At 66.4% G+C, this 56900-nt stretch carries 50 protein-coding genes and 3 pseudogenes (1 of these 53 only partly in view); 35 read left to right on the top strand and 18 right to left on the bottom strand.

Annotated elements, in window-relative coordinates; all coding sequences use genetic code 11:
* Positions 1-27 precede the first annotated feature (27 nt).
* Positions 28-2433 (bottom strand): catalase, encoded by a 2406-nt coding sequence (locus tag M9799_RS18525; protein ID WP_231043765.1) that lies wholly within the window; start codon positions 2431-2433, stop codon positions 28-30.
* Between the two features lie 229 nt (positions 2434-2662).
* Here M9799_RS18525 and M9799_RS18520 point away from each other — a divergent pair, with 229 nt between their 5' ends.
* The 3 genes and pseudogenes from M9799_RS18520 to M9799_RS18510 all read left to right on the top strand — a co-directional run.
* A complete protein-coding gene (locus M9799_RS18520) occupies positions 2663-3547 on the top strand; it encodes an alpha/beta fold hydrolase (protein WP_231043766.1) in 885 nt (294 codons plus the stop codon).
* A gap of 149 nt (positions 3548-3696) precedes the next feature.
* Positions 3697-4887, top strand: a complete 1191-nt coding sequence (locus tag M9799_RS18515) for a GGDEF domain-containing protein (RefSeq protein ID WP_250621338.1) — start codon at positions 3697-3699, stop codon at positions 4885-4887.
* A 105-nt stretch (positions 4888-4992) separates the two neighbouring features.
* Positions 4993-5118 (top strand): annotated as a pseudogene (locus M9799_RS18510) (thioredoxin domain-containing protein); the annotation flags it as partial.
* A gap of 215 nt (positions 5119-5333) precedes the next feature.
* On the opposite strand, the gene M9799_RS18505 reads toward M9799_RS18510, so the two are convergent.
* A complete protein-coding gene (locus tag M9799_RS18505; protein ID WP_231043768.1) occupies positions 5334-5756 on the bottom strand; it encodes a rhodanese-like domain-containing protein in 423 nt (140 codons plus the stop codon).
* Between the two features lie 70 nt (positions 5757-5826).
* On the opposite strand from M9799_RS18505, the gene ftrA reads away from it, so the two are divergent.
* From ftrA to pdeM, 9 genes are all read left to right on the top strand, one after another.
* Positions 5827-6858: a transcriptional regulator FtrA gene (ftrA, locus tag M9799_RS18500; RefSeq protein ID WP_231043769.1), complete on the top strand. Its 1032-nt coding sequence runs from the start codon at positions 5827-5829 to the stop codon at positions 6856-6858.
* Positions 6859-7111: 253 nt separating this feature from the next.
* Positions 7112-9106: an OPT family oligopeptide transporter gene (locus M9799_RS18495; protein ID WP_231043770.1), complete on the top strand. Its 1995-nt coding sequence runs from the start codon at positions 7112-7114 to the stop codon at positions 9104-9106.
* A 127-nt stretch (positions 9107-9233) separates the two neighbouring features.
* Positions 9234-10301 carry an NAD(P)-dependent alcohol dehydrogenase gene (locus M9799_RS18490; RefSeq protein WP_231043771.1) on the top strand — a complete coding sequence of 356 codons (1068 nt, stop codon included), beginning with the start codon at positions 9234-9236 and terminating at the stop codon, positions 10299-10301.
* Positions 10302-10381: 80 nt separating this feature from the next.
* The gene (locus M9799_RS18485) at positions 10382-11494 is read left to right on the top strand and encodes a lactonase family protein (protein WP_231043772.1); all 1113 of its coding nucleotides are present in this window, start codon (positions 10382-10384) and stop codon (positions 11492-11494) included.
* 66 nt (positions 11495-11560) lie between these two features.
* Positions 11561-12904: a type II toxin-antitoxin system HipA family toxin YjjJ gene (yjjJ, locus tag M9799_RS18480; protein ID WP_231043773.1), complete on the top strand. Its 1344-nt coding sequence runs from the start codon at positions 11561-11563 to the stop codon at positions 12902-12904.
* A 91-nt stretch (positions 12905-12995) separates the two neighbouring features.
* A complete protein-coding gene (locus M9799_RS18475) occupies positions 12996-14051 on the top strand; it encodes a ligase-associated DNA damage response exonuclease (RefSeq protein ID WP_231043774.1) in 1056 nt (351 codons plus the stop codon).
* Positions 14048-15700 (top strand): ATP-dependent DNA ligase, encoded by a 1653-nt coding sequence (locus M9799_RS18470; protein ID WP_231043775.1) that lies wholly within the window; start codon positions 14048-14050, stop codon positions 15698-15700. Before M9799_RS18475 ends, M9799_RS18470 begins: the two co-directional genes overlap by 4 nt.
* Positions 15700-18342, top strand: a complete 2643-nt coding sequence (locus M9799_RS18465; RefSeq protein WP_231043776.1) for a ligase-associated DNA damage response DEXH box helicase — start codon at positions 15700-15702, stop codon at positions 18340-18342. The genes M9799_RS18470 and M9799_RS18465 overlap by 1 nt, the downstream gene beginning before the upstream one ends.
* The gene (gene pdeM / locus M9799_RS18460; RefSeq protein WP_231043777.1) at positions 18339-19031 is read left to right on the top strand and encodes a ligase-associated DNA damage response endonuclease PdeM; all 693 of its coding nucleotides are present in this window, start codon (positions 18339-18341) and stop codon (positions 19029-19031) included. Before M9799_RS18465 ends, pdeM begins: the two co-directional genes overlap by 4 nt.
* Before the next feature lie 6 nt (positions 19032-19037).
* Here pdeM and M9799_RS18455 read toward each other — a convergent pair whose 3' ends face one another.
* A complete protein-coding gene (locus M9799_RS18455) occupies positions 19038-19436 on the bottom strand; it encodes a BLUF domain-containing protein (protein ID WP_231043778.1) in 399 nt (132 codons plus the stop codon).
* Positions 19437-19833: 397 nt separating this feature from the next.
* Complete coding sequence (locus tag M9799_RS18450) at positions 19834-21783, bottom strand: S9 family peptidase (protein ID WP_231043779.1); 1950 nt, start codon at positions 21781-21783, stop codon at positions 19834-19836.
* A 289-nt stretch (positions 21784-22072) separates the two neighbouring features.
* Here M9799_RS18450 and M9799_RS18445 point away from each other — a divergent pair.
* Positions 22073-22268, top strand: a pseudogene (locus M9799_RS18445) (DMT family transporter); the annotation flags it as partial.
* A gap of 42 nt (positions 22269-22310) precedes the next feature.
* Here the strand turns inward: M9799_RS18445 and M9799_RS18440 are convergent.
* The gene (locus M9799_RS18440; RefSeq protein ID WP_231043780.1) at positions 22311-23423 is read right to left on the bottom strand and encodes an S-(hydroxymethyl)glutathione dehydrogenase/class III alcohol dehydrogenase; all 1113 of its coding nucleotides are present in this window, start codon (positions 23421-23423) and stop codon (positions 22311-22313) included.
* 135 nt (positions 23424-23558) lie between these two features.
* The gene (locus M9799_RS18435) at positions 23559-24293 is read right to left on the bottom strand and encodes a hypothetical protein (protein ID WP_231043781.1); all 735 of its coding nucleotides are present in this window, start codon (positions 24291-24293) and stop codon (positions 23559-23561) included.
* Positions 24294-24583: 290 nt separating this feature from the next.
* Here M9799_RS18435 and M9799_RS18430 point away from each other — a divergent pair, with 290 nt between their 5' ends.
* On the top strand, positions 24584-26890 hold the full coding sequence (locus tag M9799_RS18430) for an FdhF/YdeP family oxidoreductase (protein WP_231043782.1): 2307 nt from the start codon (positions 24584-24586) through the stop codon (positions 26888-26890).
* A 4-nt stretch (positions 26891-26894) separates the two neighbouring features.
* On the opposite strand, the gene M9799_RS18425 is transcribed toward M9799_RS18430, so the two are convergent.
* Positions 26895-27530, bottom strand: coding sequence for a cation efflux transmembrane domain-containing protein (locus M9799_RS18425; protein WP_231043783.1), 636 nt, complete (start codon positions 27528-27530; stop codon positions 26895-26897).
* 104 nt (positions 27531-27634) lie between these two features.
* Here M9799_RS18425 and M9799_RS18420 point away from each other — a divergent pair, with 104 nt between their 5' ends.
* Entirely contained in the window at positions 27635-28054 is a 420-nt protein-coding gene (locus tag M9799_RS18420) for a Cd(II)/Pb(II)-responsive transcriptional regulator (protein ID WP_231043784.1), read from the top strand.
* Here M9799_RS18420 and M9799_RS18415 read toward each other — a convergent pair.
* Positions 28048-28224: a hypothetical protein gene (locus M9799_RS18415; protein WP_231043785.1), complete on the bottom strand. Its 177-nt coding sequence runs from the start codon at positions 28222-28224 to the stop codon at positions 28048-28050. The two genes, M9799_RS18420 and M9799_RS18415, sit on opposite strands and share 7 nt — an antisense overlap.
* The gene (locus M9799_RS18410; protein ID WP_231043786.1) at positions 28218-28478 is read right to left on the bottom strand and encodes a hypothetical protein; all 261 of its coding nucleotides are present in this window, start codon (positions 28476-28478) and stop codon (positions 28218-28220) included. Before M9799_RS18410 ends, M9799_RS18415 begins: the two co-directional genes overlap by 7 nt.
* Between M9799_RS18410 and M9799_RS18405 the strand changes: the two genes are divergently transcribed.
* Complete coding sequence (locus M9799_RS18405) at positions 28477-28620, top strand: hypothetical protein (RefSeq protein ID WP_231043787.1); 144 nt, start codon at positions 28477-28479, stop codon at positions 28618-28620. The genes M9799_RS18410 and M9799_RS18405 overlap by 2 nt on opposite strands.
* Before the next feature lie 8 nt (positions 28621-28628).
* On the opposite strand, the gene M9799_RS18400 is transcribed toward M9799_RS18405, so the two are convergent.
* From M9799_RS18400 to M9799_RS18390, 3 genes are all read right to left on the bottom strand, one after another.
* A complete protein-coding gene (locus M9799_RS18400; protein WP_231043788.1) occupies positions 28629-29558 on the bottom strand; it encodes an arginase in 930 nt (309 codons plus the stop codon).
* Positions 29559-29569: 11 nt separating this feature from the next.
* A complete protein-coding gene (locus tag M9799_RS18395) occupies positions 29570-30652 on the bottom strand; it encodes an ornithine cyclodeaminase (RefSeq protein ID WP_231043789.1) in 1083 nt (360 codons plus the stop codon).
* A gap of 114 nt (positions 30653-30766) precedes the next feature.
* Positions 30767-31252 carry an Lrp/AsnC family transcriptional regulator gene (locus M9799_RS18390; RefSeq protein WP_231043790.1) on the bottom strand — a complete coding sequence of 162 codons (486 nt, stop codon included), beginning with the start codon at positions 31250-31252 and terminating at the stop codon, positions 30767-30769.
* 161 nt (positions 31253-31413) lie between these two features.
* On the opposite strand from M9799_RS18390, the gene M9799_RS18385 reads away from it, so the two are divergent.
* The 5 genes from M9799_RS18385 (at position 31414) to M9799_RS18365 (ending at position 35505) form a co-directional block, all read left to right on the top strand.
* The gene (locus M9799_RS18385; RefSeq protein ID WP_231043791.1) at positions 31414-33108 is read left to right on the top strand and encodes a ShlB/FhaC/HecB family hemolysin secretion/activation protein; all 1695 of its coding nucleotides are present in this window, start codon (positions 31414-31416) and stop codon (positions 33106-33108) included.
* Between the two features lie 9 nt (positions 33109-33117).
* Positions 33118-33696, top strand: coding sequence for a two-partner secretion domain-containing protein (locus tag M9799_RS18380; RefSeq protein WP_231043792.1), 579 nt, complete (start codon positions 33118-33120; stop codon positions 33694-33696).
* Positions 33697-33720: 24 nt separating this feature from the next.
* Positions 33721-34275, top strand: a complete 555-nt coding sequence (locus M9799_RS18375; protein WP_231043793.1) for a hypothetical protein — start codon at positions 33721-33723, stop codon at positions 34273-34275.
* A 3-nt stretch (positions 34276-34278) separates the two neighbouring features.
* On the top strand, positions 34279-34881 hold the full coding sequence (locus M9799_RS18370) for a hypothetical protein (RefSeq protein ID WP_231043794.1): 603 nt from the start codon (positions 34279-34281) through the stop codon (positions 34879-34881).
* A 237-nt stretch (positions 34882-35118) separates the two neighbouring features.
* On the top strand, positions 35119-35505 hold the full coding sequence (locus M9799_RS18365; RefSeq protein WP_231043795.1) for a hypothetical protein: 387 nt from the start codon (positions 35119-35121) through the stop codon (positions 35503-35505).
* A gap of 106 nt (positions 35506-35611) precedes the next feature.
* Here M9799_RS18365 and M9799_RS18360 read toward each other — a convergent pair whose 3' ends face one another.
* The 3 genes from M9799_RS18360 to M9799_RS18350 form a co-directional block, all read right to left on the bottom strand.
* On the bottom strand, positions 35612-36940 hold the full coding sequence (locus M9799_RS18360; protein ID WP_231043796.1) for an MFS transporter: 1329 nt from the start codon (positions 36938-36940) through the stop codon (positions 35612-35614).
* Between the two features lie 102 nt (positions 36941-37042).
* Positions 37043-37489 carry a conjugal transfer protein TraM gene (locus M9799_RS18355; RefSeq protein WP_231043797.1) on the bottom strand — a complete coding sequence of 149 codons (447 nt, stop codon included), beginning with the start codon at positions 37487-37489 and terminating at the stop codon, positions 37043-37045.
* On the bottom strand, positions 37489-38214 hold the full coding sequence (locus M9799_RS18350; RefSeq protein WP_231043798.1) for a nucleotide-binding protein: 726 nt from the start codon (positions 38212-38214) through the stop codon (positions 37489-37491). The genes M9799_RS18355 and M9799_RS18350 overlap by 1 nt, the downstream gene beginning before the upstream one ends.
* A gap of 289 nt (positions 38215-38503) precedes the next feature.
* Between M9799_RS18350 and M9799_RS18345 the strand changes: the two genes are divergently transcribed.
* From M9799_RS18345 to M9799_RS18315, 7 genes and pseudogenes are all read left to right on the top strand, one after another.
* Positions 38504-40474 carry a type IV secretory system conjugative DNA transfer family protein gene (locus tag M9799_RS18345; protein ID WP_231043936.1) on the top strand — a complete coding sequence of 657 codons (1971 nt, stop codon included), beginning with the start codon at positions 38504-38506 and terminating at the stop codon, positions 40472-40474.
* Entirely contained in the window at positions 40471-41031 is a 561-nt protein-coding gene (traF, locus tag M9799_RS18340; protein ID WP_231043799.1) for a conjugative transfer signal peptidase TraF, read from the top strand. Before M9799_RS18345 ends, traF begins: the two co-directional genes overlap by 4 nt.
* Positions 41032-41180: 149 nt before the next feature.
* Positions 41181-41384: pseudogene (locus M9799_RS18335) on the top strand (hypothetical protein); the annotation flags it as partial.
* A 121-nt stretch (positions 41385-41505) separates the two neighbouring features.
* Positions 41506-43926 (top strand): zincin-like metallopeptidase domain-containing protein, encoded by a 2421-nt coding sequence (locus M9799_RS18330; RefSeq protein WP_231043801.1) that lies wholly within the window; start codon positions 41506-41508, stop codon positions 43924-43926.
* A 248-nt stretch (positions 43927-44174) separates the two neighbouring features.
* Positions 44175-45407 (top strand): acyl-CoA dehydrogenase family protein, encoded by a 1233-nt coding sequence (locus tag M9799_RS18325; RefSeq protein WP_231043802.1) that lies wholly within the window; start codon positions 44175-44177, stop codon positions 45405-45407.
* Positions 45408-46030: 623 nt separating this feature from the next.
* Positions 46031-46711, top strand: a complete 681-nt coding sequence (locus tag M9799_RS18320) for a hypothetical protein (protein WP_231043803.1) — start codon at positions 46031-46033, stop codon at positions 46709-46711.
* Positions 46672-46959, top strand: coding sequence for a hypothetical protein (locus M9799_RS18315; protein WP_231043804.1), 288 nt, complete (start codon positions 46672-46674; stop codon positions 46957-46959). The genes M9799_RS18320 and M9799_RS18315 overlap by 40 nt, the downstream gene beginning before the upstream one ends.
* A gap of 135 nt (positions 46960-47094) precedes the next feature.
* On the opposite strand, the gene M9799_RS18310 is transcribed toward M9799_RS18315, so the two are convergent.
* Positions 47095-48144 (bottom strand): SDR family oxidoreductase, encoded by a 1050-nt coding sequence (locus M9799_RS18310; protein ID WP_231043805.1) that lies wholly within the window; start codon positions 48142-48144, stop codon positions 47095-47097.
* 237 nt (positions 48145-48381) lie between these two features.
* Here M9799_RS18310 and M9799_RS18305 point away from each other — a divergent pair, with 237 nt between their 5' ends.
* The 4 genes from M9799_RS18305 to M9799_RS18290 all read left to right on the top strand — a co-directional run bounded on the left by M9799_RS18305 (position 48382) and on the right by M9799_RS18290 (position 50911).
* Positions 48382-48807, top strand: a complete 426-nt coding sequence (locus M9799_RS18305; RefSeq protein ID WP_231043806.1) for a ribonuclease HI family protein — start codon at positions 48382-48384, stop codon at positions 48805-48807.
* 57 nt (positions 48808-48864) lie between these two features.
* On the top strand, positions 48865-49092 hold the full coding sequence (locus tag M9799_RS18300; protein ID WP_231043807.1) for a hypothetical protein: 228 nt from the start codon (positions 48865-48867) through the stop codon (positions 49090-49092).
* 196 nt (positions 49093-49288) lie between these two features.
* Positions 49289-49795: a sigma-70 family RNA polymerase sigma factor gene (locus tag M9799_RS18295; RefSeq protein ID WP_231043808.1), complete on the top strand. Its 507-nt coding sequence runs from the start codon at positions 49289-49291 to the stop codon at positions 49793-49795.
* Between the two features lie 81 nt (positions 49796-49876).
* Positions 49877-50911, top strand: a complete 1035-nt coding sequence (locus M9799_RS18290; RefSeq protein WP_231043809.1) for a FecR family protein — start codon at positions 49877-49879, stop codon at positions 50909-50911.
* A 19-nt stretch (positions 50912-50930) separates the two neighbouring features.
* On the opposite strand, the gene M9799_RS18285 is transcribed toward M9799_RS18290, so the two are convergent.
* Positions 50931-51557, bottom strand: coding sequence for a GNAT family N-acetyltransferase (locus M9799_RS18285; protein ID WP_231043810.1), 627 nt, complete (start codon positions 51555-51557; stop codon positions 50931-50933).
* 587 nt (positions 51558-52144) lie between these two features.
* Between M9799_RS18285 and M9799_RS18280 the strand changes: the two genes are divergently transcribed.
* From M9799_RS18280 to M9799_RS18270, 3 genes are all read left to right on the top strand, one after another.
* Positions 52145-54511 (top strand): MBL fold metallo-hydrolase, encoded by a 2367-nt coding sequence (locus M9799_RS18280; protein ID WP_231043811.1) that lies wholly within the window; start codon positions 52145-52147, stop codon positions 54509-54511.
* A 99-nt stretch (positions 54512-54610) separates the two neighbouring features.
* Complete coding sequence (locus M9799_RS18275) at positions 54611-55483, top strand: tetratricopeptide repeat protein (protein WP_231043812.1); 873 nt, start codon at positions 54611-54613, stop codon at positions 55481-55483.
* A 22-nt stretch (positions 55484-55505) separates the two neighbouring features.
* Complete coding sequence (locus tag M9799_RS18270) at positions 55506-56099, top strand: DUF3299 domain-containing protein (protein WP_231043813.1); 594 nt, start codon at positions 55506-55508, stop codon at positions 56097-56099.
* A gap of 391 nt (positions 56100-56490) precedes the next feature.
* Here M9799_RS18270 and M9799_RS18265 read toward each other — a convergent pair whose 3' ends face one another.
* Positions 56491-56900, bottom strand: the 3' portion of a protein-coding gene (locus tag M9799_RS18265; RefSeq protein WP_231043814.1) for an alanyl-tRNA editing protein. The gene runs 85 nt beyond the window's last position; the window shows 410 of its 495 coding nt (coding positions 86-495); its start codon lies beyond the right edge, outside the window — the gene reads right to left on this strand; its stop codon occupies positions 56491-56493.

Below are 56900 nucleotides of genomic sequence, written 5' to 3'. Positions count from 1 at the left end.
TCGGTTATTTCAGCCTACCTGAATGCATCAGACCATCGGCGGATCGGTCTCGCGCTCGGGGTGGCGGTGGCGCGCGATACCTTCGATGAAGGCCTCGAACTGCGCCGCGTCGGCGCCCACGAACAGGCCCGGATCCGGATCGCCCGAGGGCAGCTCGGCCGGGACCTGCGCCTTGCGCACCAGCTCCAGCGAGGCCGGCATCACCAGGATGGCCTTGCAATGGCGGTAGCAGTTGGTGATGAACTCCATGGTGTGGCCATCGGCCGCGAGCTTCTTCACGCCGGCTTCGCCATCGGGCAGCGCCAGCGCGTCGAACAGGAAGCCGGGCTCGTTTTCCAGCGAGGCATCGGCATCGATGGCCACGCCGTCGGCGGTCTTCACCGGGCCGATGCGCGGGGCGACGAAGCGCGGCACCGCGCCTTCTTCGGTGAGCGCCGCGTGCAGCGCCACGGCGCTCTGGCCTTCGATGCCGTCGGCCACCAGGATCGCGATCTTGCGGCCCATGATGGAGCCGTCACCAGGACGCGCGAACAGCGACAGCGCCGGCGACTGGGTCACCTCGGGCGTGGCTGGATTGGCCAATGCCTTCGGCAATGCCTCGGGCAACTCCATGCCCAAGTCATCCGCAAGCTTCTGCGCCAGCTCCTCGGAGGCATTGCGCAGCATGGCCACCGTGCGTTCGCGGATGGCCGGCACCGTCACCTTGCTCAGCTCGAAGCGGAAGGCGGCAGCGATATGCGCCTTCTCGACCGGAGTCTGGCTTTCATAGAACAGCGTAGCCTGGGTGTAGTGGTCGGCGAACTTCTCCGGCTTGGCGCGCACCTTGCCCTGGGCTTCCTTGGCCTCGATGCGCGCTGGCACGGAGACAAAGCCCTGGGCGCCCGCCTGGAAGGGGCAGCCCCCGGCCAGCGAATTGGGCTCGTAGCTCACCCGGCCGCGGTGGATGGCCTGGCGGTGGAAGCCGTCGCGCTGGTTGTTGTGCACCGGCGCCACCGGCGCATTGATCGGGATCTCGTGGAAGTTCGGCCCGCCCAGGCGCGTGATCTGCGTGTCCACATAGGAATGGATGCGTCCGGCCAGCAGCGGATCGTTGGAGAAATCGATGCCGGGCACCACATGGGCCGTGCAGAACGCGACCTGTTCGGTTTCGGCGAAGAAGTTGTCCGGGTTGCGGTTGAGCACCATGCGGCCGATGGGGCGCACGGGGATCAGCTCCTCGGGAATGATCTTCGTGGCGTCGAGGATGTCGAAGCTGAACTGCTCGGCCTGCTCCTCGGTGAACACCTGCACGCCCAGTTCGTACTCGGGATAGGCGCCGGCCTCGATGCGCTCCCACAGGTCGCGGCGGTGGTAGTCCGGGTCGGCGCCCGAGATCTTCACGGCCTCGTCCCAGACCAGCGAATGCGTGCCGGCCTTGGGCGACCAGTGGAACTTGACGAACACCGACTCGCCCGCGGCGTTGACGAAGCGGAAGCTGTGCACGCCAAAGCCCTGCATGGTGGCGTAGCTGCGCGGAATCGCGCGGTCCGACATCTGCCACATCAGCATGTGCGTGGACTCGGGCATCAGCGAGACGAAGTCCCAGAAGGTGTCGTGGGCGCTGGCGGCCTGCGGCATCTGGTGGTGCGGCTCGGGCTTGACGGCATGCACCAGGTCCGGGAACTTCATCGCGTCCTGGATGAAGAACACCGGGATGTTGTTGCCCACCAGGTCCCAGTTGCCCTCGTCGGTGTAGAACTTGACGGCGAAGCCGCGCACGTCGCGCGCCGTGTCCTTGGAGCCGCGCTCGCCTTGCACCGTGGAAAAGCGCACGAACACCGGCGTGATCTTGCCGGCTTCCTGGAACGGTGCAGCGCGCGTCAGGTCGCTGAGCGACTCATAGGCCTCGAAGAAGCCGTGGGCGGCGGAGCCGCGCGCGTGCACGATGCGCTCGGGAATGCGCTCGTGGTCGAAATGCGTGATCTTCTCGCGCAGGATGAAGTCTTCCAGCAGCGCCGGGCCGCGCACGCCGTACTTGAGCGAGTTCTGGTTGTCGGCGATCGGCACGCCCTGGTTGGTGGTCAGGATCTGGCCCGAGGAATCGACGCGCACGCGGTCCAGCGGCGCGATGGTGGCGTTCACACCCTCGGGCGCGACGGTGCCGACCTTCTCGTTCGAATTGCCTTCGGACAGCGTGCTGGCCGTGGGCAGGCGCGATGCGGGCTCGGCGGTGGCGCCCGGAGCCGGTGCCAGGCCATTGTTGAAGCCGTGCTCGCCGGCCTTGTTGGGGTTGTAGGGCCGGGCGGCCACCAGGTCGTTGGTCTCGACCGCCTGCACGGCCAGCGCGTCGCCGCCGCCTGGACCCATTGCCGAGGGGCCGCTGTCGGTGTTCCTCGCCGCCGCCTTGTCGGCACTTGCGCCCTGGGCGCCCGAACTTGTGCTTTCTTTCGTCATGGGATCTTTCGTGGAGGGTGGGGAATTCCTTAGACTAAATTCGTCCTGCGATTTCTCCGTAGGACGAGGTCGCGTTGAGCCCGCAGACTTGGGCGCCGCCGGCATGGGCGCCGCGTGCGAGTGAGCGCTGGCGCAGGCACAATGAAGCACCCTTCTGGATGGCCGCCCATCTCCATGCCGTGGCCATCCGGGTCCGGCATGCGCCGGCGTCCCGCATTGACCAGTACCCATGAACAACCGTCCCATTTCGCGCCGCGATGCCGTCCTCACCCTGCTGCTGGGGCCTTGCCTGGGCGCAGCGGCCTGTGCGGCCGCTGGCGAAAGCACGCTTTTCGGTGTGGAAATCCAGGGCAGCGGCCCCGACGTCCTGCTGCTTCCCGGCCTGGCTTCCAGCCCCGAAGTCTGGTCCTCGCTGGCGGCGCGGTTGACGGTGCGCCACCGCGTGCATCTGATCCACGTCGCGGGCTTTGCCGGCCGCGCGCGGGTGCCCGGCGCCGCGCCGCTGGCCGCCCATCTGGCCACCGCGCTGGCTGGCTACATCGCACGCAATGGACTGTCCTGCCCGGCGGTGGTGGGCCATTCCTTTGGCGGCGCGGTGGCCTTGATGCTGGGTGCGCGGCAGCCGCAAGCCGTCGGCCGGCTGGTGGTGGTCGATGCGCTGCCTTTCTACAGTCTGCTGTTCGACCCGGCGGCAACGGCCCAAAGCGCGGAGCCTGGTGCCCGCGCGGGGCGCGAGACGTTGCTGGCGGCCACCGATGCGCAGCGCGCGGCGATCCAGGAGTCGGGCGCCGCGCGCCTGTCCTTGGGCGCCGACAGCCGCGCGGCCATCAGCCGCTGGGGCCGCCAATCCGATGTCAGGACCGTGGCCGACGCCATGTATGAGCTGGCCACCACCGACCTGCGCCCCGAGCTGCCGCGCATTGGGGCACCGACCACCGTCATCTATGCCCACCACCCCTCCTATGGTCCGGCGGAGCAGGTCGATGCGGCATTTGCCGCGGCCTATGCGGGGCTGGCCCAGGTGCGCCTGGTGCGGATCGACGGAAGCCGGCATTTCGTGATGCTCGACCAACCAGAGGCATTCAACGAGAGGGTGCTCCGTGCGCTGCGTTGAACGCGGCGCCAACGCGCCAGCCAATTTGCTTAAACTTCGACGGTTCTCGCGCTAGCCCGCGATGGCACGGATTGCCGTGCATCCACCGCCTGGTCCTTGGATCGCAGGCCGTCCCCCGCCGCTGCGCAGACCTCTGTCATTGTTTCACCATGGTTGCATCCATTCTTGTTGGCATGCTGTGTGCCCATCTGCTGTTCTTCGCGGCGATGTTCCTGCTCATCAGCACCAGGCTGCACGGCAGGAAGCTGGGGATGGATTTCTTTGCCCTGGGCAACCTGCTGCTGGGCCTGGCCTATGTGCTGCAGCTCGCCGAAGGCGGCCCTGCCTGGAGCCTCATGAGCGTGGTCAATCACACGCTCACCATCGCCTCGCCCCTGGCCTATGCCTGCGGAGCCATGCGCTTCTTCGGGTATGGCGGAGCACTGGTACGCCCGCTGACGGCATTTGCCCTGGCCTATGCCGCCGCGCAGGTCCTGGTGCAGTGGAGCCTGGGGCCGGTGGCGCGCTATGCCATGCTGGCCGGCGTGTCGGCGCTGCTGTTCCTGGTCATGGGCATCGCGGTCGTCCGGGGCGCGCGCAGCTTTGCGCGGGACCTGCAGCGCGAGATGGTCTTCTTCGCGCTGCTGATCGGCGGCATCTGCGTGCTCAACGCGCTCAAGTTCCTGCGCATCGTCGATGGCGGGCTGGAAGCGCTGCACATGGACAGCCGCTTCCAGCTGGTGTTCTACGTCTACATGTGCTCCCTCACCACCGTGCTGCCGCCCTCGATCGTCTGGCTGGTGCTGCGCCGCCTGACGGACGAGCTGCGCCAGATGGCGGCCTGCGACCCCATGACGCAACTGCTCAACCGGCGCGGGCTGGCGCAGGCGCTCGAGTTGCATTTCAGCGCCCCCGGTGCGGCTCCCGTATGCCTGCTGCTGATCGATGTCGACCATTTCAAGCGCATCAACGACACCCATGGCCACCACGCCGGCGATGCCGTGCTGTGCCAGGTGGCGCAGGTGTTGCGCGGCGCGATGCGGCAGGGTGACTTGACGGGCCGCATCGGCGGAGAGGAGTTCGTCGCCATCTGCAGCGACACCGACGCCGCCGGCACGGCGCGGCTCGCGGAGCGTTTGCGTGCGGAGATCGAAAACCAGGCGATCGAAGTCGTCGGCTGCGCCGCCGTGCTGCGCGTCACCGCCACGATCGGGGTTTCGCAGCAGTTCGGCAGCGCCCAGGCCCTGGACGGCGCGCTGCAGGAAGCCGATGTGGCCCTCTACCGCGGCAAGGCCGGCGGGCGCAACCGCGTGGAGTGGTCGCACGCTCGAAGCCTGGAAATGCAGGGAGCTGCCGTCTGAGATTCCACGGGGCGCTCGGCATTCGACGCCGGATCGCCCTTTGGGCATCGCCGCTGCCTAAGCGGCGCAATCACCGTCCAGGCCATCAGGCAAAAGGAACGACACATGCTGCGAATCCTGGGAAAGACAAGCTCCATCGACGTACGCAAGGTGCCGTGGACCTGCGCCGAGCCGAACATTCCCTTCGCGCAGGAAGACGGGGGCGCGGGTTTCCAGTCCACCGCCGGCCCTGTATCCGCCCCACGCGCAGGCCCGCGCCCGCGTGGACCAGCGGATCGGCAGGGCGTGCTACGAGCGGCTGAGCGAGCGCGCGGGTTTTGTGCAGTTTGGGAGAACGGACGGCTTAGGGGGAGGGTGTTGCCGGGCTGTGCTCGGGTTCGGAGTGCTGGGAGGTATTGATGGCAAGAGATGACGGCAGGTCGCCGGTCGGCATTGGTCGGTGATCTTCAGACAGAAGGCACTTCAGCCATTGTTCTATCCAGTTCAAAACCCTCATCCAACCATCCGCTGACACCACCAGCCATCATCTTCACCGGCCGCCCCAGGCGCGCCAAACGCAAGGCTCCACGGGCTGCCCCGTTGCAATGAGGTCCAGCGCAGTAAGTGACAAAAAGCGTTTGCTTGGGCCAATCCATCAATTTGCTCTCGACGATCTTGCCGTGGGGCAGATTGATGGCTCCTGGAATATGTCCCATGGCGAATAGCGTCGGAGACCGGACGTCGAGCAGCACGAAATCGGGCCCCTTCCGCAGTCCGTCATGGACATCCCAGCAATCGGTTTCAAAACTGAATTCTGCGGCGAAATGGGCTTCTGCGACGGCAGGCGGCGCGGCAGGAATTGCGGTGACTTCAGTGGGTTTGGTCGACATGGCAGGGATGATGTGTTTGTGCAATGAAGCTGATCTTGCCTTGGCGGCAGGCAAGTCACAATTGGCGGATATGACAGCCATCGATGAAATCACGCCAACTGCGGTTTCCACCCATGGACCTCTGGTCGTGGCGCCGGTCTATGACGGCCTGTGTACTTTCGAGTTCTCCATCGTGGCCGAAATCTTCGGGTTGACACGTCCGGAGATGGGTCCTGGCTGGTATCGCTTTGCCAGTGCTGCCGTCGAGCCTGGCGTCTTGCGCGCGCACGGCGGCCTGCGCGTCATGGCCGACGGACAAGCCGATCTGTTGGAGCATGCGGACCTGATCGTCATGGCCGGGTGGAAGGGGCCGCAAGTTCCAGTACCCGAGGAGTTGGCGCAGCGCCTGCGCATGGCCTGGGAACGTGGCGCCCGTCTGGCGTCCATTTGCTCCGGCGCCTTCGTCCTTGCCGCCACCGGGCTGCTGGATGGCCGTCGGGCCGCCACGCACTGGCGCTATGCCGAGGCACTGCGCAGTCGGCATCCGGCCATCGAGGTCGATGCCGAAGTGCTCTATGCCGAGGAAGACCGCATTCTGACTTCGGCAGGAAGCGCTGCCGGCATGGATCTGATGCTGCACATCGTGCGCAGCGACTATGGCGTGGCAGCCGCCAACAGCGTGGCCCGGCGTCTGGTGATGCCACCTCACCGCAGCGGTGGTCAAGCACAGTTCATCGAACGCCCCGTGCAGCCGCATCGATGGAGCCGGCTCTCCGACTTGCTGGAGCAGATCCGGACGGATCTCCAAGCCCACTGGACAGTTGACCGCATGGCGGAAATCGTGCTCATGAGCCCAAGGACATTCCTTCGCCGCTTCATCGCAGCAACAGGTCTGCCTCCAGGGCAATGGCTCAACGCCGAACGCGTGGCGCAAGCACAGCGGCTCCTTGAAAGCAGTTCGATGCCGTTGGACGACATTGGCATGCAAGTGGGGTTCGGCAGTGCGCAGGCATTGAGGCATCACTTCAAATCCAGGCTGGGCCTTACGCCCAGGGCCTACCGTGGCATGTTCGGCGCTGCGCTGGCAAACACAGGAATGGCGTCGGTCCGCCGGGAGCGGTGACTGCAAAGGATCGAAGCCGTCGATTCGAAATTTCCAGCGGCAGACATTCAGCTGCCCAGTGACGGCTTGGGCTGCCGCCAGCGAGGCCGTGTCATGCGCCAGCGGGCAATGTGCATCGGCTCTGCGCTCGCGGCGCTTTTCGCAAGGGGCGCTCACTTGCGCTGCGGCGGCGCCGGGGCTCGCCGCACGCGTGCGCACGCGCCAATGGGCTTGATGGCAGTGGTGCCGGCTGCAGGTCTTAACATCTCAGCGCATGACAAACACCCAACCCCTGCGCGAGTTCACGCTGCGCGGTGTGGTGCTCGGGGCGCTGATCACCCTGGCCTTCACCGCTGCGAATGTCTACCTCGGCCTGAAGGTCGGGCTGACCTTCGCCTCGGCCATTCCGGCCGCCGTCATTTCCATGGCGCTGCTGTACCGCTTCAAGGACTCCAACATCCTGGAGAACAACATGGTGCAGACGCAGGCCTCGGCGGCCGGCACGCTGTCCTCGGTGATCTTCGTGCTGCCGGGCCTGCTGATGCTGGGGCTGTGGAGCGGGTTTCCGTTCTGGCAGACGGCGCTGCTCTGCGCGGCGGGCGGCACGCTGGGCGTGCTGTTCACCGTGCCGCTGCGCCGCGTGATGGTCGTGCAGTCGCCGCACCTGCCATACCCCGAGGGCCTGGCGGCCGCCGAGGTGCTGCGCGTGGGCGATGCGCAGCGCCACCAGGAGGAGGACGCGCCCAGCAGCAGCGGCCTGCGCGAATTGGCCTGGGGCACGGGGCTGGCGGCACTGTTCGGGCTGTTCGGCAGCGGTTTTCGTGTGCTGGGCGATGCGGTCAACGTATGGATACCCGCGGGCAGCGTGGCCTTTCGCTTTGCCGCGGGCTTCTCGCCGGCGCTGCTGGCTGCGGGCTATCTGATGGGCGCAGCGGCGGGCGCGGCGGTGCTGCTGGGCCTGGTGCTGTGCTGGGGCCTGGTGGTGCCATGGCTGACGGCGCAGGCCACGCCCGAGGCGGGCCAGGCGGTATCGGCCCTGGCCCTGCAGCTGTGGAGCGGCAAGGCACGCTTCCTGGGCGCGGGCGTCATTGGCGTTGCCGCGCTGTGGACCGTGGCCACGCTGGCCCGGCCGATCCTGCAGGCGATGCGCAACCAGCCGGCCCGGCGCGCCGACGCGCCGGCAGCCTCCGATGAAACCGACCGCGACATGCCGCGCCGCTGGATGCTGCTGATCGGCCTGGCGGCGCTGGGCGTGCTGTTTGCCGTGGTGGACTACTTCATCGCCCAGCACATGCCCGGGCTGTCGGCCGCGGCGCGCCATGGCCTGTCGGCGCTGTGCGTGGTGTTTGCTGCGGTGTTCGGCTTCCTGGTGGCCGCGGCCTGCGGCTACATGGCGGGGCTGGTGGGCTCCTCGGCCAGCCCGATCTCGGGCATCGGCATCATCGCCACCATCCTGATGGGCCTGTCGCTGTTGGCGCTGCATGCGCTGGCGCCGGCCTATGCGGACAGCGTTTCGGGCCAGCTGGGCGTGGCGCTGGTGCTGTTCATGGTGTCGTCGGTGCTGGCGATGGCGGCGATCTCCAACGACAACCTGCAGGACCTGAAGACCGGCTATCTCGTCGGCGCGACCCCCTGGCGGCAGCAGGCGGTGCTGATCATCGGCGTGCTGGTCGGGGCATTGGTCATCCCGCCGGTGCTCGATCTGCTCTACAACGCCTATGGCTTTGCCGGCGCCATGCCGCGCGAGGGCATGGATGCAGCACAGGCGCTGGCCGCGCTTCAGGCGACGCTGATGACGCAGATCGCCAACGGCATCTTCACCGGTGGCCTCGACTGGACCATGCTGGGGCTAGGCATGGCGCTCGGGGTGCTGGTCATCCTCGCCGACGTGGCGTTGCGCCGCGCGGGCAAGGGCGCGCTGCCGCCGCTGGCCGTGGGGCTGGGCATCTACCTGCCGCCGACCATCGGCATGACGCTGGCGCTGGGCGCGCTGCTGGGCTGGCTGGTGCAGCGTGCCATCCAGCGCCACGGTGCGCGCCACGGCAAGGCGTGGATCGACACGGCCAGCGAGCGCGGACTGCTGCTGGCTTCGGGGCTCATCGTGGGCGAGAGCCTGACCGGCCTGCTGATCGCCGCGCTGATCGGTTTCAGCGGCAGGGATGCGCCGCTGGCGCTGGTGGAGCAGGGCTTCACGCCCGCCATGTGGCTGGGGATGGGCTGCTTTGCGGCGCTGTTCGCATTCTTCTACCGGCGCGTGCTGCGCAAATGAAGCGCCAGGAGGGGGAGGCAACACGCAGTGACGGGTTTTAGCCGCTAAAAACCGCTGGCCCTTCACGCAATGCCGATATTCTTGAAGGCCTTGCGCCGGCTCCGGCGTTCAACCACGGAGAGCCTTCATGACCCTTGCCCACGCCTATGCCGCCCAGTCCGCCACCACGCCGCTGGCGCCCTTCACCTTCGAACGGCGCGCGCCGCAGCAGCGCGACGTGGCCATCGACATCCTGCACTGCGGCGTCTGCCACTCCGACCTGCACACGGCGCGCAGCGAATGGGGCCCGGCCAAGTACCCTTGCGTTCCCGGCCACGAGATCGTCGGCCGCGTGCGCGCCATCGGCAATGGCGTCTCCAAGTTCAAGGTGGGCGACATCGTCGGCGTGGGCTGCATGGTCGACAGCTGCCAGCGCTGCCAGCCCTGCGCCGACGGCCTGGAGCAGTACTGCGACAACGGCTTCACCGGCACCTACGACAGCCCGGAGCAGGTGTCGCGCGAGAACACGCTGGGCGGCTATTCCGACCACATCGTGGTGCACGAGAAGTTCGTGCTGCGGGTGTCGCATGCCGAAGCAGAGCTGGCGGCCGTGGCGCCGCTGCTGTGCGCGGGCATCACCACCTATTCGCCGCTGCGCCAGTGGAAGGTCGGCCCGGGCCAGAAGGTCGGCATCGTCGGCCTGGGCGGGCTGGGCCACATGGGCGTGAAGATCGCCGCCGCCATGGGCGCGCATGTGGTGCTGTTCACCACCTCGCCCGGCAAGACCGAGGACGCACTGCGCCTGGGCGCCAAGGAAGTGGTGGTGTCCAGGGACCCGGCGCAGATGGCGGCGCACGCCAACAGCTTCGATTTCATCCTGAACACCGTCGCGGCCTCGCATGACCTCGACCCATTCCTCGCGCTGCTCAAGCTCGACGGCACCATGACACTGGTCGGCGCACCCGCCACGCCGCATCCCATGCCCTCGGTCTTCAGCCTGATCATGAAGCGCCGCCGCCTGGCCGGCTCGCTGATCGGCGGCATTGCCGAGACGCAGGAGATGCTCGACTTCTGCGCGCGCCACGGCATCGTCTCGGACATCGAGGTGATTGCCATGTCGCAGATCAACGAAGCCTATGAGCGCATGCTCAGGAGCGATGTGAAGTACCGTTTCGTGGTGGATATGTCCACCCTCGCGCAGAGCGTGGCAGCCTGAACCCGCCGAGCCAATAACCGCAACACGCGCAAGCTCGCTGCAGGCCGGCAGCGAGCAGCCGACCTACACTGCTGCTCACTATGAAACACATTGCCTTGATAGTGGCAGCAGCGTGCAGCCTCGCGGCGCAGGCGGGAACCTTTGCCTATGTCTCCAATGCCGAGGACGGCACCATCTCCAGCTACCGCATCGACCGCGCCCAGGGCAGGCTGCAGCCCCTGGCGACGACCGAGGCTGGGCCGCTGGTGATGCCGCTGGCGCAAAGCCCCGATGGGCGCCATCTCTATGCCAGCCTCTACGCGCAGCCCCATGCGGTGGTCAGCTATCGCATCGACGGCACGAGCGGCGCGCTCGATCGTGTGGCGACCACCGGGCTGCCGCAGAACATGCCCCATATCGCCACCGACCGCAGCGGGCGCTACCTGCTGGCGGCCTCCTATGACGGCGACCAGATCAGCGTGAGCCCCATCGGCCCGGGTGGCGTGGTCCAGGGTGAGCCGCTGGAGCTGCACAAGACCGGCCGACACGCACATTCCATCGTCGTCGATCCCAGCAATCGCTTTGCCTACGTGGCCCTGTTGGGCGCGGACCGGGTGCTGCAACTGGCCTTCGATGAGCGCAACGGCGCGCTGACCCCCATTGGCACGGGCTTTGTCCAGGCAGAGCAGGGAACGGGTCCGCGGCATATCGCGCCGGCGCCCAACGGCCGTTTTCTCTATGTGCTCAATGAGCTGTCCGGCGGCGTGAGCACCTATGCCATCGACCGCGGCACCGGGGCGCTGCGCCTGCTGGGATCGGCAGCCAATGAGCCAGCGCTGCTCCAGCAGCTGCCAAAGGGCATGATCCGCGCGGGTGGGCCAGTCGATGACACACCGCGCATCTGGGCCGCGGATATCAAGGTCTCGCCCGATGGCCGCTTTGTCTATGCCACGGAGCGCACCACCAGCACCGTGAGTTGGTACCGCGCCAATCCCCTATCCGGCGAGCTCATTTACAGCGGGTATTTACAAGTGGAAAAGCAGCCGCGCGGCATTGCCATCGATCCGCGCGGGCGCTGGCTGGTCGTCACGGGCGAGAAAAGCCCTGAGGTCGGGCTCTATGCGATCGACTTCGAGACGGGTGCGCTGCGGCGCGCTGATTCGGCGCCTGCCGGAAAGGGCGCCAACTGGGTGGAAATCGTGGACACTGACTGAACATCGCTATTCATCGCTTATTCACATAGCTATTCAAGGCGATATTCATTCTGGCATCATGCGTGGGTGAACAACCTCCATGCCCAACGTATCGAACAGCTGCTGGCTTCCGGTCCTCGCACCAGCCAGGAGCTTTGCGTCGCTCTCGCCGTCAGCCAGCCCACGATGTCCCGTGTGCTCAAAAGCATCGCTACAGACGTCTTGAAAGTCGCTATTCAAGGTGCTATTCACTATGCCTTGCAGGACAAGGCGCGCGCGCATCTCGTTGCCCCGGTTTCCCGGGTGACGGCCGAAGGACAGCTGCAGCGCCTGGGCGTGCTTCGGCCGGTGCGCCCCGAGGGCTTCGTGCTGGTTGCCGAGGGCGGCAAGAGCGGCTATACCGACGGATTGCCCTGGTGGCTGTTCGATATGCGCCCGCAGGGTTATCTGGGCCGTGCGTATGCGCGCAGGAATGCCGCCGTCCTGCGTCTGCCCGAACGGCTGGGCGACTGGAGCGATGCGGATGTGATCCAGGCGCTGCAGCAGCATGGGCATGATCTTGCGGGCAATCTGCTGGTGGGCGAACGCGCCGAGCAGATGTTCATAGACCTGCCCGCGCCCGAGCCCGTGGCGCTGCAGGGCCGGGCGCGCACCTATGTCGCGCTGGCGGCGAGTGCCGATGCTGGTGAGCTGCCCGGTTCCTCGGCAGGCGGGGAGCAGCCCAAGTTCACGGCCTATGTGCAGACGCAGGGCGGTCCGGCCCACGTGATCGTCAAGTTCAGCGCACGTGAGGACAATGCCGTGGCCGAGCGCTGGCGCGATCTGCTGCTGGCCGAGCATCACGCGCTGGAGACACTGCATGCAGCCGGCGTGCCCGCGGCGCGCAGTGCGATAGTGGACAGCGCCGGTCAGCGCTTTCTCGAAGTGGTGCGCTTCGACCGCATTGGCGCGCTGGGCCGGTCGGCGCTGCTGTCCCTGGCCGCGCTCGATGCCGAGTTCGTCGGCCAGGGCGGCAACTGGTTCGACAGCACCCAGGCACTGGCGCGCGAGGGCCAGGTGCTGCCCGAGGCCGTGGCGCAGGTCCAGCTGCTGTGGGCCTATGGGGTGCTCATCGGCAACACCGACATGCATGCGGGCAATCTGTCGTTCACCTCGGAAAGTGGCCGGCCCTACAGACTGGCACCGGCCTATGACATGACGCCCATGGCATTTGCGCCGCGTACTGGCGGTGCCATGGCCGATACGCTGCGTCCCGCTCGCATCATTGCCGCGATCAGCGGGGCCATATGGCGCGAAGCGCACGCGCTGGCGCTGCGCTATGCCGAGCGCCTGCGCGGCGAAAAGCGCCTGAGCCCGCGCTTCGCACCTTGCGTCGCGGCCACTGCCGAGCAGCTGGAACAGGCCATGCAGCGGATCGAGCGCATCGCCTGAGGACTGCGGGTTGCAAGCGCCGTGGCGCACTGCCGAGCTTCGTGCCGCCGTCCTACAGCCCGCCTGCCAGGGCCCGCATAGCATCCACAGCATGCGTGCTGAAGCGGACCTGATCATTGCCCGCCCCGAAGGGCTGTACTGCCCGCCCGGCGATTTCTATATCGACCCCTGGCGGCCCGTGGAGCGCGCGGTCATCACCCATGCGCACAGCGACCATGCGCGCTATGGCAGCGCGCATTACCTCGCGCACCAAGACAGCGCGCCGATCCTGCGCCGGCGCCTGGGCCAGGACATCACGCTGCAGACGCTGGCCTACGGCGAGGCCATAGAGCACCACGGCGTGCGGCTGTCGCTGCATCCGGCGGGCCACGTGCTGGGCTCGGCGCAGGTGCGGCTCGAGCATGGCGGGCGCGTCTGGGTCGCCTCGGGCGACTACAAGCTCGAGGACGACGGCACCTGCGCGCCCTTCGAGCCGGTGCGCTGCGATACCTTCATCACCGAATCCACCTTCGGCCTGCCGATCTACCGCTGGCCCACGCAGCCCGAGCTGTTTGCCGACATCAACGCCTGGTGGCGCGCGAACGCCGAGGCCGGGCGCGCGTCGGTGCTCTATGCCTATGCGCTGGGCAAGGCGCAGCGGCTGCAATATGGCGTCGATGCCTCGATAGGGCCGATCGTCGCGCATGGCGCCGTCGAGCCGATCAACGCGATCTACCGCGAAGCCGGCGTGGCGCTGCCGCCGACCTTCCATGCGACCGATCCGGCGCTGGACAAAGCCATGCTGTCGCGCGCGCTGGTCATTGCCCCGCCTTCGGCCGGGCGCACCAGCTGGATGCGCCGCTTTCCCAACCCCTCGGATGCCTTTGCCAGCGGCTGGATGAAGCTGCGCGGCACGCGCCGCCGCCGCGGCGTGGACCGCGGCTTCGTGGTCTCGGACCATGCCGACTGGCCCGGGCTGCAGTCCGCGATTCTCGCGACCGGCGCCGAACGCATCTTCGTCACCCATGGCAGCGTCGCCGTGATGGTGCGCTGGCTTTGCGAGCAGGGGCTGCAGGCCCAGGGCTTCACCACCGAATATGGCGACCATGACGAATCGGACGATGCCGCGGCGCGCGCCGATGCCGAGGAGGCGCCCGCGTCCGAATGAAAGCCTTTGCCGAACTCTACCGCCAGCTCGACGCCTCCACGGCCAGCCTGGCCAAGCAGGCCGCGCTGCAGCAATACCTGCGCGCCGCGCCCGCGCGCGACGCTGCCTGGGCGGTGTATTTCCTGGCCGGCGGCAAGCCGCGCCAGCTGGTGCCGGTGAAGCTGCTGCGCGAGCAGGCGCGCCTGGCGGCCGGGCTGCCGGAGTGGCTGTTCGATGAGAGCTACCACGCCGTGGGCGACCTGGCCGAGACGATTGCGCTGCTGCTGCCCGAATCCGAGGAAGCCGTGGAGCTGCCGCTGGCCGACTGGATGCAGCAGCACCTGCTGCCGCTGCGCGGCAAATCGCCCGAGGAACTGGCGGGCCTGCTGCAGGCGCAGTGGCGCATGCTGGCCCCCGGGCAGCGGCTGGTGTATTTCAAGCTGATCACGGGAGCCTTCCGCGTCGGCGTATCGCGGCTGCAGGTGACGCAGGCGCTGGCCGCCGTCAGCGGCATCGATGCCAAGCTGATCGCCCAGCGCCTGATGGGCTACACGCACATCGGCGCGCAGCCCTCGGCCGAGGACTATGCGGCGCTGGTCGCGCCCGCGGACGCAGAGGCCGGCACCGGCGCGCAGGGCGGCCAGCCCTATCCGTTCTTCCTGGCGCATCCCTTCAACATCCCGCTGGCGCAGTTCGATGCCACGCTCGGGCCGTCCGATGGCTGGCTGGTCGAATGGAAATGGGATGGCATCCGCGCGCAGCTGGTCAAGCGGGCAGGGCAGGTGGCCGTGTGGACCCGTGGCGAGGAACTGGTCAGCGACCGCTATCCGGAACTGCAGGCCATGGGCGCGGGCCTGCCCGACGGCACGGTGCTCGATGGCGAGATCCTGGTCTGGCGCGACGGCCGGGCCCAGCCCTTTGCCGAGCTGCAGCAGCGCATCGGCCGCAAGACGCTGGGCCCCAAGCTGCTGCGCGATCTGCCGGTGGTGCTGTGCGTCTACGACCTGCTGGAAGAAGGCGGCGCCGATCTGCGCGCGCTGCCCCAGCACGAACGCCGCACGCGGCTGGAGCACCTGGCCGCGGCCTTCCCGCATCCGCAGCTGGAGCTGAGCCCGCTGCTGCGCGCCGGCAGCTGGGAGGAGCTGGCGGTGCAGCGCGAGCAGGCGCGCGCGCTGGGCGTCGAGGGCATGATGCTCAAGCGGCTCGATGCGCAGTATGGCGTGGGCCGCACCAAGGATGTGGGCGTGTGGTGGAAATGGAAGATCGACCCGCTGTCGGTCGATGCGGTGCTGATCTATGCCCAACGCGGCAGCGGCCGGCGCGCCAGCCTCTACACCGACTACACCTTTGCCGTGTGGAACGGGCCGCAGGACGATCCCGCGCGCCAGCTGGTGCCCTTCGCCAAAGCCTACTCGGGGCTGACGGATGCCGAGATCCGCGCCGTCGATGCCGTGATCCGCAAGACCACGCAGGAGACCTTCGGACCCGTGCGCAGCGTCACGCCGACTATGGTCTTCGAGCTGGGCTTCGAGGGCATCGCCAAAAGCAGCCGGCACAAGAGCGGCATCGCGGTGCGCTTTCCGCGCATGCTGCGCCGCCGTGAGGACAAGCCGGTGGAAGAGGCCGATACGCTGGCGACCCTGCAGGCGCTTCTGCCGGGAGCCGGCTGATGGCGGCGCGCAAGAAGCCGAACACCGACCCTGCCCTTGAAGCCTGGATCGATGAACGCGGCTGGAAGGCCTTCCCCTTCCAGCGCCAGGTCTGGGCGGAGATGGCGCGCGGCGCCAGCGGCATGCTGCATTCGAGCACCGGCAGCGGCAAGACACTGGCCGTATGGCTCGGTGCACTGGGCGCGCTGCGCCAGGAGATCGCGCCCGAGGGCGCCAAGGGCAAGCCGCCGCCGCTGGCAGTGCTGTGGATCACGCCGATGCGCGCGCTGGCTGCCGACACGCTGCGCTCCATCGAGGCGCCGATGCAGGCGCTGTGCCCGGGCTGGAGCGCGGGCCTGCGCAGCGGCGACACGAGCTCCAGCCAGCGCGCCGCGCAGGACCGGCGGCTGCCGACGGTGCTGGTGACCACTCCCGAGAGCCTTACGCTGCTGCTGTCGCGCGCCGATGCGCGCGAGCTGCTCAAGAACGTGCGTGTCGCGGTGGTCGACGAATGGCACGAGCTGATGGGCAACAAGCGCGGCGTGCAGACGCAGCTGGCGCTGGCGCGGCTGCGCACGTTCCAGCCGGCGTTGATGACCTGGGGGCTGTCGGCCACGCTGGGCAATCTCGACGAGGCGCTGCGCACGCTTTTGGGCTCTGCGCCCGAAACCGACGGCCGGCCCGCGGTGCTGGTGCAGGGCGAGACCGACAAGACGCTGGTCATCGACACGCTGCTGCCGGCCGCTGCCGAGCGCTTCGCCTGGGCCGGCCACATGGGGCTGCGCATGCTGCCGCAGGTGGTGCAGGCCATCGAGGAGAGCGCCAGCTGCCTGGTCTTCACCAACATGCGCTCTCAGGCCGAGCGCTGGTACAGCGCGCTGCTCGAGGCGCGGCCCGACTGGGCCGGCGTGCTGGCGCTGCACCATGGCTCGCTGGACCGCGGCGTGCGCGAATGGGTCGAGGTCGGGCTCAAGGAAGGGCGCGTGAAGGCGGCGGTATGTACCTCCAGCCTGGACCTGGGCGTGGACTTCCTGCCCGTGGACCGGGTGCTGCAGATCGGCTCTGCCAAGGGCGTGGCGCGGCTGGTGCAGCGCGCGGGCCGCGCCGGCCACGCCCCGGGCCGGCCGTCGCGCATCACCCTGGTGCCGACGCACAGCCTGGAGCTGCTGGAAGCGTCGGCGGCGCGCGCCGCGGTGCATGCCGGGCAGATCGAGGCGCGCACCAGCCCGCGCGCGCCGCTCGATGTCATGGTCCAGCACCTGGTGACGGTGGCGCTGGGCGGGGGCTTCAAGCCCGAGGAACTGCTCGCCGAGGTGCGCGGCACCGTGGCCTATGCCGAGCTCGATGAGGAACAGTGGCAGTGGTGCCTGGACTTCGTGCGCCAGGGCGGGCCGTCGCTGGCCGCCTATCCCGACTACCACCGCGTCGTGCCCGACGAGGAGGGCGTGTGGCGCGTGCCCGATGCGCGCCTGGCGCGGCGCCACCGCGTCAATATCGGCACCATCGTCAGCGACGCCTCGATCAGCGTGCAGTACCTGGGCGGCGCCAAGCTCGGCACGGTGGAGGAAAGCTTCATCGCGCGGCTCAAGCCCGGCGACGCCTTCATGTTCGGCGGCCGGCTGCTCGAACTCGTGCGCGTCGAGCAGATGACGGCGCTGGTGCGCCGCGCAGCAAGCGGGCGCGCGGCACTGCCGCGCTGGAATGGCGGGCGCATGCCGCTGTCGAACACGCTGGCCGATGCGGTGCTGCGCGAGCTGCAGGCTGCCGACGAGGGACGTTTCAATAGCCCCGAGATGCAATGCGTTCAGCCGCTGCTGGAGATCCAGCAGCGCTGGTCGGGCCTGCCCACGCCGCAGACGCTGGTGGCCGAGACCTTCAAGTCGCGCGAGGGCTGGCATCTGTTTGTCTACCCGTTTGCGGGGCGTCAGGTGCACCTGGGCCTGGCCAGCCTGATCGCCTGGCGCGCCGCGCAGCCTCAGACCGGCACCTTCTCGATTGCGCTCAACGACTATGGCTTCGAGCTGCTGAGCGCCACGCCCATCGACTGGGCCGAGCGGCTGCCCTCGCTGCTCGTGCTGCCGCCGCTCGATGAGCTGCTCGTGGAGGTGCTGGGCAGCCTCAATGCCACCGAGCTGGCGCGCCGGCGCTTCAGGGAAATCGCGCGCATTGCCGGGCTGATCTTCCAGAGCCACCCCGGCGAGCGCCGCAGCAACCGCCAGCTGCAGGCCTCGGCCGCGCTGTTCTACGAGGTGTTCCAGCGCTACGACCCGCGCAACGGCCTGCTGGCCCAGGCCGAGCAGGAGCTGCTGACGCAGGAACTCGATGTGCGCCAGCTGGCGGCGGCGCTCGGGCGCATCCAGGGCCAGCGCCTGTCGCTGCATGCACTGCAAAAACCCTCGCCACTGGCCTTCCCGCTGATGGTCGAGCGCTTTCGCGAAAAGCTCAGCAACGAGCCGCTGGCGCAGCGCATCGCGCGCATGGTGGCCGAGCTCGAGCGCAGCGCCGGCGGCGAGGCGGTGGGCACGGCGCATGCGCCGGCGCAGCAGGTGTTTGCCGAACGCGAGTCGCCCGAATGGGCCATCGACGCCGCGCTGGCGCTCGAGACCCGCAGTGAAACCCCCACCCGGCGCAAGCGCGAGCGCACGCGCCGCACGACAAAATGAAACCCTATGAACCCCCCCAAGGCGCGCTGGCCCTGTCGCTGGCGGGCGAAACCGTGGCCTTGCTGCCCGAGCGCGCGCTGTGGTGGCCGCGCGAGCGCGCGCTGTTCGTCGCCGACGTGCACCTGGGCAAGGCCGCCAGCTTCAGAGCGCTGGGCCAGCCCGTGCCCTCGGGCACCACGCGCGACAATCTGGAGCGTCTGAGCACCCTGATCGATACGCTCGATGCGCGCAGCCTGGTGGTACTGGGCGACTTCCTGCATGCGGCCACGGCGCAACAGGCTCAGGTCATCGCGCCGGTGGCGACCTGGCGCGAGCGGCATGCGGCGCTGCGCTGCGTGCTGGTGCGCGGCAACCACGACAGCCACGCGGGCGATCCGCCGCCCGCGCTGCGCTTCGATATCGTGGACGAGCCCTTTCGCATCGGCCCCTTTGCCGCCTGCCATCATCCGCAGACGGTGGAGGGGGCTCAGGTACTGGCCGGCCATCTGCACCCGGCGGTGCAGCTGCGCGGACGCGCCTATGATCGCGCGCGCCTGCCGTGCTTCTGCGAGGCCCCGGGGCTGCTGATCCTGCCTGCCTTTGGCGCCTTCACCGGCACCACGCTGGAGCTGCCGGCGCGGACGCTGTGCTGCTATGCGACGGGAGATGGGACCGTGACCGCGCTGCCCTGGAGCGGGCGCGATGGGTGAGCATTCTCAGGCAATATCCAGCGTAGGCACCAGCGCATGCAACTGCGCCAGCGCCTCTTCGCCCACCACTTCGCCCAGGTCGGCCAGGGGATCGGCGTCGTCGACCAGCGCATAGCCCATCGACCAGTTCCTGAACAGGCGCTCGCCCGGGCAGGGGCCCTGGTGCTGGAGGGTTAAATTCATATGCCGCGGGTCCCGGGCAATGCTCACCAGCAGGTCCTGCACGACCATCTGCGGGCCTTCGAGGTATTGCAGGAAGTGCTGCCCGTCAAACACCAGGACGCCGGTCAGCCCATGGGCGGAATTGAAGCTGCGCGCGGTCTTGATGATGTCGGAGATACAGGACAGCGGCGCATCGGGCGCCAGCCGGCTGTGGTAGAGGATGCAATAAAGCTTGGAGTTCAAGGCGAACCGATCGTGGAGGTGTGCGCACGGGCTCTGGTGCAGAAGACCAGAGAGCTTGCCGCGTGGGGATGGGTTGGCATCCTTGGGCAGAACCGGTGCGGTGCCCCGCAACAGTATGTTCAGCCTGTAGCGGCGTGACACAGCCGGTGTTCACGGTCGATAGAGGTTGTACCTACAGGCATTGTAGGCCTGGAGCCAATAAAAAGGTCGGATACTTATACAAAGGCATAAGTTTTGACCGAGTTGGCACAGCGCGTGGGTGTCCGTGCAGAACTGCTCGACGCCATGCCGGGTGCCGAAGACCCATGCGATATCGCAGGGGATCAGAGGAGCCGGCGGCATGACGTCGCTGGCTATGTGCAACAGGTCTGGCGACTCCATTGCACGACTCCAAGGCCTACTCGGTCCAGCGCGTCACCCACTCCACGATGCGTTGCATGACGTCAACGCGATGGCTGGGCTTGGCCTCCTTGGTGAAGGTATGGCTCGCTTCCGGATACATCACGAGTTCGCAGTTCTGGTTGCCGCCGCGGCGCAGCATAACGAACGCGCTTTCGGCCTGGCCCAGCGGGCAGCGCTGATCCTCCTTGCCGTGCAGCAGCAGCGTCGGCACCATCGAGCCGCGCAGATACTCCACGGGAGATTGATCATGCATGCGCTCGCGGGCTTCGGCATCGTCTCCCTTCATGGCGTATTTGTCGCTGTAGTAGCCGCTGTCCGAAGTGCCCCAATGGGCGTCGATCTGCGTCAGGCAGGCCATCGGCACCACGGCCTTGAAGACATCGGTATGGCCTGCTGCCCAGCAGGACATGAAGCCGCCGTAGGACTTGCCGGCCATGGCCACGCGCTGGTCGGCCAGGCCTTCGTCCTGCAGGGCCTTCACCGCAGCCAGATGCTGCGGCAGGTCGATGTCGCCCCAGCGCCCGCGCAGCCGGTCGGCAAACTCGCGGCCGTAGCTCGACGACCCGACCGCATTGAGCGCCAGGATCGACCATCCCTTGGACCACAGCATGGACCAGTAGGCCGCGGGCGCATAGGCAAACAGGGTGAAGCTGGCCGGGCCGCCGTGCACATCCACCAGCAGCGGCGTGGCTCCCTTGGTGCCTTCCGGCCGTATCAGCCAGCCGTCGATGCGCTCGGTGCCGCCGTTGCCATCGGGCACCTCGAAGTAGCGCCGCTCGACTGTTGCACGCCTGCGCTCCTGCCACCAGGGGTTCAGCTGGCTCAGGCTCTTCTCCCCGGAGCCGTCGTGGCGGCAGGCGTGCACTTCCATCGGCGAAACGATGCTCTCCGCCGTGTAGACCAGGAAATCGCGCGTGGCGATCAGTTGCGACAGCTGCCGCTCGCCTTCCACCAGCCACTTGATCTCGCCCTGCGGTACCGTGATCTCGGCAATCGCATGCACGCCGCGCCGGGCAATCAACGCCAGCACCCGCGAACTGTCCTTGCCGACGAACTGGACGCTGCTGCCCTCGTTGGAAATCTCGATCGAGTCATCGCCCAGCGGCTGCAGCTCGCCCGACTCCAGCTCCAGGCTCCACAGCCGGACCTGCGCGTCGCCTTCTTCCACCGTGCCCGAAAACACCACCCAGCGCTCGTCGGGCGACCAGGCGGGAAACAGCACCTGCGCCAGCGTCGTGGTCAGTTGCCGGGCGTTGGAGCCATCGCGGTCCATGATCCACAGGTCGGTGCGGTGCGACTCGTCGCCCTCGCGCGAGCGGGTGTAGAGGATGCGCTTGCCGTCGGCGGAGAACAGCGCGCATTTCACATCGAAGGGGCCGTCGGTGAGCTGTGTGGCCTTGCCGGTCGCGACGTCCACGGCAAAGAGATGGCTTTCGTTGCCGAGCTGGTAGCCGATTCCGTCCGCCTTGTAGGGCAGCTTCCAGGCGACCTGCGGGTCGCCCTGTGACGGCTTCGGCGAATCCGGGCCGGGCCGTGCGCCGCGCAGGTTGGGGTCCACCTGCACCGAGACGATCACCAGCAGGGTCTTGCCATCCAGGCTCCATTCGGAGGTGGTGGTGACGCCGTCGAGCAGACCCAGCTGGCGCGCCTCGCCGCCATCGCGCGGTATCAGGAACAGCTGCATCGAGCCGTTGCGGTTGGAGATGAATGCCAGCTGGCTGCCATCGGGGGACCAGCGCGGGTGGTTGTCCTGGTTGTTGCCCGAAGTCATCTGCCAGGGGGCGTCCCCGTTGGCTGGATAGATCCAGATGGCGCTGGTGGTGCTGTCTTTGGCCTCATTGACCGACTCGACGCAGCAGGCGGCGAGCCCTTCGTCCCAGGAGCAGCTGATGTCGGTCACATGGCGGTGCAAAAGCAGGTCGGCAGCTTCGAAGGATTGGCTCATGCGCTCGGCTTTCATGTAGTTTTGGCAACGCGTGGATGTGTTTTTGGCAGACCAGGCCTCGGATGAGCGGGGAACCGATCCGAGGCCCGAGCTTGAAAGTACGCCTGTGCCACTGGCGCCCAAGTCAGACAACAGGCCGCCGTCCCCAGGGTAAAACTCGCACCCCCAGCACAGGATGCAACATTCGGTTCAAGAGCCTGCCATTGCGTTCCATCCGCGGCCAAGACGCTGGAATTCGAGGTTGGGGACGACCTCCGCCATTGCTGGCCATCCTGGCTATTAAGCCGTCATGCTCGTCAGCTTTGCGCTGCTGTCGATTTCCATGCGCACCCTTCCATTGGGCACGGCCTACATCATCTGGAGCGGCATTGGCGCCGTGGGCGCGTTTTCGCATCGCGGTGCTGGGCGAGGCCGCCAGCCCGATGCGCCTGCTAGCGGCGGTGCTGATCGTCGCCGGCCTGCTGCTCATGAAGCTGCCGAGCTGAGCGCCCGACAGCTGCGGCGCCATTGCGGCGCCGCTTTCTTCCTCAGGCGTAGTTCACCACCGAGCGGATCGACTTGCCTTCGTGCATCAGGTCGAAGGCCTCGTTGATCTCGGTCAGCGGCATGGTGTGGGTCACGAAGGGCTCGAGCTGGATATCGCCGCGCATCGCCTCTTCCACCATGCCCGGCAGCTCCGAACGGCCCTTGACGCCGCCAAAGGCCGTGCCCAGCCAGCGCCGGCCGGTGACCAGCTGGAAGGGGCGGGTGGAGATTTCCTGGCCCGCGCCGGCCACGCCGATGATCACCGACTGGCCCCAGCCGCGGTGCGCGCATTCGAGCGCGGCGCGCATCACGTTGACATTGCCGATGCATTCGAAGGAGTGGTCCACGCCCCAGCCCGTCATCTCGACGATGACCTGCTGGATCGGCTTGTCGTAGTCCTTGGGGTTGATGCAGTCGGTGGCGCCGAAGGTGCGCGCGAGCTCGAATTTCGAGGGGTTGGTGTCGATGGCGATGATGCGCCCGGCCTGCGCCTGCTTGGCGCCCTGCAGCACGGCCAGGCCGATGCCGCCCAGGCCGAACACCGCCACCGAGTCGCCGGGCTGGACCTTGGCGGTGTTCTTCACGGCGCCCAGGCCCGTGGTCACGCCGCAGCCCAGCAGGCAGACCTGCTCGGGGTTGGCATCGGGGTTGATCTTGGCCAGCGAGACCTCGGCCACCACGGTGTACTCGCTGAAGGTGGAGCAGCCCATATAGTGGTAGATCGGCTTGCCTTCATAGGAAAAGCGCGTCGTGCCGTCGGGCATCAGGCCCTTGCCCTGGGTGGCGCGCACTGCGACGCACAGGTTGGTCTTGCCGGACTTGCAGAACAGGCATTCCTTGCATTCCGCGGTGTACAGCGGAATCACATGGTCGCCGGGCTTGACGCTGGTCACGCCTTCGCCGACTTCCACGACGATGCCTGCGCCTTCATGGCCCAGCACGGCGGGAAAGATACCCTCGGGATCCTCGCCGGACAGCGTGAAGGCGTCGGTGTGGCACACGCCGGTATGGGTGATCCTGACCAGGACCTCGCCCTTGCGTGGCGGCTCGACATCGATCTCGACGATCTGCAGGGGCTGGCCTGCGGCAAAGGCAACGGCGGCGCGGGATTTCATGGATTTCTTCCTCGGGTGGGTGGATGCCCAGCGGTGCGGCGGACGCACTCCGGATGCATGGGCGGATGGCGTGCATTATTGGATAACTTTGCACCCCCGCCGCCGATAAAGTCCGCGCGCCGCGCAGCGCCGCCTTCAGAAACCGCTGAAGCCCTCGGGCTGGAGGCCGATCAGTCCGGCAAGGGCCATGGCGCCCAGCAGTCCTGCCACTGGCGTCAAAGGCGCCTCGGCTGCATCCTCCAGGAGCACTGCCTCGGGTGTGGCGGGAGCATCGGGCGTCATGGGAGCGTCAGGCCCCTCCGGCGCATCGAGCGCATCCAGTGAAAAAGCCCCTTCAGGCACCTCGGGGGCTTCAGGTGCCGCGAGCCCGTCCAGCTCGGGCATATCCGCCATCTCGGCGACTTCCCCGGCGGCAGCTGCATCGTCGGCGCCGGGCTCGACCTGCCGTTGTCCGATAGCCGCCTGAAGGAGTTGCAATCGGGTCAGATAATAGGGCTCCGCTGCTGGACCCGGCTGCGCGGCGGCCGGCGACGTGTGGCTGGAATCCTCGGAGTCGAGTTCGCGCCGCGCCCATTCATGGCCTGAGAGGCCGAGATCCAGGCTTTCCATGGCTGCAAGGCGGGCATCGGCCGAGGCGGGAAACTCGCGATAGGCGACCTCTGCCGGTTCCGGGCTCCATGCGCCGGGCGGGTTGGGTTCAGCGGGCTGCTCGGCGGCCTGCGCCGCGGGGTGGTGGGCCGGGGCGCCGCCTTCCCGGTGCCTGGCAAGCCAGGCACTGAAGTCGGCTGGACGAGGAAGCCCGCCGAATTCCTGCGCCACCAGTCCGAAGACGGAGGGAGGAAGCTCGAAGGTGTCGAAGTCCGGGGGCAAGCGGGACGGAGGTGGGGTAGGCATAGGTTTTCCAATACTGAAGAAGCGGGAGGAACGGCGGGCGCGATGCGCCGGTCGTGTCTGGTTCAGTTGGCCCTCAGGCAAGCCGTGTGGGAAGTACATCGCCACACTCGATGCATTTGTTATATCAACTGAATTTATATCTTAATAGTATTTGACTATTTCACGCAAGTTGCATGGGTCGCATTCGGCCTGTCCAATCCGTATAGGATGCTGTCCGGGCTGCTCCGGCTTGCGGTGCGTGGCCCTTCATCTGGATCGCTAGACACATGGCAGAGCAAAAAATCGAGTTCTACAACGGCCCCGCGGGAGGATGGGGGGCGCTGCGCAGCGTGAAGAACACACTGCTGCGGCATGACATCGCACTCAAGGGCGCGAAGACGCTGCTGTCCGCCAACCAGCCCGATGGCTTCGACTGCCCGGGCTGCGCCTGGCCCGACCGCAACCATGCGTCGAGCTTCGAGTTCTGCGAGAACGGCGCCAAGGCCGTGGCCGCCGAAGCCACCGCGCGGCGCGCGGGCCCCGAGTTCTTCGCGCGCCATACGCTGGCCGAGATGATGGCGCAAAGCGACTTCTGGCTCGAGGACCAGGGCCGGCTCACGCACCCGATGCGCTATGACGCCGCAAGCGACCGCTATCTGCCCGTCGAATGGGACGCGGCCTTTGCGCTGATTGCGCAGCAGCTGCAGGCCCTGCCGGACCCGAACCAGGCGATCTTCTACACCTCGGGGCGCGCCAGCAACGAGGCGGCCTTTCTCTACCAGCTGTTCGTGCGCGAATACGGCACCAACAATTTCCCCGACTGCTCGAACATGTGCCACGAAGCCAGCGGCAACGGCATGCGCGCGCAGATCGGCGTGGGCAAGGGCACGGTGACGCTGGACGACTTCGAGCATGCCGAGGCCATCTTCATCTTCGGCCAGAACCCCGGCACCAACCACCCGCGCATGCTCGGCGAGCTGCGCGCGGCGCACAAGCGCGGCGCGCGCATCGTCAGTTTCAACCCGCTGCACGAGCGCGGCCTGGAGCGTTTCCAGGACCCGCAAAGCAAGCTGGAGATGGCAACGCTGGGCGCCACCCCCATCAGCACCCATTACTTCCAGGTGCGCGCGGGCGGCGACCTGGCGGCGGTGAAGGGCATGATGAAGCATGTGCTGGAGCAGGAGGCGGCGCGCGGCGGGGTCCTCGACCACGCTTTCATTGCCGAGCACACCAGCGGCTTCGAGGCACTGGCGGCGGATCTGCAGGCCGAGGAGTGGTCCGTGCTGGAGCGCGAATCCGGGCTCGGCGAAGCGCAGATGCGCGCCGCCGGCGAGGTCTATATCGGCGCGGCAAGCTCCATCGTCTGCTGGGGAATGGGCATCACGCAGCACATGCATTCGGTGGCCACGGTGCAGATGCTGGTCAACCTGCTGCTGCTGCGCGGCAACCTGGGCCGCCCGGGCGCGGGCGCCTGTCCCGTGCGCGGCCACAGCAATGTGCAGGGCGACCGCAGCATGGGCATCTGGGAAAAGCCCCCGGCGGCGCTGCTCGACCGGCTCCAGCAGGTCTTCGGCTTCGAGCCGCCGCGCGACGACGGAGTCGACACGGTGGAAGCCATCCGGCTGATGCTCGAAGGCCGCGGGAAGGTGTTCATCGCGCTGGGCGGCAACTTCGCGGCCGCCGCGCCCGACACCGATGCCACCTGGGAAGCGCTGCGCCGCTGCGATCTCACGGTGCATGTCGCCACCAAGCTCAACCGCAGCCACCTGGTGCATGGACGCGACGCGCTGATCCTGCCCTGCCTGGGCCGCACCGAGATCGATGTGCAGGCCGGCGGCGTGCAGAGCGTCTCGGTCGAGGACTCGATGAGCATGGTGCACCTGTCCGGCGGCATCAATGCGCCGGCCTCGGAGCTGCTGCTGTCCGAGCCGGCCATCGTCGCGCGCCTGGCCGCGGCCACGCTGGCGGGCCCCGGCGGCAAGGGCAGCCGCACGCCCTGGCTGTGGCTGATCGAGGACTACGCGCGCATACGCGACCTGATCGCCCGGGTGTTCGACGATTTCCACGACTTCAATGCGCGCGTGGCCAAGCCCGGGGGCTTCAGGCTGCGCAACACCGCCAGCGAGCGCGTATGGAATACCGCCAGCCGCAAGGCCGGCTTCATGGCGCATGCCGTGCCGCGCGACACGCCGGTGCACCGCGCCACCGAGCGTCTGCCCGATCAGCAGGTGTTCTCGCTGATGACCATGCGCTCGCACGACCAGTACAACACCACCGTCTACGGCATGGACGACCGCTACCGCGGCGTGTTCGGCCAGCGCCGCGTGGTGTTCATCCACGCCGAGGACATCCGCGAACTGGGCTTCAAGGACGGTGACTGGGTGGACCTGGTCTCCGCCTGGGACGACGGCCAGGAGCGGCGCGCCGAGCGTTTCCGCCTGGTGGCCTACGACATCCCGCGCGGCAATATCGGCGCTTACTATCCCGAGACCAACCCGCTGGTGCCGCTGGCGGCCACGGCAGTGGGAGCGGGCACGCCGACCTCCAAGGCCGTGCCGGTGCTGCTGCGGGCGCATACCGGCATCGTCGGCTGAGGCATCAGCGCGCCGGGGCCGGGGCGCGCAGTTCGGCGCGCGCCTGGCGCAGCACGCTGGCGCCGCCATGCAGCGCCAGCGCCGCCATCAGGCTGGCCACCAGCAGGTCCGGCCAGGCGCTGCCCGTGCCGAACACCCCGGCCGCGGCCAGCAGCACCGCCAGGTTGCCGATCGCATCGTTGCGCGAGCACAGCCAGACGCTGCGCATGTTGGCATCGCCCTGGCGGAACGCATACAGCATCCAGGCCACGCCCAGATTGGTTTGCAGGCCCAGCACCGCCACGACTCCCATGGTGGTGGCGTTCGGCACGCTGCCGCTCCACACGGCCCACAGCGCACTGCCCAGCACATAGGCGCCAAAGCCCAGCATGCACAGCGCCTTGAGCACCGCGGCGCGCGCGCGCCAGGCCAGCGCCGAGGCCAGCACCGCCAGCGAGATGCCGTAGTTCAGCGCGTCGCCGCCAAAGTCGATGGCATCGGCCAACAGCGACAGCGAGCCGGAGCCCAGGCTGCTGGCGATCTCGACCACGAACATCGCGGCGTTGGCCAGCAGCGCGACCCAGAGCACGCGGCGCATGCGGCCCAGGTTCTCGATATCCTTGATCTGCGGGGTTTCATGGTGGCAGCAATGGCTGGACATGGTGGACTCCTGAAGTGAATTCCCGCATTGAAAACCCTGGAGCGGCTACAGGGTCAAGTGCTCTGGCGAATTACACTTACGCCCATCAGGCAATGGGGAATGCCATGCAGATCAAGGAACTCGCGCGCGCCACCGGCGTGGACATGGAAACCATCCGCTTCTATGAAAAACAGGGCCTGTGGCCCGCGCCCGCGCGGCTGGCCAATGGCTACCGCGACTATGCCCCGCTGCATCTGGAGCGGCTGGCCTTCATCCGCCACTGCCGGGCGCTGGATATCGCGCTGCCCGATGTGCGGCGCCTGCTGCAAGCCATCGACGCGCCTGGCGCCGCCTGCCTCGATGTCGACGCCCTGGTGGACGCACAGCTGGCGCGCGTGCGCGCCCGGCTGCTGAGCATGCAGGCGCTGGAGCGGCAACTGCTGCAGCTGCGCCGCTCCTGCAGCGGCGACCATGCCCATCAAAGCTGCGGCATCCTCAAGGAACTGGTGGGGGCGGCGCACGGGGAGGCGTGCGCCTGTCATTGAGACGGCGCTTGGGCGGGGCCAGCGGCACAGGCCTGCAGCGCCGTGCCCGCCTGCGCGCGCGCCTGTTCGGTCAGGTCGTCGAGAAACACCCGCGTGCGCTGCGGAATGAACTTGCGGCTGGGCAGCACTGCGTACATCACCAGGCGCCCGGTGATCCACGGACTCAGCACGCGGACCAGTTCGCCACGCGCGAGCCAGGAAGCCACGGTGTCCATCGCCGCCGCGGCAATGCCTGCGCCATCGAGCGCGGCGCGCCCCAGCGCTGCAGGTAGGCGGGCGACGCCACCAGGATCGCGTGGGTCTCGATCACCTTGCGCGTCACGGCATCGGCCTCGTCTATGTCCTGCAGGATATTGCGCACCCGGCTCAGATAGCTCTGGCCTGCCTCGGTCAAAGACAGGCGGCGCGTTCCCGTCGATGGCATGACCGGACTGAAGGCCAATGAACTGGTGCCGGGCAACTATCCGGCCCGGTCCACCGCACAGGACCGGAGCCGCGACCAGGTGCAGTCCGAGCTGGCCACCGCCCTGCGCGGTGGCGCGCTGCCCGTGCACGGCAGCGTCTGATCCCGTCTTCAGGCGCCGGGGGTGGCCGCCGCCGCGCCGGCCGCCGGCCCGTCCTGCCCCAGCCCCGCCACCGCCAGCGCCCGTACCGCGCGCGCGGTCTTGCCGCCAAAGTCGTGCAGCGGGTTGTATTCGACGATCTCCAGGCCCATGAAACGCGGATCATCGCGGCAGCCGCGCAGCGCGGCCGTGGCCTCGGCCAGCGAAATGCCGTGCGCCACGGGCGTGCCGGTCGCGGGCGCATCGAGCGGATCGAGCCCATCGATATCCATGCTCACGCCCCAGCCGGCGCATTCCGCGCCCACCTTTTCCCGCGCCTGCGCAAAGCAGCTCTCGAAGCCTTCGCGCGCGACCTCCTCCATGAAGAACACCCGCACGCCCAGCGAGTCGAGCAGGATGCGTTCGGCGCTCTCATAGCTGCGCGCGCCGATGATGAACAGGTGCTCGGGGCGGATCTTGCCGCTCCAGCCAAAGAGCTGGGTGAATGCCGCGCAGCCATGGCCGAGCAGCGCCGCCAGCGGCATGCCATGTGGAGCGTTGGACTCCGAGGAATCGGGCGTGTGCGCATCGAGATGCGCATCGATCCAGATCAGCCCGAGCGGGCCCTGCGGGCGCAGCGCCTGGGCCATGCCGCTCCAGCTGCCGATGGCGCAGGAATGGTCCCCGCCCAGCACCAGCAGCTGCGCGCCGCCGCGCGCCAGCGGCAGCACGGCTTCGGCCAGCGCGTGGTTGAAGCGCGCGATGGTGTCCATGCGGTCGCTGGCCTGCAGCGGGTCGGACGCCACCGCGGTCCCGGCATGGACCTCGCGGCCCGCATCGGCAAGGGCCTGCGCCATGCCCGAGGCCAGCAGCGCGCTGGCCGCGTACTTGCAGCCGCTGTCGCCGGCGCCCTCGCCAACGGCCGCGCTGACGATGTGCAATGGTTTGCGCGCCTGGTCCATGCTGCCGCTCCTCAATGCACGGCGTTAGGCACGGCGTTAGGCACGGCGGTAGGCACGGCGGCAGGCGCGGCGGCACTGCCGAGCGCGCAGCCATAGAGATCCTTGGGGTCGTCCATGCGCACGATCAGGTCCAACGGCTGCCCCAGGTTCAGCGCGCTCGCGGTCTGGTGCAGGTAGCGCAGCGCCGACAGGTCTTCGAGCGCAAAGCCCACCGAGTCGAAGACCGTGATCTCGTCGTCCGAGCGCCGGCCGCCGCCATCGAGCAGCTGCCACAGCTCCACCACGGGAAAATCCGCGGGCATCTGCTGCACTTCGCCTTCGATGCGCGTCTGCGGCGCATATTCCACCGCCACCGTGGCGCGCTCCAGGATGCCAGGATCGAGCTCGGTCTTGCCCGGACAGTCGCCCCCCACCGCGTTGATGTGCATGCCGGGCTCCACCATGTCCAGCGCCAGGATGCGGGCGCGGGACTTGTCGGCGGTGATGGTGGTGACGATATCGGCGCCAGCCACCGCCTCGCGCACCGAGCCCATGGCCCGCACCTGCAGCCGGCCTGCGCGCACGTAGGGCGCAAGATTGGCCATCATGCGCTCGGTGGCCGCGGGGTCCACGTCATAGGCGCGGATCTCGCGGATGCCCAGCGCCTGCATGAAGGCAATCGCCTGGAACTCGCTTTGCGCGCCGTTGCCGATCAGCGCCATGCTGCGGCTGTCGGCGCGTGCCAGCTGCCGCGCTGCCACGACCGAAGTCGCCGCGGTGCGCAGCGCGGTGGTGATGGTCAGCTCGCTCAGCAGCAGCGGATAGCCGGTCGCCACCTCGGCCAGCACGCCGAACGCCATCACCGTAGGCAACCGGCGCAGCGGATTGCGCGGGTGGCCGTTGACATACTTGAAGGCGAAGTATTTCTCGTCCGAGACCGGCATCAGCTCGATCACGCCCAGGGACGAGTGGTTGGCGGTGCGCGCGCATTTCTCGAAGCTGTGCCAGCGCCGGAAGTCGTCGCGGATGCCATCCGCAATGCGCTCCATCATGGTTTCGGCGCCGACCTGCGCCAGCATGCGCTGCAGTTGTGCAACGCCCAGGTAGTTGGTCATTTTTGCCTCCTGCCGCCCCGCGCGGCTGCCGTTCCAGTCTAGGACGCGCATGCATGCAGCAAACGCGCAAAACCGCTGCCGGCACAGCCGAAACGGCTGAAGGCGCGTCCCGGCTCAGCCGCTTCGGCGCGGCGCGCCGAGCAGCGGAAAACCGCTGAATTCCTTGACCGTCTTCAGCTCGGTGCTGGTGACGATCTTCTCGATGCCCAGCAGCGGCTGGTCGAGCCAGGCATTGGTGAGCGCGTGATAGTGCGCCAGGTCGCGGCAGCAAAAGCGCACCAGATAGTCGAAGCGTCCGCTGACCAGATGACAGGCGACGACCTCGGGGCAGGCCAGCGCGTGGCGTTCGAAGAGCGCGGCGGTGGCGGGCCGCTGGTCCTTCAATGCAACCTCGGCAAACACCGCGGCATGCGCGCCCAGCAGCGCGCGGTCGAGCTCGGCGTGGTAGCCGCGCAGATGGCCCTGCTGCTCCAGCGCGCGGATGCGTGCCAGCGTGGCGCGCGGGGAAAGGTGCACGCGCTCGGCAATGGCGCGCGCGCTGCTGCGGCCCTGCCGCTGCAGCAGCTCGAGGATCTGGTAGTCAATGGCATCCAGCGGCATCGGGCCTCCTTGCGGGCTGGCGAACCCGCGCCCGCTCAGCTTATCAGTCCCGCGCTGCGGCATGGCAGCAGCTTAAGAAAATAGCTATTCAGGATCGTCGATTACAAGGCAAGGTCTATGCGGGAGATAAGCTGGCCAGCACAACTCAGGGGCTGGGCATGATGAGCAAAGGACCCGCGATTTTCCTGTTTGCATGGGCTTGGTGCGCCGGCGGCGCGGTCCATGCGCAGCCGACAGCCGGGCAGCAGCTCGAGCAGCAGCAGATCCAGCGCCAGCAGGAACGCGACAAGGCGCTGCGCGAACGCATGCTGCCCGAAGCCGATGCGCTGCCCGGGCCGGCTGCGCCAGTGGCATTGGAGCTGCCCGAGAACGAGTCGCCGTGCTTTGCGCTGCACGCGATCCGCATCACGGGCGCGCAGTCCGGCGCGCTGCCCTGGCTCGAAACTGCAGCGGGCCTGGATCTGCAACGCAGGCCGTGCATTGGCGCCCAGGGCGTGCAGGTCATCCTTGCGCGCATGCAGCATGCGCTGGTGGAGCGCGGTTTCATCACCTCGCGCGTGCTGGTGGGGCCGCAGAACCTGCAGGACGGCGTGCTGGAGATCGCGTTCATTCCCGGCGTGCTGCGCGAGGTGCGCCTCAGCCCGGACAGTCCCGCAAATGCCTCGGTCTTGGGCGCACTGCCGTCCCGCCCCGGCGCGCTGCTGCAGTTGCGCGATATCGAGCAGGGGCTGGAAAACCTCAAGCGCGTGCCGACCGCGGATGCCGATATCGAGATCGTTCCCAGCGAGGGGCCGGAGGCCTTGCCCGGGCAAAGCGATCTGGTGGTCAGCTACAGGAGGGCAAGGCCCCTGCGCATGCAGCTGGCGCTGGACGATGGCGGGACCCGGTCGACTGGCAGGCTCCAGGGCACGGCCACCCTTTCCTGGGACAACCCGCTCCAGCGCAACGATCTGGCCTATCTGAGCCTGGGCCGCGGCCTGCGCGGCGGCGAGCGCCGCGGCACGCGCAATGCGGTGGTGCACTATTCGGTGCCGCTGCACTACTGGCTGCTGGGCCTGACGGCGTCCAGCAACCGCTATCACCAGACCGTGGCGGGTGCCTACGAAGACTACCGCTACAGCGGCAGATCCAGCCAGATCGATGTCCGGATCGGCCGCATCATCCACCGCAGCGCGACCACCCGCACCACCGCCAGCGTGCGCGCCTTCCATCGCGCATCCTCCAACTTCATCGACGACACCGAAGTCGAGGTGCAACGCCGGCGCACCTCGGGTTACGAGCTGGGCCTGGCACAGCGCAGCTATCTGGGCACCGCGGTATTCGAAGGCAGTCTGGCCTTCAAGCGCGGCACCGGCGCGTTCGGCGCATTGCGCGCGCCCGAGGAGCCCTGGGGCGAAGGCAGCTCGCGCATGAAGCTCCATGTCGTCGACCTGGCGTTGTCGCGGCCCTTCACGCTGGCGGGCACGCGCCTGCGCTGGTCCACGGCCTGGCATGCCCAGTGGAACGGCACGCCGCTCACGCCGCAGGACCGTATCGGCATCGGCGGTCGCTACACGGTGCGCGGCTTCGATGGCGAGAGCACGCTGCTGGCCGAGCGCGGACGCTACTGGCGCAATGAGGTCGCGCTGCCGCTTGCCGTTGGCGCCGAAGCCTTCGTGGCGCTGGACACCGGCCGGGTCAGCGGGCCGTCGGCGCAGTACCTGGCCGGGCGCCCGTTGACCGGCGCGGCGCTGGGACTGCGCGGCACGGGGCGTGGCCTTTCCTATGAGCTGCTGGTGGGCGCACCGATCAGGAAGCCGGAGCATTTCCAGACGGCGCATGCGCACCTGGCTTTCAATCTCGTTTATGGCTTCTGAGGAGGTGCTATGGACCGGCATCTTTTTCGTGTCATCTTCAATCGGTCGCGGGGCATCCACATGGCGGTTCAGGAAACAAGCGTCGGCGGCCATGGGAATGCCCGCGCCGGCAGTACCCGCAGTACCCGCGCGCGTGGCTTTGCCCTGAAGCGGCTGGCCGCGGCGCTGGCGCCGACGCTTTGCATCCCCGTGAGCGGGGCGCAGATCATTCCCGAGCGCTCGGCGCCCGGCTCCCAGCGCCCGACGGTGCTGAATTCCGCCAACGGCACGCCCACGGTCAATATCCAGACACCATCGGCCGCGGGCGTTAGCCGCAACCGCTACCAGCAGTTCGACATCGGCGCTAAGGGCGCGATCCTCAACAACAGCCGCACGCCGGTGCAAAGCCAGATCGGCGGCAGGCTCCAGGGCAACGAGTGGCTGGCCCGGGGCAGCGCGCGGGTGATCGTCAACGAGGTCCAGTCGCAGGCAAGCTCGCGGCTGATGGGGCCGCTGGAAGTCGCCGGGCAAAGGGCCGATGTGGTCATTGCCAATCCCTCGGGCCTGGTGATCGACGGCCTGTCCTTCTTGACTTCCTCCCCAGCCTGAAGGCAGGGGGATTCCTACGGCGCCATGCAGGAGGCAAGCAGACAGGCAGGCAAGTGGGCGGGCGAGTATTCCAACAAGAGAGAAGCCGAACTGCTTCAAAGTGCCGCTGGCGCGGAAGGCGCTGAAAAAGACAGTCTGACCCAGGAGGCAAAGAATTGGGGCGAGTGCGGTATCAAGCGCACCGGCATGCATGCCCTGGGCGGGGGGCTTACCGCCGGCCTTGGTGGAGCATTGGGAGCAGGCGCCAGCTCATTGGGCACCCCGGTGCTGGCCGAGGAAATCGCAAAACTGGATTTGCCGTTCGATTTCAAGCTGGCATTGGTGCAGGGTGCCGGTGCAGGGCTTGGGGCTGCGATTGGAGGCAAGGAGGGAGGGGCGGCGGGATTCAACGAGGCATCAAACAATCATATTGTTCTTCTGGCACTGGGACGGGTAGTTGAGGTTGCGTTGCGTATGGGGCCTGGCGGATTATCTGCAGCCCAGGTTGCGGTCGTGCAGCGCTGCATCGGTAATCCATCCTGCAAGGCAATGGTAGAGTCCGCCTTGCCGGCAGGCGCGCTGGCGTGGTTTGCTGGATAAAATATGCCGGGCAGCCCATTACAGAGCCTGGCGGATCAGTTTCCTGGTTATGCCGGCGGAAATCAGCCGGATATTGGGCCAAATCATACGGGAAACAATGATTTGGACAATCCGGTAGCGGGAGGTTCGTCGACGGAGTTTCCTGCGGAAAAGCCAATTTATCCCTCGCATACTGGTGGTGATCAAATGAACGGGGGAGTTGAGGGGCAAGGTGTTGGCGCCACGCCAATGCCTGAGCCGCAGGTTGACCTCCTCATGCTTGCTGCACCTGGAGAAGTAAAAAAGGCAATAAATTCCGGACTGCAGGAAACAATGGGTAGTCTGCCGACGGCAGAACAGCGGAAAAAATCCAGCAATTCGATTGGTACGTATGAAAATGGAACACCTGAAGATATGCAAAGGGTGTTTGATCGGCTAGGTCTAAAGAATGTTGAAGATATTTCTACTACTTATGGCTTGGGAAAGCGTGAAAAACTGGCAGATTACGTAGAGGTTGTTATTAGGCCTGGGAGCAGCGCTGGCGCACCGACTATGCAAATAATTGTTATAGACGGCAACAAGAAAAGAACTATTCAAGAAATACGTTTTGGCAGGGGGCAGAAATGATAAATCAAATAGATGTTGTGCGGAAATTCCCGCTATTGGAGATAGAAGCGATTGACAAGGTTGAGAGGGGGATTTTGGATCAACTTGAAGGGAGTGTCAGGGGATTTGATGAAGTGCGGCTGGATTGGCTTGAGCCTAAAGGCTGGAAGGTATGCTATTCGCGCGAAGGTAGATTTGGCTGGTCTGATGTCGTAAGTTTGATTAGATACTGCAAAACAAAGGAAATTGAAAAATTGCTTGCACTTTCCATATTTTTCATTATGGAAAAAAAATTCTTCCAAGGCAAGAGTTTTTAATGCAGGTTGGAATGGGATATCGCAGGCATTGTGGGGGGTCGGGCCACAAAGAAGTGTTCCTGGATTCAAAATTCTGGATGGAGCTTGGTTGGAGTCGTTTTTGATAACTCCATATCATGATGAAATATGTGAATTTCTATTGATACGTGATGTTGGCGAGGGAGTTGTATTGGCAGGGCCTGAAGATTTTCTGGAGCACATGGTATCCCGTTCCAAAGACGATTGGTTTATGGGGAACTCTTTGGAATTCCGTCGCGAAGAGGAGGTATTCAAAGCGCAGAAGGATAGGAAGACTGCCATTCGCGAAGAAAAAATGAAGCGAGGTTGAAGTCTGAAAAAATCCCAGGTCTGCACTGCGAATGAAAGAGCGCAGACGCTGAAATTAGTACAAGGCTGGCGGCGCAGTGTTACGCCGGAACCAAGAAGGCTGACGCCTAATCCAGCACCCGGTTGCGCGACTCGATATCCACCGTCCAGATGGCCGCCGCTCCCGCCGCCAGCATGCCCGCCAGCACGAACAGCGACAGCGTGAAATGCGTGGTCATGATCGGCGCGATGATGGCCGGTGCAAACAGGCCACCAAAGCGCGCAACCGCGCCGGCCAGGCCCATGCCGCTGGCGCGCAGATTGGTGGGGTAGACCTCGGGCGTGAAGGCATATAGTGCTCCCCAGGTGCCCAGCAGCGCAAAGCTCAGCAGCAGCGTCGAGCCAACGACCACGGGCGTGCTGGTTCCCAAGCTGTAGAGCAGGCAGCCAATGGCGCTGAGCAGCAAAAAGCCGATCAGCGTGGGCTTGCGCCCCCAGCGCTCCACGCCATAGGCGGACAACGCAAAGCCCGGCAGCTGCACCAGCGCCAGCACCACCAGGAATTCCTGGCCACGCATGAAGCCAAAGCCTGCGCCGGAAAGCTCAATCGGCAGATAGACAAAGACGCCGTAGTAGGCAATCGAGATCAGCGCCCAGGCCAGCAGCAACCCGATGCTGCGGCGGCGCAATTCGCTGGAAAACAGCGCAAAGGCCGAGCGCCGCTGCAGCGCCTCGGGCTGCAGCGCACCAATCGATACACCGCTCCCGTTGGTGTCTGCCACGCGCTGCAGCACCGCGCGCGCCTCCTCCGATCGGCCGTTGCGGTTGAGGAACAAAGGCGACTCGGGAATGTAGAAGCGCAGCACCACGCCGATCAGCGCCGGTATGCCGGTCACGAAGAAGATCAGCCGCCAGGCATCGTTGCCCCAGGAAACGGCAATCAGCGACAGGATCGCCAGGAAGATCGTACCCACCGCCCAGAACGATTCGAGCATCACCAGCCAGCGGCCGCGGCGCTGGCTGGGCAGGAACTCGGCCATCATGGTGTAGTCCACGGGCAGCGTGCCGCCCACGCCGATGCCGGTGAGAAAGCGCAGGACCAGCAGCCAGGCCAGATCGGGCGCAAAGGCCGAGGCCACGCCCGCGCAGGCGTCGAGCAGCACCGCCAGCAGCAGCACCGGGCGCCGGCCGATGCGGTCGGCAAGGCGGCCGAAGGCAAAGGCGCCGACCAGCATGCCGATGAAGAACAGCGTCCCGGTACTGAGGGCTTCGGGCAGGGTGATGCCGAAGCTCCTGGCAATGGACGGGGCGCTGAAGCCGATCGACAGTACCTGCATCGCATCGGCCAGCCAGACCAGCCCGAAGATCACGAAAAGCCGGTACTGGAACTTGCCGACGCCGGCGCTTTGCAGGCCGGCTTCCACCGAGATGAACGAAGAGGGCGCGGAAGATTGCATAACAGGGCACAGCCTTGGAGCGCGTCTGGGACGCGCCGGGCAGCGAGGTCAAAGGTGCCTATCATCGCCGACCGCGCTCTGACTGCAAGCGCAGGGGCCCATTCAGCCCAGCAGGCGCCAGCCAGCCAGCGCCGCAGCGCAGAGCGTGATACCCGCAGCCAACAGTTGCAGCAGCGCGATGCGATGCGCATGCTGCAGCGTTGCGCCAACGCGCTCCAGGGCGGTCTCCAGCTCGGCACGCAGGGTGTCGGCCGAGGCACTGGCACTGTCTTGCACCGCTTGTGCCAGCGCATTGCGGGCCGCGGCCAAAGCCGCGTTCAGGCTGCGCTCGGCCTTGTCCCGCGCGTCCGCGCTCCAGCGCAGGCTCAGGGTTTCCAGGGCCTGCTGGTACTGGTCGAGCTGGGCCTGCTGGGCTTCGAGGCCGTCCTGCAGCACGCGGCGGTGGATGGTGTGCAGCACCAGGATGGGATCGTCGGGCGACAGCGCGACATGGTTCTGCGCGGCCAGCTCTTCAAGCAGCGTTTCGATGGGGGTGAATGCATGCGCCATCACCGCACCATTGCCATGTCGAGTTGGGCAAACAGCGCGCGCTGCAGCTGCTTCATGCGCTGGCGCTCCAGGAGGCCGTGCTCCGGCATGGCCATGGCCTCGTCGAAGGTAAGACGCTGCTGGAGCAGCCCGGCCAGGGTGCGGCCGTCGGTTGCCGGGTTCAGCGCCGGCAAGCGCAGCAAGGCTTGTATGCGGCGCCGGTGCTCCTGGTAGGCGGGCAGTGCTTCCACTCCCTGGCCCTGGTGCGAAAGCGCGCCCCAGTACGGGTTCAGCCACAGCACGAAGCGTGTGGCTTCGGGCCACCGCGCTGCCAGTTGCGCAAAGCCGTTCAGCGTATCGAGGAACGCCGGCCCGCCCGCCACCAGCGTATGCACGACCCAGCGGTGGCAGATGCGCGCCAGCCGGTCGCGCGCGCGGGGCCCGGCAAGGTAATGCAGCAAGGGCAGGCAGGCGCTGGCGCTGCTGTCCACGACCACGTTCCGGGATGTCTGCGCAATGCGCTGCAGCATGGCGTCAAATGCCCGTGCATCGAAGAAATTGCTTGCATGCCATGGGAGCGTCTGCACCGCCAGGCCCCGGTAGCCAGAGAGTGTTGCATTCACCGGATCGACGTCGATGCATAGCGGCTCGGCGCCGCCGCGCGCGAGGAACTGCGCCAGCAGCGCAGCCACCAGCGACTTGCCTGTGCCTCCCTTGGCTTGCATCACGCAATGCACCTTGGCCATGTCAGTCCTCCGCAAATCGTGGCTGGCATTGTGCCGTGCTTTTATTCGTTATATGCGATAAATCACCGGAATCTGCGGGTTTTGCCGGGCTGCCTCTGATAGCGAAATTTTTAGCGGCTAAAAAATTCAGCACAAACGATAAATCCATTGTCGATGTCGCGGGCATGACACCGAAATATTTCGTTATAACGAACTGGCGTGGCTATACTCCCGCCCCAGACGGGGTGCAGGTCATGTCCGCCGCCTCCTGCAAAAGCCCGCAAAGGGCCATGTCCAAAGGCCGCTCATGATGAAAGATCGCTTCAACAACGCAGTGGGGCCCCAGGTCAGGGCAGGCCAGGCACGCCCTGGCAAGGTGGTTCCGCTCCTGGCACTGGTGGCGCTGCTGGCCGGAGTGCAGGCCGCCACGCAATTCCTGGCCCATGACCTGCAATACCACCCGTCCCTGGGTGCGCATTGGCGCCAGCTGTATCCGCCGTGGGGCATCGTACTGTGGGCGGCGCAGTGGTATGGCCACTATCCCGATGTCTTCCTGCGCGCGGCCAGCGCGGGCATCTTGCTGGCGGGCGGCGCGCTGGTGGCGCTGGCTGTCATGCGCATGCTGCAGGCCAACTCCGCCCGGCCCAGCGCCTACCTGCATGGCTCGGCGCGCTGGGCCGATGCGCGCGACATCCGGCGCGCGGGACTGATGCCGGGCGCGCGCCGCTGGAGCGAGCGGCTGCGCGGCCTGCCTGGTGGGAGCGGTGAGGGCGTCTACGTCGGCGCCTGGGTCGATGCGCGCGGCGCCATGCATTATCTGCGCCACAACGGCCCCGAGCATGTGCTGACCTATGCGCCCACGCGCTCGGGCAAGGGCGTGGGGCTGGTGGTGCCGACGCTGCTGTCGTGGCCGCACAGCACGGTGGTCACCGATCTCAAGGGTGAGCTTTGGGCCATGACGGCGGGCTGGCGGCAAAAGCATGCGCATAACAAGGTGATCCGCTTCGAGCCGGCCTCGCCCGACGCCGGGCTGTGCTGGAACCCGCTGGATGAAATCCGCATTGCCACCGAATACGAGGTGGGCGACGTGCAGAACCTTGCCACGCTGATCGTCGACCCGGACGGCAGGGGGCTCGAAAGCCATTGGCAGAAAACCAGCCAGGCGCTGCTGGTGGGCGTGATCCTGCATGTCCTCTACAAGGCCCGCGCCGATGGCACGCCGGCCACCCTGCCCGCCGTGGATGCCATGCTGGCCGACCCCACACGGGACACGCGCGCGCTGTGGCAGGAAATGACCAGCTATCCACATTGCGCGGGGAAGGCACATCCGGCAGTTGCCAGCGCGGGGCGCGACATGCTGGACCGTCCGGACGAGGAGGGCGGTTCGGTGCTGTCCACGGCCAAATCCTATCTGGCGCTCTACCGCGACCCGGTGGTGGCGCGCAATGTCAGCCACTCCCAGTTCCGCATCAAGGACCTGATGCACCACCGCAGCCCGGTGAGCCTGTACATCGTCACGCAGCCCAGCGACAAGGCGCGGCTGCGGCCGCTGGTGCGGGTCATGGTCAACATGATCGTGCGGCTGCTGGCCGACAAGATGGAATTCGAGCGCGTGGAGGTGGCGGCGCCCGGACGCTGGTGGCGCATCGGGCGCGCGCCGGCCACGGCGATGGTGCGCGCGCGCCAGGCTTATCAGCATCGGCTGCTGGGGCTGCTGGACGAGTTTCCCAGCCTCGGCCGGCTCGAGATCCTGCAGGAGTCGCTGGCCTTCGTCGCCAGCTACGGCATCAAGTTCTACCTGATCTGCCAGGACGTGAACCAGCTCAAGAGCAAGGAGTCCGGCTATGGCCCCGACGAAACCATCACCTCGAACTGCCATATCCAGAACGCCTATCCGCCCAATCGCATCGAAACCGCCGAGCACCTGTCGAAGCTGACCGGCCAGACCACGGTGGCCAAGGAGCAGATCACCACCAGCGGCCGGCGCACCAGCGCCATCCTGGGCCAGGTTTCGCGCACCACGCAGGAGACGCAGCGGCCGCTGCTCACGCCCGACGAGTGCCTGCGCATGCCCGGGCCGAAGAAAGACGCGCAGGGGCAGATCACCGAGGCCGGCGACATGGTGGTCTATGTCGCAGGCTTTCCCGCCATCTATGGCCGCCAGCCGCTGTTCTTCCAGGACCCGACCTTCGCCGCGCGCGCCGCCGTGCCCGAACCCGCGGCCAGCGACGTGCTGCGGCCGGTACGCGCGCTTGCGGCAGGCGAGGAGGTGGCACTGTGAACGCCCCCAGGCAAGGCATGCCGCGGCTGCGGCGCCTGTCGCGCGCAATTGCCCTGGCAGCCATGGCGCTGCTGCTGGGGGCTGCGGCCTGCGGCCTGGCAGGGCTGCGCATCAATACCAGTCCCAGCATTCCATTGGGCCTATACCGCATGAGCGGCATGCCTGTGGCGCGTGGCGCCCATGTGCTGCTTTGCCCTGCGCAGACGCCTGCCTTTGCGCTGGCGCTGCAGCGCGGCTATCTGGGTGCGGGGTTCTGCCCCGGCGGGTATGGCTATTTGATGAAGCAGGTGGCAGCCGCCGGAGGCGATGAGGTGGGCTTTGCCATGGAGGGCGTACGCGTCAACGGGCGGCTGCTTGACGCAAGCGCCGCATTGCCGATGGACCAGGGCGGGCGGCGCCTGCCGCGTTACCCGCAAGGCACCCATATCCTGGGCCCGGACCAGGTGCTGTTGATGTCCACCCGCCGCACGGCATGGGATGCGCGCTATTTCGGCCCGGTGCCGTTGGCACAGGTGGAAGGCGTCATCGTGCCGCTGCTGACCTGGCAGCACCGCTGAAGCCCGCCATGCACAGCCACTTCCATTTCCCACCGCCGCGCCGCCATCCGGCGCGGCACCACGTATTTGCAGATAAGGCCTGGGCCTTGCCAGGCCATATCTGCAAACCCCGGCGATTTTCGCCATCACTACCCAAAGGAGCAAATGTCATGACCCAATACAAGAAGCCTCTGTCGTTCGAGCCCACCGGCAGAACCGCTGACGAGCTGCGCGCCATCGTGCGCGAGAAATTCCTCGATGCGCTCACTCCGGGATTCTGTGTGGAATTCGATCCAGAGGAAGCCGAGTTCGCCGGCGCGTTCGTCGAAGACGCACTGAGCCTGGAGGATGTGCTGGCCAGCGCCGTCGACATGAAGGACGCCAAGCCCTGAGGGCTGCGCCCGCAAGGGCGCGACGCCCACCGCCATGCCTGCCTTATCTGCCCTATCTGCCTTATCCGCCATGTGGCCGCAGAGCCATGAACAGGAGACAAAGATGGAATTGCAAAAGCCGTTATATGAAACCGTGGCCGAGAGATTGATCACCCAGTTGGAGGCGGGCACGGCACCCTGGCAAAAGCCCTGGCGCGACGGTGAGCCACCGAGTTTTCTTCCCGTCAACCCCAGCACGGGCAAGCGCTATAGGGGCTGCAATGCCGTTCAGTTGATGAGCAAGGGGTATGCAGACCCGCGCTGGATGACCTACAAGCAGGCCGAGGGCTTGGGTGCCCAGGTACGCCCAGGAGAGACCGGCACCACGGTCCAGTATTGGCAGTTCGACGAGAGAGCCGGCCCGGCAGCCGCGCAGATGATCCTCAAGGAACGGCCGCATGTATCCATCGCCACGCTTTTCAATGCCGAGCAGATCGACGGCCTGACGCCGATGGTGCTGCCGCCGCAGAAGTGGCATCCCATCGAGCGCGTCGAGCAGATCCTGCGGGCATCCGGCGCGGATATCCAGCATGAGGAGAGCAATCGCGCGTTCTACGACAGTGACGCCGACAGCATCCATCTACCCCTGCGCGAGCAGTTCGCCACGCCCGCACAGTACTACGCGATTGCGCTGCACGAACTCGGTCACTGGAGCGGCCACCCGTCGCGTCTGGACCGCGACCAGGTGCATCCTTACGGCAGCGAAGGCTACGCCAGGGAGGAACTGCGTGCCGAGATTGCCAGCATGATGCTTGGGGAGGAACTGGGCATCGGGCACGATCCGGGCCAGCACGCGGCCTATGTGGACAACTGGATGATGCTGCTGCGCAACGATCCGCTGGAAATCGTCCGCGCGGCCGCAGATGCCGAGAAGATCCAGGATTATGTGCTGGGGCTCGAGCAGCAGGAGCAGGAGCAGGAGCAGCAGGCTACGCAGCAGGCGCAGGCGCCCGCGCCTGCGGCAGTCAAAGCCGAAGCCGCTTCGCTGCGCGACCCCTTGGCGCCGCGCGCCACTTTCCTGCATGTGCCTTTCGAAGAAAAGGAAGAGGCCAAAGCCCTGGGCGCCAAGTGGCACCGCCAGGCGCAGGCCTGGTTCGTGCCCGCGGGCGTCGATACCGCGGCTTTCTCGCGCTGGAGCCATCCCAGGCCTGTGCCGGCCGGGCAGGAGCGCCAGCTGCAGCCCGGCCGCGAGTATCTGGCCGTGCCCTATGGAGAACGCAAGGCGGCCAAGGCCGCGGGTGCCGCGTGGGATTCGATGGCCAAGTCCTGGTATGTGGGCCCGCGCGGCGATGCGCAGAAACTCGCGCGCTGGCAGCCCGGCAATGTGGACCACGAGCAGAGCCCGGCCATGCGCCCGCACGAAGAGTTCGCCCAGGCGCTGCGCGCCATGGGCTGTGTGGTGGGCGGCGAGCATCCGGTGATGGATGGCAAGAAGCATGAGATCGCAGTCGAGGGTGGGGCGCAGGGCGAGACCAGAGGTTTCTATATCGGGCACCTGGACAAGCGCGCGAGCGGCTATATCAAGAATCTCGACACCGGCATCGAGATGCAGTGGAAGTCAAAAGGTTACAGGCTCGAGCGTGATGACAGGAAACGCTTGCTGGCAGAGGCCAGTGAAAGCCTGCAGGCGCGCACCGCTGCCCGGCTGCAGGCCCAGGAGCAGGCGGCGGAACGCGTTCGCAAGCAGCTGACCGAGCTGCAGCCCGTGGCCCGCCCCACGCCCTACATGCAGGCCAAGGGCCTGGCCCCGCAGCCAGGGATCTTCACCGACCGCGAAGGCAGGCGCACCTGCGTGCCGGTCATCGATGTGCAGGGCCGGCAATGGTCCATGCAGACCATCGAGGCAAACGGCAACAAGCACTTTGCGCCCAAAAGCCGCAAGGAGGGGTGTTTCCATGCGGTGGGCGGGCTGGACGCGTTGGCGAAGGCGCCTGCGCTGGTCATTGGCGCCGGGTATGCCACTGCGGGCAGTCTGTCGCAGTCGCTGGGCTTTGCCACCGTGGCTGCGCTCGAGCCCGCCAACCTGCCGGCCGTGGCCAAGGCCCTGCATGCGCGCTTCCCGGACAAGCCGGTGGTCATTGCCGCCGACGATGACCGCCACCTGGAGCTCACGCAGGGCATCAACCCCGGCAAGGCCAAGGCCCATGAAGCTGCCAAAAGCACGGGCGCCACGGTGCTGGTGCCGATTTTTGCCGCGGGCGAGAACACCTACCCGGCGCATCTGCCGCCCATCACGCCGCTCAAGTACCGCGAGCACCTGCGCACGGGCGATGCCCTGAGCGAGGAGCAGGTGGACGCGCTGGAGCAGATGAAGCGGGCGACCAGCTTCAACGACCTGGCCAACCGCAGCGTCCTGGGCAAGGAGGCGCTGGACCGCCAGGTGCGCACGTTGGTACAGGATGCAGTGGCCAGGAAAAGCCTGCAGGCAGTGGCGCAGCAACAGGCGCAATCGGCGGCCCGGAGCAGCGGCCTGCGCCTGGGCTGACGCCGGCATGGCTCGGCAGCACCGAGCCTTCCAGGTCAGCGCACAGCGGCGTACTGCGCTGCTGTGCGCGGCGGCGCCATTGCCCCTTGGGACGGCGTGGCGCGAGCTGCTGCCACCGGATCCGGTTTGCGCGCGACGGGCTGGCGAGCATTCACGTCACATGCGTGACGCCGTTTGCCATGGGGCAGTGCTCCAATATTTTCATCGGGTGGCTCGGGCGAGCTGCCCGCCACTTCACAAGGACACCCATGTTTGCAGAACCCTCCGAGAAAACCCGCGATCTGCTTCAGCGATTGAACGCGTTTTTTGACGAGCACATCTATCCAAACGAGGAACGCTACCTGCGTGAGATGGAGGGATTGCGCCGCGCGGGCAATGCCTGGCAGGTGCCGCCGTTGATCGAGGAGCTCAAGCCGCTGGCACGCGCCGCAGGGCTGTGGAACATGTTCCTGCCGCACGAGTACCGCGGCGTGCCCGGCATTTCCAATCTCGACTACGCGCCGTTGTGCGAGGTGATGGGCCGCGTGATGTGGTCGGGTGAGGTCTTCAACTGCTCGGCGCCCGATACCGGCAACATGGAAACCATCGAGCGCTACGGCACCGAGGCACAGAAGGAGCAGTGGCTCGAGCCGCTGCTGCGCGGCGAGATCCGCTCGGGCTTTCTGATGACCGAGCCAGCCGTTGCCTCGTCGGATGCCACCAACATCGAATGCACCATCCGGCGCGAGGGCGGCGAATACGTGATCAATGGCCGCAAGTGGTTCTCCTCGGGCGTGGGCAGCCCGCACTGCAAGATTCTCATCGTCATGGGCAAGACCGATCCCGAAGCGCCGCGTCATGCGCAGCAGTCGATGGTGCTGGTGCCGCGTGACACTCCGGGGGTCACGGTGCTGCGCCACCTGTCGGTGTTCGGCTACGACGATGCGCCCCATGGGCATATGGAAGTGCTGCTGGAGAACGTGCGGGTGCCGGCTGAAAACATCCTGCTGGGCGAAGGCCGCGGCTTCGAGATTGCCCAGGGGCGCCTGGGCCCCGGCCGCATCCACCATTGCATGCGTTCGATTGGCGCCGCCGAGCGCGCGCTGGAGATGATGTGCGACCGATTGAACGCGCGCGTCGCCTTTGGCCGTCCGTTGTCGGAGCAATCGATCTGGCACGAGCGCATCGCCGAGTCGCGCTGCCTGATCGATCAGGCACGCCTGCTCACGCTCAACGCCGCCTACAAGATGGATACCGTGGGCAACAAGGAGGCGCGCGCCGAGATCGCCATGATCAAGGTGGTGGCGCCCAACGTGTCGTGCAAAGTGGTCGATTGGGCAATCCAGGCCCATGGCGCGGCCGGCGTGAGCCAGGACTTCTGGCTGGCCGAAGCCTATGCGCACCAGCGCACCGTGCGCATCGTCGATGGCCCCGATGAGGTCCACCGCAACGCCATTGCCAAGCTTGAGCTCGCCAAGCGCGCGGCAGCCCGCCAGGAGTGACCCGTGCCAGCGCGATGCGCTGGCACTACCGGCTTGCGAACCCTCCGGATGGAGGGTTTTTTGATGGCCGCAAGCGGGGGGTTGCGCCTGCATGTGGTTTCCAGGGATCGGCGGCAGCATCGATCTGCTGGCATGAAACTTCAAGGCGGTCTGGCCCGGCTGCTTTCATGCATGAGGCAAGCTTCCAGGGCAAGACACGGCTTGAAAATGGGGTGAAAAGCACGGCCATCGCATGCCATGTGGAAGAGGCCATATTCTGGTGAGCACGTCGCAGGCCGCCGAAAAAGGTGGGTTCACGGTCATGCCGCACCAGCCAGAAGGCTGCGGCGCAGCGACAGCGCAAAGCAGTCGCTGAACCACTGAAATTTAGCGGCTAAAGGGATTCTTGGGCAGCCGCTTCGACACTCGGCACAGTGCGTCCACAAGTGACAGGTTCCGGCCGTAATTCGCCGCTACCGGCTTCATGCCGAAGCCTTTTTCCTGGTCCGTGAGCAGCTTCGCCGCTGCCCCCGAACCGGCATAAGGGGAGCAGTATGCGAAAGATTTTTTCGAAACTTCACTGCACAGTGGCAGTGTTTGCCACGCTGGCTTTTTGCGGCACCGTTCATGCACAAGACATCCCAATGTTCCTGCGCGATGTCGTTCTAGGTTCTCCACAGGCCCGCGCCAAACTGGAGCATCGCATACAGCACCTGGCAATGGCGCGCGAGCTTGCCTACCGGACATTGGTGCTCAACAGGTGCGCCAGGTTCCGCGAAATGGCGGCGCAGGCACGGTTTGACGCATTCGCAGAGGCCATTCTCCAGGGTATTGGTTCGTCCGATCCGCAGGCGCTCACTGTTTTCACGGCCGATGACCAGCTGCGGATGGCAAGGATGCAAAACACCTTGACAGCTGCACAGATCGGCCTGATTCGCCGCATCATGGATTCGCCCCGATACGCTGATTTCGTGGAGTATCTGTCGTTCGAGAGCGCGGAAACGGAAATTGCTGCTGGGTTCATGGATCCCAGCACGGGACAGAAAGCTCCCTGGATGGCAGCCGCGGCATTGGCATATCTGCGCCAGAGCAGATTCTTCCTCCTGCTGCTGGCCGACGTCAGCGCAGCCGATCGCGCCCTGCTTCAGAGCCACAAGCTCGATGGGACCCGGCCAAGCGATCTGACGGCCGTTGACGATGGGTATCTGCAGGCGTTGACAGCCTTGTTCGAGAGGCAGCTTGAATCCGCTTCGCTGCGAAAAAAATCCCTGCCGAAATCAGATCGTTGCTGGCCCTCTACGAGATTCTCGACGGCGATGCGATGAGAAGCATCACCGTCTTGCCGGCAGAGATGATCCCTGCGCAGATGGCGCGATGCAGATCGAAAGACGCTGGCCACTGCATTGGCATGAAGTGGCTGGAGTCGGCGATCGCCACAAGACAGAAGCTTGAAAACAAGAAGTATCAAATGGCCGCCGGCATCATGCGTGACAAGTTTCCCGATCTATGCAAGCCGGGCTTGACAAAAGCTTATTCAGGGCAACCTGAGCCGGGCCACGGCACCGCGAAATAGAGCGCCGACGCCTTGGACCTGCCGGCACCATGCCTGGGCTGCAGCGGCGCGCAGGCGTGCAGGCAACTGCAACCGCAGACACAGGCGTTTCAGGCAGGCAGCACAGGCTCCCCAAGGGCCTGTGCCAACGGCCGCTTAGGCGCCGACGCTGCCCGTCACCGGCAGCACGATGCCGGTGATGTAGCTTGAGCAGGAGGGAGCGGCCAGGAACACATAGGCCGGCGAGAGTTCCTCGGGCTGGGCAGCGCGGCCCAGGTCGGTGCTTTCGCCGAATTTCTCCAGATCCTCGCCGCTCTTGTCTGCGGGATTGAGGGGGGTCCACACCGGGCCGGGCGCCACCGCGTTGACGCGGATGCCCTTGTCCACGAGGTTGGAGGCCAGCGCCTTGGTGAAGGCATGGATCGCGCCTTTGGTGGCCGAGTAGTCGAGCAGTTGCTTGCTGCCGCTCAGGCCGGTGACCGAGCCGGTGTTGATGATGCAGTCGCCCCGGGAAAGATGCCGCAGCGCAGCCTTGGCCATGTGCATGTAGCCGAAGATATTGGTGCGGAAGGTTTCGTCGATGCGCTCTTCGGTCAGGTCTTCGAGCGACTCGGCATGCTCCTGGAAGGCGGCATTGTTCACCAGGATGTTGAGGCCGCCAAAGCGGTCCACCACTTGCTGCACTGCCCGGGCGCAGAACTGCGCGTCCTTGACGTCGCCCGAGATCGCCAGGCTCTGGCCGCCTTCGGCTTCGATCAGCGCGCAGGTCTTCTCGGCATCCTCATGTTCACTCAGGTAGCCAATGGCCACGTTTGCGCCTTCTCGCGCGAACAGCACTGCCACCGCACGGCCGATGCCGGAGTCGCCACCGGTGATGAAGGCCGTCATGCCCTGAAGCTTGCCGCTGCCCTTGTAGCCAGGGGCGTCATAGTGGGGCTGTTGCTGCATCTGGCTTTCGTGACCGGGCTTTTCCAGGTGCTGGCCGCTCATGGGCGTGGTGGGCTCCTCGCGGTGCGGGCCTGGCGCTGCTGCGGAGGACTTGCTTTTCTTGGGCTTCTTGTCCGCAGCGTCCTGCTTGGCCTGGATGTCCTTTTGCTTGGCAACGGTCTTTTCTACGGCTCCGGTCTCCTGCTTGCTCTGGGAACCCTTGGGTTTGGCAAGCTTCTTTTCCGCGGGGGCATTGGATTTCTTGTCGGTTTTCTTCATGGCGGTTTCTTCCTGAAAAAATGGCTGGAGCTGGAAGCTGCAGGGCGCAGCATGCTCGTTGTGGAGGGACGCTGCCGGCGACCGGAAGGCTTTGCAGGGCGGCGCTGAAAACCAATGTAGTCTCTGGACAGACGCGCTCCTGTAGGAAAACAGCGGCCATCGGGACCCTTGCCGACCGGCTTCGAGCGCGTGCCCACCGGCGCTGTGGATGCCGGTTTTTGCGTTTAAGCTTGCCGCATGGATGCGCGACTCTGGACGGTGTATATCGATGGCAGCGCCTTTCCCAACCCGGGACGGATGTGCATTGGCGGCATAGCCCATGCGCCCGATGGCAGCTCCCGGAGCTTCAGCCAGGCGCTGGCGGGGTCCGGCTGCAACAACGAAGCCGAGGCGCTGGCAGCGATCCACATGCTGCAGTGGCTGCATGCGCAGGGCGCGCGCGCGGTGCTGCTGCATACGGACAGCAGCATCCTTGCCGAGCAACTGGGCCGGCCAAGTCCGAAGCGCATCGAGCGCCTGGCTGCCGTCTACGACCAGGCGCGCGCTTTGGTGCCACTGTTCGACAGCCTGCGCGTGCAATGGATTCCACGCCACAGGAATGCGGTTGCCGATGCGCTGGCGCGCGCCGGTGCGCTGCCGGCAAATGCCGATCGACAGGCCTGAAACAAAAGCTTACTATTTGGGGCCCACTTCGCGGGTGCTCGAATAGGGACTGAAGCCATGAAGATTTCACTGGTTGTGCTGGGAGCCGCTGCATTGCTTGCAGCCTGTTCCTCTCTGCCAAGGCACGTGTATGTAAAGGACGGGGCCTCGGCCCGCGACATGGAAGCTGCCAAGGCCAAATGCAACTACCAGATCCAGTTGCAGAAAATTCCACTGGTCGAGCAGTCCGGCCTGTTGGACCTGTGCATGAAGGGCGAGGGCTACAGGCTCGAGCGGGTGCGATGAGCGGTGCCGGAAGCGGCGTCTGAGCAGGGCAGGCCAGGAGCCCGCAGGAGGCAGGGCGACCAGCGCAAGCGCTTGGTCCATGTGAAACACCGCACCGAAGGTAAATGATAGTGAAAATCATTTACGGCATATACTCGGTTCCTTGCTGCACCGCCCTTGCGGCGCGGACCCTGATTCCCGATCCCTTTCCTGCCCCGTGGTCGCACGTTATTACCGAGAATTGCTGAGGTTCCTGCAAGGCGCCGTCAAAGACCGCGAGACCGCAGCCGAGCTGGCGCAGGAAAGCTATGCGCGGGTGCTGGCTGCGCAGCGGTCGGGCGAGACCATTGCCGAGCCGCGGGCGCTGCTCTATCGCACCGCCCGCAACCTGGTGATCGACCAGCACCGGCGCAACGAGGTGCGCGGCATCCATGCAGTGCAGGAGAGCGCGGATGCCGACGAGGCGGTGGGGCCCGAGGCCAGCGAACCCGAGGCGGCCGCGATGTCGGCCCAATCGGTGCAGGCGCTGCTCACGGCCATTGCCGCCTTGCCGCCGCGCTGCCGCGAAGCCTTCATACTGCACAAGTTCGATGGACTGTCGCAAGCCGAAGTCGCGCGGCGCATGGGCATTTCCGTGACCATGGTCGAGCGCCATCTCAAGCTGGGCATGCAGGCCTGCCGCGCCTGCCAGGAAAAGATGCAGGGCATGGAGCCGAAACAATGAGCCGCGGCCCACTTCATTTCCCGACGGGGTTGGGTTTCTTGCGTTCCATGCGTCTACTTCGATGTAGCCTTGCGCATTCGAATGACTGATCCATCCCACGCCACTTCCTCCCGCAGCGACCTCGATACCGAGGCGCTGGACTGGTTCGTGCGCTTCAGCGGCGCGCCGCACGCGGCCGGCGCGGATGCGGCCCTGCAGCAGTGGCTGGCGGGGGACCGCGCGCGCGCGGATGCATTCGCGCGCTGGCAGGCCGACTGGCGCCAGCTCGATGCGCTGCCCGCTTCGGGGGTAGAGCAGCTGCGCCGCCAGCTCCAGGCCGACAAGGCTGCAGCCGCCGGTACTTCGCAGGGCCGGCGCCGCTGGCGGCCGGGCTTACCGGCGCTGGCGCCACAAGCCGCGCTGGCGGCACTGGTGCTGGCGCTGACCGGCGGCGGCAGCTACATGGCCTGGGACCATTGGCAGCGGCAACCGGTATTTGCGCAGAATTTCGAGACGCTGCGCGGACAGCAGCTGAACGTGCAATTGCCCGACGGCAGCCAGCTGCGCCTCGATACCGCCACGCGTGTCGAAGTGCTGCTGTATCGACAGCGCCGGGAAGTGCGGCTGCCCGAGGGCCAGGTGGCGTTTGCCGTGCAGGGCGACGGCACGCGGCCGTTCGACGTGCTGGCGGGCGATACCCGGGTCACGGTCGTGGGCACGCGCTTTTCGGTGCGCAATACCGTGGGCAGCCCGGTCAGCGTGGCGGTGGAGGAGGGCCGGGTCCGGGTGGCCGCAGCCTCCGATCCAGACGCAGCTGCGGCCGTGCTGCTGACCGCGGGCCAGCAGTTCGTGGGCGGAGCGGCGGGCACGGTGGGCGCCGTGGCGGCCTCGGGCATCGCACCCTGGCGCGACGGGCGCATCACGCTGGACAACCTGCCGCTGTCCCGGGCGCTGGCGGAGTTCGAGCGCTATGGGCCGACGCGCATGGTGGTGCACGATCCGGCCGTGGCCGCGCTGCGCGTATCGGGCACCTTCGATCCACGCCACCTCGAGAACTTCAGGCGCTCGCTTCCCCAGGTGCTGCCGGTGCGACTGCAGGAACATGGGGGCCAGACGGAGATCGTTGCGCGTCCTTGAACACGCCCTGTTTGGCGGGTCAACCATCCGGGCGCGCCGACACCCGGCGCAGCTGCTCCACATCCGGCCATGCGAAGCGGTACAGAGCCACCTCCCTTCCCTCGGGCGATTGCCATGTGCTCTCGCCGCGGTTTTGCGCACCATGGCGCAGATAGAAGCGCTGCGCCTTCACGTTGACCTGTGTCACCCATAGATAGAGGCCCGCATGGCTGTAGCTTTCCGCGCACACGCGGGCACAGGCATGGATCAACCGGGTACCGATGCCGCGCCGCTGATGGGAATCGCGCACATGCAGGTTGTTGAGAAACGAGCCCCACTTTGGGTCTTCATTGCCAAATATGGAGGCAAAGCCGAGCGCTGCGCAGCCGATTCCGGCAATGAAGACATGCTCGTTGGCCGCGGGCCGGGCAAGGCGGCGCGTCCACAGTGCCTGCCGGTCGGCGGCAACGTCGTCCGCCAGGAAGGCATCGCTCAGGACATTGCGGTAGGCGCTGCGCCAGCTGGCCACATGCAGATTTCCCAGCACGGGCGCATCGAACGTATTGGCAGGTCGCACCCAGAGCATGCTGGCTCCTTGGTCAAGCTTGGTTTTTTGCCTGCGTACCAGTGATTCCAGTCTGAACCCTTGTTGCCTTGCTTGCCCCATCGGGCAAGGCCGCCATGCACGGCGGCCGATGGATGGGGGAGCGCAGCAGTCGGGAAGACCGGGCCACAGCCAGCGGAGGCAAAACGACGCTGGCGATCAATAGAAACGGATGGATCCAGAGGCCATTGCAGTTTTTCAGGGAGCAAGTACGGGGATGAACGGGCACCTTCCGCTTGCTTGCCAGAGGTTTCTATCAAATTGGCCAAATGATAGTCTATATCTATCGATATGTCGATGGTGGTTGATGCCGTTGACCGTTTCGACACGCGAATGGCTTGCGCGATGTCTGGCTTGGCAAGGCTTTGGGCAATGAAAACTTTCATCGAGCCCGTAAGTGTGTCCCGCGGAGATGGTCGTAGCCCATTTGGAAGTACGCCCTCTCGGTTCGAGATCTGCGGGTTTGCACCAGTAAGTTCCTGCTAGATAACGTTAACAATTGCGTCAATCATGAATGTTAACGTTATCTTGCAAGCACTTGCTTGCCCTATCGTGGGGGAAGTCGGTCGCGAGAGATCCCGTACTGCAGCCGCGCAGCGGGTGCACGCCGTGAAGCCCCAGCGTATTCCACGCTACAACAAGGAGACGACATGAAAACGGTTCGGTTCAAATGGCAGATGCTGCCGGTGGCGCTGGCAACGGCAGCGCTGGTCGCCTGCGGCGGCAGCGATGGCAACGACAACAATGCGGGGCCTGCTCCGGGCCCCGCGCCCGTACCCGAGCCCACGGTGCCGGTCGTGAAGAATTTCCGCGATGCGGGGCTGGTCTATGGCGCCGCAAGCGTCACTTCCGATGCGGCGGGCGGCCAGATCCTCACCGTGCCGGTGCTGTCGGCCAAGGGCGTCGAGTTCCTGACCACGCCGTCAATCTCCTCCGCGGTGGCCGCCGAACTACAGGCGAATCTGGTCGAAGGCAACCTGATCGACTGGATCCCGGGCGAGGGCTCGCGGGTGGCACTGGCGCCCAAAGCTGCCGAGACCTTCAATGTGATCCTGCAAAAGGGAAAATCGGCCAACGCCCAGTTCAACCTGAAGAAATATGGCGCGGCCGTGACGCGCCATGACGGCACGCCGGGCCGCATGGTCGCGGCGGGCTGGGTCTACAACAAGACCGGCAGCACCATCACCGTCGGCGACGGCAGCAACGTCACGGCCGACCAGGCCGGCCGCGCCTACGAGCAGCCCATCCGCCGCTACGAGGAAACCTACACGCTGGCGGCAGACGCGAAAATCTACAACGTGGACACCTCCGACTACAGCAAGAGCCGGGTCTCGACGCTGGCCAACCTTCCCGTGACGGCCAACTACGACTACGCCACGACCTCGCGCCAGGCGGTCTACGTGCTGTTCGACGACAACTTCGAGAATGCGGACAACGCCAAGGTCAAGGCCATCTGGTATTTCACACCCCAGTCGACTTCGGACGGCAAGCCGGTCTGGGAAGTGCCTTCGCAAAGCCCGATGCTCGACGGCAAGGGCAACGACCCGGTGTCCGGCCAACCGTACATGAGCATCAACGCCACGGGCGTGACCAATGCGCCCTACACGCGCAGCACCGAGCCCTTCGAGATGGTGAAGAACACCATGTACTACGTGGGCGACAACGAAGTGGCCTCGTACATTCTCAAGGCCGACATGGGCACGCCGGGCGATCCTTCGGACGACAAGGTCATCAAGATCGACGCGGGCTGGCCCAACAGCGGCTACCAGTACTGGAAGAACATGGAGCTGATGGGCGTGGACCCGCGCTCGGTCACCGACGTCTGGCTGACGCACGGGCACGGCGACCACTACGGCACGGTAGTCGAGCAGCTCAAGATGATGGACAACGCTGGCAAGCCCATGAACCTTTGGGCCTCGCGCGAGGACGTCGAGGGCGTCAAGAGCGACCTGCAGGGCAACACCTGGAACATTGCCGGCGCGCTGCCCGCCTCGGAAACCGTGATCCGCGCGCGCACCAACAACTTCTACGAGTACGACAAGTGGTATGACTACGGCAACGTGCAGATCAAGGTGATCTGGTCGCCCGGCCACACCCCCGGCACGACCAACATGCTGTTCAAGGTCAAGAACCCGAACGACAACCAGTTCTACACCTTCGGCTACCACGGCGGCTATGGTTTCAATGGCCTCACCAGCCCGACGCCGGCCAATGGCTGGCTGCGCCTGTCCTTCCAGCATGGCTTCAGCTACCTGCAGAACAATCTCGACGTGGACTTCGTGTCGCCCCAGCACACGAACCAGTTCCCCATCGTCGAGGTGTTCCAGGCGCTCAAGGCCTACAACCGCGATCCGGCCAACGTCTCCAGGCAGCTCACCATGTTCGACGCCATGAACCGCAAGGTGTATGACTCGCCCGTGGTCAACGGCCAGAAGATCACCGGCGAGTTCTCGAACCAGCTGGAAAAGCGCCGCTCGGTGGCTTCCTACAAAGCCAGCGACGCTGCCAACTCCACGTACAAGAGCATCGAGACCTCGGGCCCGTTCAAGCCGGGACGCGAGAACGGCCTGACCAATGTGTCGGCCAAGCTGCTTGACGGCGGCAAGATCATCCAGGGCTTCGTCGGCGCGCAGAACAAGAACCCGGCGCTGCCGCTGCTGGCCAACGGTATCGTCACCTCCACCGATCAGTACACCAACGACCCCACGGGCTACTTCGTGCAGGTCACCCTCGATGTGCAGGATCCGGGCTACAAGGGGTTCATCCCCCAGGGCTACACGCAGCGCAGCCCGGGACTGGGCCGCGACGTGACCTACAACGGTGGTCCGGTGGAATCGGTGCATGCCGCCAAGGGCAGCTTCCATCCGCCCGAAGTGCTGCGCACGCAGCGCGTGGCCACGCTGGAAGAGGCGCAGCGGATCCTGGCGCGCATCACGAGCGGCAATACGGTGACGATTTCGCTGACACCGGCCAGCGAGATCGTGGTGCCGGCCGATCCAGCGCAGACCTTCCGTTGATGCAAAAATGGTCGCCAGGGCTTGCCCTGTGCGCCATCTGTCTCCGCGGCCGCGCAATGCCGGCCGCGGGGGTCTTTTTTTCTCGCACGTATGATGACCATGGCCCCACCTCTGCCCCCCCGAAGCGGGCTGCGCCACCGCATGCCGGCGCTGTTGCTGGCACTGGCTTGCAGCAGCGCCCTGGCGGGCCCGGCCAGTCTCGCGCAATTGCAGCGCGAGGCGCAGCAGGGCTCCGCCGCGGCGCGCTACGAACTCGCCAACCTCTACAGCCTGGGCACGGGCGTGGCGCTGGACCGCAGCAAGAGCCTGCAGCTCTACGAACAGGCTGCCGCCAGCGGCCATGGCCCGGCGCTGCATGCGCTGAGCCGCCACCACCGCGGCCAGACCGGAGGCCCAACGGACCTGCCGCGCGCGCTGGAGCTGCTGCAACGGTCGGCGGAAAAGGGCCACACGCCGGCGCAGCTCGAGCTGGCATTCGCCTACCTCAACGGCACCACGGCGGCGCCGCGCGATGCCGCGCAGGCCTTTCGCTGGTTCGGCAAGGCCGCTTCGGGCGGCTCGGTCACCGCCCAATGCATGCTGGCCGACTTCTACCGCGACGGCACGGGCGGGGCGCCCAAGGATCCCAAGCGGGCGCACACCTGGTACGTCAAGACGGCGGGCAGCGCCGAGCCCTGCGCTTCGAAGAGCCAATACGAGCTCTATCGCCTGTACGAGGCCGGCAGCGGCGTGCGCCGCGATCTCGCCGAAGCGACGCGCTGGCTGCAGGAATCCGCGCTGGCCGGCAACCCCATGGCACAGAAAACCCTCGGGCAGAACTACGCGCGCGGCCACGGCGTGCCGCAGGATGACACCCTGGCGCAGGTCTGGCTGAAGCGCTCACGCGAGGGCGTGGCCCCGCACGACGACCACGAACACGAGATGCGCAGCTTTTCCGGCCCACGCATGGCGGCCTCGCCGCTGGGCCGCTGAAGCCGTTCCCCCGGAAGACTGCATGACCTCTGCTCCCCGCTCCCCCCATCGACGCCAGGCCTGCCGCTGGCTGGCCGCCAGCTGCGCGGGCCTGCTGCCCGGCGCGCCGGCGCTGGCGTCACCCAAACCCGCCCCGGCCGGCGCCGGCAGCGCCGCGCCAGCCACCATTTCCTGGGATGCACTGGTGCCTGCAGGCTGGGACCCCGCGGCCGGTTTCGAGGGCCTCAACCCCAACCAGCTCTCGGACTCCGACCCGCGCGCGCAGCAGCTGCTGGCACGCATGCGCAAGCTCTGGGACGAAGCCCCGGTCAACCCCGCCATGGACGGGCGCAACGTGCGCCTGCCCGGCTATGTGGTACCCCTGGAGGAGGGCCGCAACGGCCTGCGCGAGTTCCTGCTGGTGCCGTACTTCGGCGCCTGTATCCACACTCCCCCGCCGCCCGCCAACCAGATCATCCACGTGGTGCTCGACAAGCCCACGCGCCTGGCCAAGTCGATGGACGCGGTCTGGCTCACCGGCGTGCTGCGCACCGGGCGGGAAAAGACGGAGATGGGGCAGAGCGCGTATCGGATGCAGGGGACGGGGCTGGAGCTTTATACGGAGAAAAGGCAGTAACGGGCTATTGGCGCGGCGCTTCGGCAAGTGCCTTGCACGGCGGCGCGCTTCCTGCCCAGCCCGGCCGAGCGTTCATATTCTTCGAAGAATTGTTTTTCCGGTGTGCTTCTTGTGCTTCTCAGGCGTGGTATCGATCCAGATCAAGCTTTGCCAGAGGGAAGGCACAAGCAATGCGTTCCTTGCCCGCACCCAATCCACGCCGGCGAATCTGAAGTGGGCCTATCGGGGCTGCTTGGGGGATATGGATTCCTCCGCATGGAATGGCCATGTCCTCGCAGTGCCAGAGCCGGGCCTCGGGTACCTCGAGGTGGGCACTGACGGTTATGGATGCATTTCTGTGGACATAGCCGTTGGCGACCTGCTCGATGCCGCGCAAGTCCTCGGCGCTGAATCATTCCTGCACCGAGAAATCAAAGCGTGCACCGTCGGTCTTGATATGGCAGCCGATGGTCGACTCGATCGCATCCGGCCTGATCTTCCCGATGCCGAGGTACAACAGATGAGACGCCGTGTGGCTCAGCGCCAGGCGGGCGCGGCGCTCCACGTCGATGCGCATGGTGGCCGGCATGCCCGGCTCGAGCCCGCCAAGCAGCGGCCGGTCCCCCTCGGCAACCAAGTGCTGAATCACGCCGTCGACCTGTAGCCCGGGGAACTCCTTCAATCCGGCCAAGCGCGTGTAAATCTTTTTGACTCCGATGAATCGCAGGAGTGTGCCGTTCTCCAGGCATATCGCACCTTGGTCGCACTCCTGCCCGCTGCCCTCTGGATAGGCAACGGTCGAATCGAGTTCGATACTGTCTT

Origin of the sequence: Comamonas endophytica, from assembly GCF_023634805.2 — a bacterium.
Taxonomy (GTDB): domain Bacteria; phylum Pseudomonadota; class Gammaproteobacteria; order Burkholderiales; family Burkholderiaceae_C; genus Comamonas; species Comamonas endophytica.
This window is presented reverse-complemented; position numbering and strand designations above follow the sequence as displayed.

Coding starts and splice junctions, on each gene's coding strand:
- M9799_RS18525 (WP_231043765.1), bottom strand. CDS start 2,433: ATGACGAAAGAAAGCACAAGTTCGGGCGCCCAGGGCGCAAGTGCCGAC.
- M9799_RS18520 (WP_231043766.1), top strand. CDS start 2,663: ATGAACAACCGTCCCATTTCGCGCCGCGATGCCGTCCTCACCCTGCTG.
- M9799_RS18515 (WP_250621338.1), top strand. CDS start 3,697: ATGGTTGCATCCATTCTTGTTGGCATGCTGTGTGCCCATCTGCTGTTC.
- M9799_RS18505 (WP_231043768.1), bottom strand. CDS start 5,756: ATGTCGACCAAACCCACTGAAGTCACCGCAATTCCTGCCGCGCCGCCT.
- ftrA (WP_231043769.1), top strand. CDS start 5,827: ATGACAGCCATCGATGAAATCACGCCAACTGCGGTTTCCACCCATGGA.
- M9799_RS18495 (WP_231043770.1), top strand. CDS start 7,112: ATGACAAACACCCAACCCCTGCGCGAGTTCACGCTGCGCGGTGTGGTG.
- M9799_RS18490 (WP_231043771.1), top strand. CDS start 9,234: ATGACCCTTGCCCACGCCTATGCCGCCCAGTCCGCCACCACGCCGCTG.
- M9799_RS18485 (WP_231043772.1), top strand. CDS start 10,382: ATGAAACACATTGCCTTGATAGTGGCAGCAGCGTGCAGCCTCGCGGCG.
- M9799_RS18475 (WP_231043774.1), top strand. CDS start 12,996: ATGCGTGCTGAAGCGGACCTGATCATTGCCCGCCCCGAAGGGCTGTAC.
- M9799_RS18470 (WP_231043775.1), top strand. CDS start 14,048: ATGAAAGCCTTTGCCGAACTCTACCGCCAGCTCGACGCCTCCACGGCC.
- M9799_RS18465 (WP_231043776.1), top strand. CDS start 15,700: ATGGCGGCGCGCAAGAAGCCGAACACCGACCCTGCCCTTGAAGCCTGG.
- pdeM (WP_231043777.1), top strand. CDS start 18,339: ATGAAACCCTATGAACCCCCCCAAGGCGCGCTGGCCCTGTCGCTGGCG.
- M9799_RS18450 (WP_231043779.1), bottom strand. CDS start 21,783: ATGAGCCAATCCTTCGAAGCTGCCGACCTGCTTTTGCACCGCCATGTG.
- M9799_RS18440 (WP_231043780.1), bottom strand. CDS start 23,423: ATGAAATCCCGCGCCGCCGTTGCCTTTGCCGCAGGCCAGCCCCTGCAG.
- M9799_RS18430 (WP_231043782.1), top strand. CDS start 24,584: ATGGCAGAGCAAAAAATCGAGTTCTACAACGGCCCCGCGGGAGGATGG.
- M9799_RS18425 (WP_231043783.1), bottom strand. CDS start 27,530: ATGTCCAGCCATTGCTGCCACCATGAAACCCCGCAGATCAAGGATATC.
- M9799_RS18420 (WP_231043784.1), top strand. CDS start 27,635: ATGCAGATCAAGGAACTCGCGCGCGCCACCGGCGTGGACATGGAAACC.
- M9799_RS18405 (WP_231043787.1), top strand. CDS start 28,477: ATGACCGGACTGAAGGCCAATGAACTGGTGCCGGGCAACTATCCGGCC.
- M9799_RS18410 (WP_231043786.1), bottom strand. CDS start 28,478: ATGCCATCGACGGGAACGCGCCGCCTGTCTTTGACCGAGGCAGGCCAG.
- M9799_RS18400 (WP_231043788.1), bottom strand. CDS start 29,558: ATGGACCAGGCGCGCAAACCATTGCACATCGTCAGCGCGGCCGTTGGC.
- M9799_RS18395 (WP_231043789.1), bottom strand. CDS start 30,652: ATGACCAACTACCTGGGCGTTGCACAACTGCAGCGCATGCTGGCGCAG.
- M9799_RS18390 (WP_231043790.1), bottom strand. CDS start 31,252: ATGCCGCTGGATGCCATTGACTACCAGATCCTCGAGCTGCTGCAGCGG.
- M9799_RS18385 (WP_231043791.1), top strand. CDS start 31,414: ATGAGCAAAGGACCCGCGATTTTCCTGTTTGCATGGGCTTGGTGCGCC.
- M9799_RS18380 (WP_231043792.1), top strand. CDS start 33,118: ATGGACCGGCATCTTTTTCGTGTCATCTTCAATCGGTCGCGGGGCATC.
- M9799_RS18375 (WP_231043793.1), top strand. CDS start 33,721: ATGCAGGAGGCAAGCAGACAGGCAGGCAAGTGGGCGGGCGAGTATTCC.
- M9799_RS18370 (WP_231043794.1), top strand. CDS start 34,279: ATGCCGGGCAGCCCATTACAGAGCCTGGCGGATCAGTTTCCTGGTTAT.
- M9799_RS18360 (WP_231043796.1), bottom strand. CDS start 36,940: ATGCAATCTTCCGCGCCCTCTTCGTTCATCTCGGTGGAAGCCGGCCTG.
- M9799_RS18355 (WP_231043797.1), bottom strand. CDS start 37,489: ATGGCGCATGCATTCACCCCCATCGAAACGCTGCTTGAAGAGCTGGCC.
- M9799_RS18350 (WP_231043798.1), bottom strand. CDS start 38,214: ATGGCCAAGGTGCATTGCGTGATGCAAGCCAAGGGAGGCACAGGCAAG.
- M9799_RS18345 (WP_231043936.1), top strand. CDS start 38,504: ATGAAAGATCGCTTCAACAACGCAGTGGGGCCCCAGGTCAGGGCAGGC.
- M9799_RS18330 (WP_231043801.1), top strand. CDS start 41,506: ATGGAATTGCAAAAGCCGTTATATGAAACCGTGGCCGAGAGATTGATC.
- M9799_RS18325 (WP_231043802.1), top strand. CDS start 44,175: ATGTTTGCAGAACCCTCCGAGAAAACCCGCGATCTGCTTCAGCGATTG.
- M9799_RS18320 (WP_231043803.1), top strand. CDS start 46,031: ATGTTCCTGCGCGATGTCGTTCTAGGTTCTCCACAGGCCCGCGCCAAA.
- M9799_RS18310 (WP_231043805.1), bottom strand. CDS start 48,144: ATGAAGAAAACCGACAAGAAATCCAATGCCCCCGCGGAAAAGAAGCTT.
- M9799_RS18305 (WP_231043806.1), top strand. CDS start 48,382: ATGGATGCGCGACTCTGGACGGTGTATATCGATGGCAGCGCCTTTCCC.
- M9799_RS18300 (WP_231043807.1), top strand. CDS start 48,865: ATGAAGATTTCACTGGTTGTGCTGGGAGCCGCTGCATTGCTTGCAGCC.
- M9799_RS18290 (WP_231043809.1), top strand. CDS start 49,877: ATGACTGATCCATCCCACGCCACTTCCTCCCGCAGCGACCTCGATACC.
- M9799_RS18285 (WP_231043810.1), bottom strand. CDS start 51,557: ATGGGGCAAGCAAGGCAACAAGGGTTCAGACTGGAATCACTGGTACGC.
- M9799_RS18280 (WP_231043811.1), top strand. CDS start 52,145: ATGAAAACGGTTCGGTTCAAATGGCAGATGCTGCCGGTGGCGCTGGCA.
- M9799_RS18275 (WP_231043812.1), top strand. CDS start 54,611: ATGGCCCCACCTCTGCCCCCCCGAAGCGGGCTGCGCCACCGCATGCCG.
- M9799_RS18270 (WP_231043813.1), top strand. CDS start 55,506: ATGACCTCTGCTCCCCGCTCCCCCCATCGACGCCAGGCCTGCCGCTGG.